General features: G+C 36.0%; 42 protein-coding genes, 2 tRNA genes and 3 pseudogenes (1 of these 47 running past the window's edge). 9 read left to right on the plus strand and 38 right to left on the minus strand.

Annotated features, from left to right (window positions below):
* The 4 genes from ACFINI_RS05660 to sodC all read left to right on the plus strand — a co-directional run.
* Nucleotides 1–292, plus strand: partial view of a UbiH/UbiF family hydroxylase gene (locus ACFINI_RS05660; protein WP_375646681.1) — the final stretch only. It extends 935 nt beyond the left edge of the window; 292 of the gene's 1,227 nt are visible here — the last part of the coding sequence; the start codon falls outside the window, past its left edge; its stop codon occupies nt 290–292.
* 531 nt (nt 293–823) lie between these two features.
* Nucleotides 824–1,168: a hypothetical protein gene (locus ACFINI_RS05665; protein ID WP_375611907.1), complete on the plus strand. Its 345-nt coding sequence runs from the start codon at nt 824–826 to the stop codon at nt 1,166–1,168.
* Entirely contained in the window at nt 1,146–1,469 is a 324-nt protein-coding gene (locus tag ACFINI_RS05670) for a hypothetical protein (protein WP_375646685.1), read from the plus strand. Before ACFINI_RS05665 ends, ACFINI_RS05670 begins: the two co-directional genes overlap by 23 nt.
* Nucleotides 1,470–1,922: 453 nt before the next feature.
* Nucleotides 1,923–2,450 carry a superoxide dismutase [Cu-Zn] SodC gene (gene sodC / locus ACFINI_RS05675; RefSeq protein ID WP_375646688.1) on the plus strand — a complete coding sequence of 176 codons (528 nt, stop codon included), beginning with the start codon at nt 1,923–1,925 and terminating at the stop codon, nt 2,448–2,450.
* 548 nt (nt 2,451–2,998) lie between these two features.
* Here sodC and ACFINI_RS05680 read toward each other — a convergent pair.
* The 9 genes from ACFINI_RS05680 to ACFINI_RS05720 all read right to left on the minus strand — a co-directional run bounded on the left by ACFINI_RS05680 (nt 2,999) and on the right by ACFINI_RS05720 (nt 15,473).
* Entirely contained in the window at nt 2,999–3,937 is a 939-nt protein-coding gene (locus ACFINI_RS05680) for a COG2958 family protein (protein ID WP_375611904.1), read from the minus strand.
* 371 nt (nt 3,938–4,308) lie between these two features.
* Complete coding sequence (locus tag ACFINI_RS05685) at nt 4,309–7,062, minus strand: DEAD/DEAH box helicase (RefSeq protein WP_375646692.1); 2,754 nt, start codon at nt 7,060–7,062, stop codon at nt 4,309–4,311.
* 22 nt (nt 7,063–7,084) lie between these two features.
* Complete coding sequence (locus tag ACFINI_RS05690; protein WP_375646696.1) at nt 7,085–8,725, minus strand: site-specific DNA-methyltransferase; 1,641 nt, start codon at nt 8,723–8,725, stop codon at nt 7,085–7,087.
* A gap of 83 nt (nt 8,726–8,808) precedes the next feature.
* Nucleotides 8,809–9,210: an SUF system Fe-S cluster assembly protein gene (locus ACFINI_RS05695; protein ID WP_273787976.1), complete on the minus strand. Its 402-nt coding sequence runs from the start codon at nt 9,208–9,210 to the stop codon at nt 8,809–8,811.
* The gene (locus tag ACFINI_RS05700; protein ID WP_375629820.1) at nt 9,203–10,447 is read right to left on the minus strand and encodes a cysteine desulfurase; all 1,245 of its coding nucleotides are present in this window, start codon (nt 10,445–10,447) and stop codon (nt 9,203–9,205) included. Before ACFINI_RS05700 ends, ACFINI_RS05695 begins: the two co-directional genes overlap by 8 nt.
* Before the next feature lie 10 nt (nt 10,448–10,457).
* Nucleotides 10,458–11,720: a Fe-S cluster assembly protein SufD gene (gene sufD, locus ACFINI_RS05705; RefSeq protein ID WP_375646700.1), complete on the minus strand. Its 1,263-nt coding sequence runs from the start codon at nt 11,718–11,720 to the stop codon at nt 10,458–10,460.
* Nucleotides 11,721–11,731: 11 nt separating this feature from the next.
* A complete protein-coding gene (sufC, locus tag ACFINI_RS05710; RefSeq protein WP_375621243.1) occupies nt 11,732–12,487 on the minus strand; it encodes a Fe-S cluster assembly ATPase SufC in 756 nt (251 codons plus the stop codon).
* A gap of 159 nt (nt 12,488–12,646) precedes the next feature.
* Nucleotides 12,647–14,158: a Fe-S cluster assembly protein SufB gene (sufB, locus tag ACFINI_RS05715; RefSeq protein ID WP_375613439.1), complete on the minus strand. Its 1,512-nt coding sequence runs from the start codon at nt 14,156–14,158 to the stop codon at nt 12,647–12,649.
* Nucleotides 14,159–14,297: 139 nt separating this feature from the next.
* A complete protein-coding gene (locus ACFINI_RS05720; RefSeq protein ID WP_375646704.1) occupies nt 14,298–15,473 on the minus strand; it encodes a cysteine desulfurase family protein in 1,176 nt (391 codons plus the stop codon).
* Between the two features lie 160 nt (nt 15,474–15,633).
* On the opposite strand from ACFINI_RS05720, the gene ACFINI_RS05725 reads away from it, so the two are divergent.
* The 3 genes from ACFINI_RS05725 to ACFINI_RS05735 all read left to right on the plus strand — a co-directional run bounded on the left by ACFINI_RS05725 (nt 15,634) and on the right by ACFINI_RS05735 (nt 18,568).
* Entirely contained in the window at nt 15,634–16,314 is a 681-nt protein-coding gene (locus tag ACFINI_RS05725; RefSeq protein ID WP_375646708.1) for an alpha/beta hydrolase, read from the plus strand.
* A gap of 324 nt (nt 16,315–16,638) precedes the next feature.
* Nucleotides 16,639–17,892 carry a tyrosine--tRNA ligase gene (gene tyrS / locus ACFINI_RS05730; protein ID WP_375646711.1) on the plus strand — a complete coding sequence of 418 codons (1,254 nt, stop codon included), beginning with the start codon at nt 16,639–16,641 and terminating at the stop codon, nt 17,890–17,892.
* A 190-nt stretch (nt 17,893–18,082) separates the two neighbouring features.
* Nucleotides 18,083–18,568: a peroxiredoxin gene (locus ACFINI_RS05735; protein ID WP_375646714.1), complete on the plus strand. Its 486-nt coding sequence runs from the start codon at nt 18,083–18,085 to the stop codon at nt 18,566–18,568.
* A gap of 338 nt (nt 18,569–18,906) precedes the next feature.
* On the opposite strand, the gene prfB is transcribed toward ACFINI_RS05735, so the two are convergent.
* From prfB to ACFINI_RS05750, 3 genes are all read right to left on the minus strand, one after another.
* Nucleotides 18,907–20,035, minus strand: a protein-coding gene (prfB, locus tag ACFINI_RS05740) for a peptide chain release factor 2 (RefSeq protein WP_375646717.1) whose coding sequence is annotated in 2 segments (ribosomal slippage) — nt 18,907–19,965 and nt 19,967–20,035 — 1,128 coding nt in all. Because the reading frame shifts where the segments join, the coding sequence is not laid out codon by codon here.
* 170 nt (nt 20,036–20,205) lie between these two features.
* The gene (locus ACFINI_RS05745; protein WP_375646720.1) at nt 20,206–22,671 is read right to left on the minus strand and encodes a penicillin-binding protein 1A; all 2,466 of its coding nucleotides are present in this window, start codon (nt 22,669–22,671) and stop codon (nt 20,206–20,208) included.
* Between the two features lie 168 nt (nt 22,672–22,839).
* Nucleotides 22,840–24,069: an N-acetylmuramoyl-L-alanine amidase gene (locus ACFINI_RS05750; protein WP_375646724.1), complete on the minus strand. Its 1,230-nt coding sequence runs from the start codon at nt 24,067–24,069 to the stop codon at nt 22,840–22,842.
* A 586-nt stretch (nt 24,070–24,655) separates the two neighbouring features.
* On the opposite strand from ACFINI_RS05750, the gene ACFINI_RS05755 reads away from it, so the two are divergent.
* Nucleotides 24,656–27,286 (plus strand): ribonuclease E/G, encoded by a 2,631-nt coding sequence (locus ACFINI_RS05755; protein ID WP_375611890.1) that lies wholly within the window; start codon nt 24,656–24,658, stop codon nt 27,284–27,286.
* A gap of 89 nt (nt 27,287–27,375) precedes the next feature.
* On the opposite strand, the gene ACFINI_RS05760 is transcribed toward ACFINI_RS05755, so the two are convergent.
* The 24 genes and pseudogenes from ACFINI_RS05760 to ACFINI_RS05875 all read right to left on the minus strand — a co-directional run bounded on the left by ACFINI_RS05760 (nt 27,376) and on the right by ACFINI_RS05875 (nt 55,503).
* Nucleotides 27,376–27,987 (minus strand): invasion associated locus B family protein, encoded by a 612-nt coding sequence (locus ACFINI_RS05760; RefSeq protein WP_273791265.1) that lies wholly within the window; start codon nt 27,985–27,987, stop codon nt 27,376–27,378.
* Between the two features lie 1,761 nt (nt 27,988–29,748).
* Nucleotides 29,749–30,354, minus strand: coding sequence for a hypothetical protein (locus ACFINI_RS05765; protein ID WP_375646729.1), 606 nt, complete (start codon nt 30,352–30,354; stop codon nt 29,749–29,751).
* Between the two features lie 242 nt (nt 30,355–30,596).
* Nucleotides 30,597–34,085, minus strand: a complete 3,489-nt coding sequence (mfd, locus tag ACFINI_RS05770) for a transcription-repair coupling factor (protein WP_375646733.1) — start codon at nt 34,083–34,085, stop codon at nt 30,597–30,599.
* Between the two features lie 5 nt (nt 34,086–34,090).
* Nucleotides 34,091–34,378: a succinate dehydrogenase assembly factor 2 gene (locus tag ACFINI_RS05775; protein ID WP_375646738.1), complete on the minus strand. Its 288-nt coding sequence runs from the start codon at nt 34,376–34,378 to the stop codon at nt 34,091–34,093.
* Between the two features lie 66 nt (nt 34,379–34,444).
* On the minus strand, nt 34,445–35,125 hold the full coding sequence (locus ACFINI_RS05780; protein WP_375621231.1) for an ABC transporter ATP-binding protein: 681 nt from the start codon (nt 35,123–35,125) through the stop codon (nt 34,445–34,447).
* Nucleotides 35,125–36,393 carry a lipoprotein-releasing ABC transporter permease subunit gene (locus tag ACFINI_RS05785; RefSeq protein ID WP_273791270.1) on the minus strand — a complete coding sequence of 423 codons (1,269 nt, stop codon included), beginning with the start codon at nt 36,391–36,393 and terminating at the stop codon, nt 35,125–35,127. Before ACFINI_RS05785 ends, ACFINI_RS05780 begins: the two co-directional genes overlap by 1 nt.
* An 11-nt stretch (nt 36,394–36,404) precedes the next feature.
* Complete coding sequence (gene proS, locus ACFINI_RS05790) at nt 36,405–37,730, minus strand: proline--tRNA ligase (RefSeq protein ID WP_375632246.1); 1,326 nt, start codon at nt 37,728–37,730, stop codon at nt 36,405–36,407.
* A gap of 203 nt (nt 37,731–37,933) precedes the next feature.
* Nucleotides 37,934–39,610, minus strand: coding sequence for a ribonuclease J (locus ACFINI_RS05795; RefSeq protein WP_375646742.1), 1,677 nt, complete (start codon nt 39,608–39,610; stop codon nt 37,934–37,936).
* 45 nt (nt 39,611–39,655) lie between these two features.
* Nucleotides 39,656–40,466, minus strand: a pseudogene (locus ACFINI_RS05800) (biotin--[acetyl-CoA-carboxylase] ligase).
* Complete coding sequence (nuoN, locus tag ACFINI_RS05805) at nt 40,466–41,920, minus strand: NADH-quinone oxidoreductase subunit NuoN (protein ID WP_375646746.1); 1,455 nt, start codon at nt 41,918–41,920, stop codon at nt 40,466–40,468. The pseudogene ACFINI_RS05800 and the gene nuoN overlap by 1 nt, the downstream one beginning before the upstream one ends.
* Before the next feature lie 17 nt (nt 41,921–41,937).
* Nucleotides 41,938–43,407 carry an NADH-quinone oxidoreductase subunit M gene (locus ACFINI_RS05810; RefSeq protein WP_375646764.1) on the minus strand — a complete coding sequence of 490 codons (1,470 nt, stop codon included), beginning with the start codon at nt 43,405–43,407 and terminating at the stop codon, nt 41,938–41,940.
* Nucleotides 43,407–45,371: an NADH-quinone oxidoreductase subunit L gene (gene nuoL / locus ACFINI_RS05815; protein ID WP_375646750.1), complete on the minus strand. Its 1,965-nt coding sequence runs from the start codon at nt 45,369–45,371 to the stop codon at nt 43,407–43,409. Before nuoL ends, ACFINI_RS05810 begins: the two co-directional genes overlap by 1 nt.
* A 6-nt stretch (nt 45,372–45,377) precedes the next feature.
* Nucleotides 45,378–45,686, minus strand: a complete 309-nt coding sequence (gene nuoK, locus ACFINI_RS05820; protein WP_273791275.1) for an NADH-quinone oxidoreductase subunit NuoK — start codon at nt 45,684–45,686, stop codon at nt 45,378–45,380.
* 14 nt (nt 45,687–45,700) lie between these two features.
* The gene (locus tag ACFINI_RS05825; protein ID WP_375621225.1) at nt 45,701–46,321 is read right to left on the minus strand and encodes an NADH-quinone oxidoreductase subunit J; all 621 of its coding nucleotides are present in this window, start codon (nt 46,319–46,321) and stop codon (nt 45,701–45,703) included.
* 94 nt (nt 46,322–46,415) lie between these two features.
* Nucleotides 46,416–46,907 (minus strand): NADH-quinone oxidoreductase subunit NuoI, encoded by a 492-nt coding sequence (gene nuoI / locus ACFINI_RS05830; protein ID WP_273723184.1) that lies wholly within the window; start codon nt 46,905–46,907, stop codon nt 46,416–46,418.
* A 14-nt stretch (nt 46,908–46,921) separates the two neighbouring features.
* Nucleotides 46,922–47,968 (minus strand): NADH-quinone oxidoreductase subunit NuoH, encoded by a 1,047-nt coding sequence (gene nuoH / locus ACFINI_RS05835; protein ID WP_375629900.1) that lies wholly within the window; start codon nt 47,966–47,968, stop codon nt 46,922–46,924.
* 2 nt (nt 47,969–47,970) lie between these two features.
* A complete protein-coding gene (gene nuoG / locus ACFINI_RS05840; RefSeq protein ID WP_375646753.1) occupies nt 47,971–50,061 on the minus strand; it encodes an NADH-quinone oxidoreductase subunit NuoG in 2,091 nt (696 codons plus the stop codon).
* 68 nt (nt 50,062–50,129) lie between these two features.
* Nucleotides 50,130–51,434 (minus strand): NADH-quinone oxidoreductase subunit NuoF, encoded by a 1,305-nt coding sequence (nuoF, locus tag ACFINI_RS05845; RefSeq protein WP_375646756.1) that lies wholly within the window; start codon nt 51,432–51,434, stop codon nt 50,130–50,132.
* A gap of 130 nt (nt 51,435–51,564) precedes the next feature.
* Nucleotides 51,565–52,255, minus strand: a pseudogene (gene nuoE, locus ACFINI_RS05850) (NADH-quinone oxidoreductase subunit NuoE).
* A complete protein-coding gene (locus ACFINI_RS05855; protein ID WP_375611877.1) occupies nt 52,255–53,445 on the minus strand; it encodes an NADH-quinone oxidoreductase subunit D in 1,191 nt (396 codons plus the stop codon). The pseudogene nuoE and the gene ACFINI_RS05855 overlap by 1 nt, the downstream one beginning before the upstream one ends.
* Before the next feature lie 120 nt (nt 53,446–53,565).
* Entirely contained in the window at nt 53,566–54,177 is a 612-nt protein-coding gene (locus ACFINI_RS05860) for an NADH-quinone oxidoreductase subunit C (RefSeq protein ID WP_375611876.1), read from the minus strand.
* Between the two features lie 14 nt (nt 54,178–54,191).
* Entirely contained in the window at nt 54,192–54,773 is a 582-nt protein-coding gene (locus ACFINI_RS05865) for a NuoB/complex I 20 kDa subunit family protein (RefSeq protein ID WP_375606831.1), read from the minus strand.
* A complete protein-coding gene (locus ACFINI_RS05870) occupies nt 54,764–55,129 on the minus strand; it encodes an NADH-quinone oxidoreductase subunit A (protein ID WP_005773599.1) in 366 nt (121 codons plus the stop codon). Before ACFINI_RS05870 ends, ACFINI_RS05865 begins: the two co-directional genes overlap by 10 nt.
* A 297-nt stretch (nt 55,130–55,426) precedes the next feature.
* Nucleotides 55,427–55,503, minus strand: a tRNA-Asp gene (locus ACFINI_RS05875).
* 172 nt (nt 55,504–55,675) lie between these two features.
* Here ACFINI_RS05875 and ACFINI_RS05880 point away from each other — a divergent pair.
* Nucleotides 55,676–55,751 (plus strand) — tRNA-Val (locus ACFINI_RS05880).
* Nucleotides 55,752–55,785: 34 nt separating this feature from the next.
* Here ACFINI_RS05880 and ACFINI_RS05885 read toward each other — a convergent pair.
* Both ACFINI_RS05885 and ACFINI_RS05890 read right to left on the minus strand, forming a co-directional pair.
* Nucleotides 55,786–56,219, minus strand: a pseudogene (locus ACFINI_RS05885) (XRE family transcriptional regulator).
* Nucleotides 56,220–56,268: 49 nt separating this feature from the next.
* Nucleotides 56,269–56,883 carry a hypothetical protein gene (locus tag ACFINI_RS05890; protein ID WP_375646760.1) on the minus strand — a complete coding sequence of 205 codons (615 nt, stop codon included), beginning with the start codon at nt 56,881–56,883 and terminating at the stop codon, nt 56,269–56,271.
* Nucleotides 56,884–57,460: the final 577 nt, after the last annotated feature.

Raw genomic sequence — 57,460 nt, forward strand, 5'->3', positions numbered from 1 at the left:
TGATATTTTACCCAATAAAATATCCAATTCTAACTCTGAAATGATTATTGCACATTATAACAAATGCCGCAAACCAGATATATTAATCCGAAGTGGAGCTGTTCATACACTGAACTCTGCTCTACTTTCTCATATGTTGCCTGTTCATATCATACGAAGCATTGGGCTTGGTTTGTTGCATAGTTTCCCACCATTACGTAATTTATTTATGCGCGAAGGAATGTATCCCGGTTATGGATTTAAGGAAATTATGCAAATATTTCCAACAAAATCATCAAAACAGCTCTACTAAGCAATAATGGATAATAACGTAAAATAATAAATTGCATTTTGAATCATATCTATTACTGATATAAAAAATATTTTTGTTCTTTCTAAGAAGTAACAAATTATATTAAAATAATTAATTATATTTATTTGATTTATTTATAATAATAACATGTGTAATTAATATAAATGTAAATTATTTTTTATTAAAAATTATTATATATATTTAATATGTTGATATGAAATAAGAGAAAACTGAATTATAGACTACAAATTAAATTATAAAGATATCTTTCTAAATTATAGCTGTTAAATTTAGAACTATAAATAAAATGAAAAATAATACCGTTTTGAAAAAATTATTTTATTAAATTAATTTTAATAAGAAAATAAATAATAAAAAAACAGTTTTATTTAATCAATATATTTTCAAAACTTTTTATTGTTAAGTATAATATTAATTATTGTTAAGTATAATATTAAAAATAAAATCATCTTTGGAACCTGTTAGTAACACAGAGGTTAATGAAGTGTTGTTTCAACAAATGGTAACAAGATGACACTAAATAATTTTTTGAAATTAAGTACTTTTTTTATAATGATTGCATGTGTCTCGTTGATAGTCACGACTTCAATAAGTGAAGTTTTTCACCTTCCTTATTGTCAAACCTTTACCTATAGCTCTACTCAAAAGGTCACTAAAATAGGTCAGAACTCATTTACTGCTTCACAAGTTAAAAATTGTCTTATGCAAAATGGGTTTGAGAATATTAAACGATTGCGCTTAGATGACAATGGTATCTGGCGTGCTTTAGTAAAATTTAAAAAGTCCCATTTTTTCGTATCCGTTGACTATTCAGGAACAGTTAGCATTCAAAATGAAAGAAAAGAATATGATTGATTTAAAAACTTACAGCAACGTTTCTTTTCACAGCTGTAAGAAAAAAAAATTAAAAAAGTGCTGCCATTCTATTAAAGAATTTGCTTTCATTGGCGGTTTAAATGGTAGCATATCAGGAGCTATCGCGGCAACTCTTGCAGCTTATGGTTATATTGCTCTTCCAGGATTTGGTCCAGTTATCGCAATGGGTATAGGAGTAGCACTTTCTGCCGGAATAATAATAGGAGCACTGATAGGATCAGGAATGGGAGGGAGTGTCGGTATATGCTGTATTTTATTGGGAAATTTATATGAATCATAATAATTTTTTCTCTTATAAATTTCATAATGAATAGAAATTTCTCGTCATTTTTTCTATGAAAAACAATTAAATCATCAAAAAATTATATGTTCTTTTTTTGATAAAACGATCATCATATTATAAATGAAATAATAGCTAACTTACTAAAATTCCTTATTTAATTTCTTATTATACCTCAAAAAGTAGATTTTTTAAAAGCATCTCTTGAAGAAATGTAAGCGAGATATAATTATCCATCCATAAAAGCTGTATTTTTTATAGATCAAGAAATAAAAGTTATGTTCAGAAATATATATAAACACACTTTAATTTATTTGCTCTTTCTAAAAACTAATATTTCTATGTAAATTATTTTTCTTAAAGTTCGATTTAAGACACTTATATAACATATAATTAGTATAGATTATTATTTATAGATAATAATTTATTTAAAGATAAGTATAAAGGTATTTTATGAAAAAAATATTATTATCATTATTGTTTTTTATGGCATTTTTAATTCATAAAAATTCTGCATTAGCACTATCAAAACAAGTAAATATTTATAAATTAGAAGATAACAATTCCAAAAAGGCTATTGGTAGCATTAAAATTGAAGAAAACATACACGGTTTGATTTTCATCCCTAATTTATCTACTTTATCAGAAGGGATACATGGTTTTCATGTACATGTAAATCCTTCATGTGATACAAAAGATGGTATAATTGGTGGAAGTGCAGGTGGACATTATGATCCGGAACATACCGGAAAACATTTAGGACCTTATAATGTCAATGGTCATCTTGGTGATTTACCAGCACTTTATGTTGATAAACAGGGATATGCCATAATGAGCGTTCTTGCTCCACGATTAAAAAAAATCTCTGAAATTAAAGGGCGCTCTTTAGTCATTCATTTAGGGGCTGATAATCAATCAGATAAACCATTACCGCTTGGCGGAGGTGGTGTACGTTTAGCGTGCGGTATTATTGAAAAATAAAGAGAGTATTGTGGCAGACTGCGACAGTACACACTTCCTTTACCAATAAGGTGTGAGAGAAATTTATTTTTTAAATCTATTTCAAGAAATTGAGTAAACTATGTGAATATTTTATAAAATTAATGTTTTTTTGAATGTTTAGTTCGGATAACAAAAAGCTTAATAATCATCAAAACGAACAGTAGTGGAAATTAAAGAAATAGTAGTGTAAATTCTCCGTAAGAAGACTTCAATATGAGGAAGTAATATTTTCCATGCTTGATGTAAAAAAAGCAAAAAAGTCCAATTTCACTCTCTATAATAAAAAATTTATAATAAATTATAATCATTAAGTCTAGTATCTAATGGAATCACGCTCAATGCACAAAATATAACAGGCCTAAAACAGAATTTTTACTCTTCCCCTACTCAACCCTACTCATGAGGTACGTGAGAAAAATTTTAATTGATACAATATCAATATAATAAGTCAAACAAAATAATTAGAGTAATTTTTCATCACTCTGAAAAAAGGCTTTTAAATAATAGAGTCTTTTTAAAAATACTCCTCATAGATACATACGATCCCAATCTAGTGGACGCATCTCACCAGTTTGATAAAATTGACGAATGAGCTTAATATAATCAAGAAAATCTTTGTTTTCCTCCACTAATCTATTAGCAGTATCCCAATCAATATCACTACGTTCTTTGGCAGGAATTAAGATCTCACTCTCGGAAGAGTTTTCCTTATTAAGTCTTATAAATCCAATTCCATGCAAACTTGAAAGCATCCGAAGCTCTTTTAATGTATCAACTCCTTCAATTTCACTAGCAACTAAATAACTCAAATTAGCCCATGAAGAATTACTAACTGTTTGAAAAAATGCTTTTCGTAAATTTGAACGATTGATGAGAATTTTTACTTCAAAAGACCAAAGCTTTGTCTTTTTATCAAAATATTGCAAAACACAGTCTTTGATTTCACGATTCCATTCCTTGCTTAAATCTTGCATCCCTACGAGATCTGGATAAAGCCATTTATTTCCGCCTGCACCATGTTTATTACGAGAACATTTCTCATTAATGCGCTTGCTATAAACTGCAAGCTCTGACCATAAAAATTTAGATAATAATGGATAAAGATCATGCTCTTTAACAGAGCCATCTTCTGTTCTACTCTTTGCATTGTCCTCTATTGTATCAATTTCAGCACTATCTGTTTGTTCAGTAAAATAATATTGTCGCGGTCGTCCTTCAGTGGTTTTAATTTCTGAATAACGCTTTTGTAACTGAGGGCGTTTTGCCCCTATTTCAGCAACAATTTGCTGAATAAGAGCTGCATCACTATTAAGGGGAGTGATTATTGCCGTTGAATTCTTTTGTTTTTGACGGCATTTTTCTGGGTAATTTTCAAATATCCATTGAGCAATTTCTCGAGCTGTAAACTTTTTTGTCGGGTTTTTCTTTAAAAAATTAAAAACAGTGTTTGTTAAATTTAAAGTCATATGAAAAACTCCCCCTTTTATCCTCTGGGTATTTCATTATATTCAGGCGTTTTAAATGAAAGAACAATAAACTGTTTAAGTTTTTTAAAAAAAGAACATTTATCAAATTACTCAATAAAATTAAAATATTTTTTTTAATTTATAACTATAACTCAAAGATCTTTTCACATAACGAAAATAAGATTGTACTTTTATAAAAAATTGTAAATGTGCTACAAATCCCCATACAAAAGCATAATCTTGTATAACTTTTCTATACATTTTTCTTTTAACGTCGTTAGAAAAAAGTTAAAATAATTATTCAAATATTTGATTGAACCTCACGCCCGTCAATTAAAAAAACTTATGTGTTTTATTTTTGAAGCAAAAAGTTATGAGCTCTCAAGTATAGATTCTGAAATGGTAAACTCTGCACACAAACCTTCAAAACTACTATTTGCTTTAATAGCATCATGGGGAATAAGAACATAATACCATTTTTTATCGCCATAAGTTGCCGCATAGCGCGTTGCATGACAACACCATTGAACTGCAGCTTCTCTCTTTTTTAAAACAATAGGATTTTGCATTTCAGAGGCTTTTTTAGGCTCACAAAGATATTTGGCATCCTTCGTTTCTACAACAAAGTCTGGTTCATAGATTGATCCTTTATCATATTCTATTCTGAAAAAACCTCGAGCGGGTTTCATCCATTTCAATACTTTTGCATCATCCTCTAATATTTGGGCAAATCGTAATTCCCCTTCTACTGAATCAAACTTTTGTAAAGGATAACAGCATTTTCTAAAGCCGCTGAATACAAGTTTTTTAACATCGCTTTTAATGGCAGGAATATTACGAAAATCAAGAGGAGACGTCCCTTGCGGCAACACATAATGGATAGGTTGTAAAATTGTAAAACCTCGTGTAACTTTAACCGCATAATCTTTTTGCGTTTCCCATTGATGTTCTCTTAATTGCGCAACAATAAAACTAGTAAGCTTGTGCTGATAGTGAATTAATACGTTCTCAACAGCTGTATCATTGGGTAAATAAGATCGGAAATGTTCTACTATCTGACTAGCTAATTTTCGTAATAAGAGCGTATGGTTATCATAATCGACAAAGTCATTATCAATCAAACCACGAATGATGTAGTTTTCAAGATAAGGCTCTTTGACATATTCATTCTTAGATGTGAGAAAAATGCTTTTATGGGTACGCAATTCTCGAATTAAAAGTTCTTTACTAACAGGTTGAAAATTTAAGTTTTCTAAATTTTCCAAATCAAAATCATAAAAACCATAAGTAACATCACGCGAAGGAATGAGTATAATATTTGGAATATCTATTATTAGTTCTATTAATTGTTTTGTCAGAATTGTCACCACTTTTGATACAAGAGACTTTTGTGATGAAGGCTTAATATTCATAACTTTATTAGCAATTTTTTCTTGTATCTGTGCAGAACAAAGCATTTGAGAACTTGGCAATTTATCATTCTCTTTGATAAGATCCCACGCGATCGCTGCAATATCTTGCTCTTCAGGCGTTAATGTAGGGGAATCTGTATGACGTAATATGATACCTTGTAAATCAGAAGATGCTCCATTTATATCGGAATTACGTATTACCATCGTTTGCATCAATAAAGCTTCTACTTGACTTGGAACTGTCACTATATCGGTCTTTTCAAAGGGGATATTCCCTCCTGTTCCAATCTCAATATGCTTTTTTATAATTGAGTTTGGATCGTTTGCACGATCAATAATATCTTGAAAACGATCATGCGCAATAATTGTTAAACGATCAATAGCTTCCACGCCTGTTCTATACCCATAAGGCAAACGCAATCCACGCCCAATTGTTTGCTCTGTTAAAATTTCTGAAGCCGATGCACGCAACGGTACAATAGTATAGAGATTCGTAACATCCCACCCCTCCTTTAATTTATTAACGTGAATAACAATTTCTGTTGGGTCATGAGAATCTTCAATTGCAATCAGCTTTTGAATATTTTGATCTTCTTCTATATTCGACTGTTTTGTATGAATCTCTATAACTTTTCCCTTATAAGATCCTGTAAAAAAATCATCTGTTTCCAATAAATCACGCAATTTCTGTGCATGATTTGTATCTTGAGCGACAACTAAAATAAAAGGCTTAACAAACTTTTTGTTATAATCTTTGGCATAGGCAATTAAATCTGCTTTCACGTTTTCATGGGCATGAATTGCATCTTGTAATTTGATATGTTCTAATTGTTCAGATGTATAATTTTGAGGTTGAAAATCTTTACGTGTAGCAATAGCAGGCTCTTTTACAAAACCATCTCTCATAGCCTCTGCAAGTGAATAACTATAGACAACATTTTTAAAATCTACGGGTTTTGCACCTATTGTTTTTGGTGTCGCTGTAAGCTCTATTCCTAAAACAGGTTTTAACTCATTAATTGCTGCCGCACCAGCAGAAGCTCGATAACGATGTGCTTCATCCATTAACAAAACTAAATCAGGAAGATTTGCGAGATAATCAAAATAACTTTCACCAATCGTTTCTTGTAAGCGTTTAATTCGCGGAATACTAGATTTTAGTGCGCCTTTTTTATTATCCGTTGTATTAATTTTAGAAATATTAAAAATATTGATAAAGGCCGTATCTCTATTCTCAAACAAACGCTTTTGTCCTTGAATATGGTGTTCATCAACGCGAATACCTTTACCACTTTCATAATCTTCACCTGTAATAATAACGGGTCTATTGGCAATAAATTCACTCATTCCAATGAAAACATACTTCGGACTTTGGGGACTAAAATCCTGTTTTAACTTTTCATAAATAGTCAAATTTGGCGCTAAAACAAAAAAATGGCGACTACGACCTGTTAAATAAAGATAGCTGATAAAAGCCCCCATAAGTCGCGTTTTCCCAACACCCGTTGCTAAGGCAAAACAAAAAGAGGGAAAATTTCGTTCAAAATCTTGTACAGAAGGATAAAGATTTTTTATCACTTCTAACTCTGCAACCAAATCAGCATTTTTAGAAAGCTCTATATTTTCTAAGATTTTTACCAAAATATTTAAAGATTCACGTTGAGGATCACGTAACGATAAGCGAGCAGAAATCCTTTTTTCAACAGTGTTCATGAAAAACTCCGCTTTTTATATACTATTCAAATAAATCTAATTCTGCTTGCGTAATATCTTTATTTTTGTTGTTTTCTTTTACCACAATCACTGGTTCAAGATTGGCTACATTTAAACTGTAATCGTCCCTTCCCCATTCGCATTTTTCTAATATTGCACGGGGGATTTTAGTGAGTGTCAGATTTTCAAAGGATGCTGATTTTGTATCAAAGGCTGTACCACAAATCAGCAACGTGCGATGAGAGCCTACCTCTTCACTCATTATACAGAGTTGTTCATGGGTCATGGCACTCGTTGTGACATAAATATAATCTGTTTCGGTTGAATACCCTTGCATCCAATAATGATTTTCATCCGGTGCATAGGTAAATCCCATATGTTTGCACATGGCTTCTGATAGCATGGCAGCATTATATTCGCGACTAATAATCCATTGTCCCCATGGATCTTTTTGCAACAGGGAAGGTGCAAGGCGATAATAACGGAATCCACCGCCACCTTGCCAATTGACACTTTTGGAAATTCCCCCTTGATCAGTTCCATCAATGACTTGTTTTAAACGAGGGATAATGTGGGTGTGACAATGCTCACCAAGTTCAATCATAATCCACTTCCTTCCCATTTTATGGGCAACAGCACCGGTTGTGCCAGAACCAGCAAAAGAATCCAGTATAAGATCACCGGGATTAGTGGCAAGTTGAATAATGCGTTCCATTAAACGTTCCGGTTTAGGAGTTGTAAAGACACTATCAAAATTGAAGACTTTAGCTTCTTTTTTTGCATCTTGATTATGGCCAACTTCCTGATAAGGCCAAATGGTCATTGAAACCATACCATTTTTTACCTCTGATAAAAAACGTTTCATAGAAGGAACATTACTTCCTGTTGGACCAAACCAAATACGATTATCATTCAATAATTCAAAGAATTTTTTTTTATTCATAGCCCAACTTCTACCATTAGGAGGCATTACCTTGCGTCCAGAAGGTGTGATGATTTCATAAATATCCTTAGGTGTTACTCTTTTTACAGATAAATCTCCAGATTTCCAAGGACCGCGAGGATCATTATCAGGATTTTTATAGCGCGCATCCATATCGCTTGAACGAGGAAGCAATTGAGGGCGCCAAATCGTTTTATCTTTAGCATAAACCATTATAAAATCATGATTATCAGAAAGCCATTTTGTATCATTTTGTGGAGCATATTTCTTTTGCCAAATAATATTGTTGATGAAATTTTGGCGACCAAAAATTTCATCCATCATCACTTTAAGATAGGCTTGTTCATCATCATCAATTGATATCCAGATACTTCCATCATCCGCCAGTAAATGATGTAACAATTCTAGCCTGTCTCTCATAAGGCTGAGCCATATGGAATGCTCTAAACCATCTTCATAATGTTCAAAGGCATTGCCTGTATTATAAGGCGGATCGATATAGATACATTTTACCTTCCCCATATATTCTTGTTCAAGCGCTTTGAGTGCGAGTAAATTATCACCAAAAATGAGTTTATTATCAAAAATATCTTGGGTAGATACTTGGTGCGGAGCGTGATAAGATTTTTCAAGATCTTCTAATAAGATACGAGGCTCTAGTTTTGGGCGTTTTTCTTTTCCAATCCAAGTGAGTTCTAGTTTTTGTTTATTATAACTCATGCGATCGTCCTTAAATTCAAATGCTTGTGAAAAGTAAACAGCTTATTCATGAATGGCTAAATTAGAGTCTCTTAACAATACTTTTAGTACCATCCGACAGCAATTTGAGCTTCTTCTGACATACAATCAGGTGTCCATGGTGGATCAAAAGTCATAGTGACTTCAACATACGAAACCCCTTCAACTGCACTGACTGCATTTTCTACCCACCCTGGCATTTCACCCGCAACAGGACATCCCGGTGCTGTAAGAGTCATTTCAATTTTTACTGAACGATCATCTTCAATATCAATACGATAAATCAGTCCTAGCTCATAAATATCAGCAGGAATCTCTGGGTCATAAACTGTTTTGAGAGCAGCAATAATATCATTTGTCATACGATCAATTTCGTCTGCTGGAATTGCTGATATGTAAGATTTTTTATTTTCGCTTACAGTTTCAACGGATTCTGTAGAATGACGCTCTTCAATTGATTCAGCCATTAAAAAATGTCCTTGTTTCTTGCAATGCTTCTACTAATTGATCTATATCCTCTTGAGTGTTATACATGGCTAACGATGCGCGGCAAATAGATGTTAGACCAAAGCGCTGTAATAAAGGCTGTGCACAATGAGTTCCCGCACGTATCGCAACCCCTTTTCTATCAATAAACATAGCGATATCATGGGCGTGAATCCCTTCAATTGTAAATGATATAATAGCTCCTTTATTGGGAGAATGACCATAAATACGCAATGACTCAACCATTTTAAGTTTTTCCTGCGCATAAGCTAAAAGGGACCTCTCATGGGCATGAATCTTACTCCGACCTTTCTCTTGTATATAATCAATAGCCGCAGTTAATCCAATAGCTTCAACGATAGGAGGAGTGCCTGCTTCAAAACGGTAAGGAGGAGCATTATAAAAAACCTTATCGGTTGTTACCTCCTCGATCATTTCCCCTCCCCCTTGAAAAGGACGCATTTCTTCTAATCTATCTTCTTTACCATACAAAACACCAATACCAGTGGGTCCATAAAGCTTATGACCTGTAAAGACATACCAATCACAATCGAGATCTTGCACATCAACGGTTAAATGTACTGCTCCTTGAGAACCATCAACAAGAACCGGAATAGAATTTTGATGTGCTAGCTTAATAATCTCTTTAACAGGAGGCACCGTTCCTAATATATTGGACATATGCGTTATAGCAACAAGCCGCGTTTTTTCGCTTAAAGATTTTTGGAAATCTTCAATGTGCAGAACACCATTTTCATCGACAGGAACAAAAATAAGTTTAACACCTTTTTGTTCACGGAGAAAATGCCAAGGAATAATATTTGAATGATGTTCCATGATCGTTAGAACAATCTCATCACCTTCCTTGAGTTTTGGCATCGCCCAACCATAAGCAACAGTATTAATAGCTTCTGTTGCATTTTTCGTAAAAACAATTTCTTCAGCTTTTTGAGCATTTAGAAAAACACGAACGGTTTCACGAGAATTTTCATATGATTGTGTTGCTATATTGGCTAAAAAATACATTCCCCTATGCACATTAGCATAACTATAGTGATAATAATTATTCATTGCATTGAGTACTGACATTGGTTTTTGGGCAGAAGCACTACTATCAAGATATGCTAATCGCTTTCCATAAACTTGATGGTGCAAAATAGGAAAATCACGCCGAATTTCTTCGACATTATAAGTAAATGTTTGTACGTTATTTTCCATTTTTTCTACCTTAAATATTTTTTTCAAGCCATTTACTAATGATATTCTCCAAAACGATTTGAATATTATCTTGCTTGATGTCATCAATGAGCTCAGAGATAAATCCTTTAATCAAAAGCGCACGAGCCGTTTTAAAAGGGATACCACGTGTCATAAGATAAAAAAGATAATCATGATTAATATTAGCAACTGTTGCACCATGACCACATGCAACATCATCAGCAAAAATCTCCAGTTCAGGCTTTGCATTAAATTCTGCATCATCTGAAAGAATAAGGCTATTACAAGCCATGCGTGCATCTGTTTTTTGCGCTTTTTGAGAAACACGTATTATTCCTTGGAAAACACCAACAGCCTTATCTGTAACCACATTGCGTATAATTTCGGTTGATGTTGATTTTTCTTCCACATGACGAACAGTCATTGTAAGATCACTATGTGTTTGTCCTGATAATAAATTTATGACGCGTAATTGAAAATCAGATTCTTCTCCCTGTAATTCAATATCAATTTCTTGGCGATTTAATTGACTCCCTATATTAATGACATAAAGTGATAACTTCGCTCTTTGATCAAGAACAGCACAAAATCGACCAAATTGTGTAGAATTAAAATCACGATTGCGAATGAGAATCCACGTAACATCACTATCAGCAGCAACATTTAATGAAAATATTGAACTGACAAAGGTATCTTTATCATTGCCAACCTGATGTTCAATAAACATAACTTGACTATTTTTATCAACTTTTATATCCGAAAAAATATGAGATTGTCCCCCCATTTGTATATTTTGTAATTCAATGGGGATATTTAACTTTGTATTTTCAGGGATGTGAAAAAGCCAACCATCTGTAACAAAAGCTGTATTTAACTGTCCAATAAAATCTTCATCAGAAATGTTTTGATTTATCTGTACAGAATTATCTTCTAATGCGTCTGAAAGGCGTTTTACTGCAATGTTGTCTACCTTTGACTCTATCGATGTTTTTCCATTGTTTATGGAGAAAACAGCACTTTCTGAAAGCAATGCATCAACCAATTGATTGTCTTGAACTTTTGAAAAATTGCTAATAGACTTCAGTAAGGTACGCAGATTGGTATAATGCCAACTTTCGATTTTACGGGAAGGAAGCCGTGTCATTTGAAACTGCTCAATAGTTTTCTTGCGGATTTCCTGTACAGCTTTATCACCAGGTAAGTGGTTTACATACTGATTGAAATTACTGAGTATATTTTCTTCAACCGCTAACAAGTTTTGCTGTGCATTCATATTTAATAACCTCAAACCGCTTCCCTAATAAGATCAGCATACCCATTTTGCTCTAAATAAAGCGCTAAGGATTTATCACCGCTTTTGATAATTTGTCCTTTATAAAGAACATGTACCGTATCAGGAATAATATAATTAAGCAGCCGTTGATAATGGGTAATCACCAAAAATGAACGTTTTGAATCCCGAAGTTTATTAACACCATCTGCAACAATTTTTAGTGCATCAATATCTAAACCAGAATCCGTTTCATCTAAAATGCAAAGTGTAGGTTCAAGAAGTGCCATTTGTAAAATTTCAGCGCGTTTTTTTTCTCCACCTGAAAAACCTACATTTAATGGACGCTTTAGCATATCCATATCTATTTCAAGTTTGGCTGAAACTTCTTTAACACATTTTATAAATTCAGGAATTTTAAGTTCTTCGTCACCTCGCGCTTTGCGTTGAGAATTCATCGCAACTTTTAAAAATTCCATTGTTGCTACCCCTGGTATTTCCATTGGATATTGAAATGCAAGAAAAACACCATATGCAGCACGTTCTGCTGGATCCATTTCTAAAAGTGATTGTCCATTATAGAGAATAGCTCCTTCTGTTATTTCATAATCATCACGACCAGCAAGCAAATAAGATAAAGTTGATTTTCCGGCTCCATTTTGTCCCATGATAGCGGCAACTTCTCCATCTTGAACTGTCAAGTTTAAACCACGAATAATTTCTGTATCGGTTTCAGCAATACGGGCGTGCAAATTTTTGATCTCTAACATAATTTAATCCTGTTTTGGCTGTTTTTCAGATATCAATGCGTATTATTTTACCTTAGCATCCATCTACTTTTGTAATTACCATAGAGGTCATTTTTAGCATTATGTGCTACCGTTACAGCCTTTTTACATAAAGTCTTCTATTTATCTAATTAAATAAAATTATCCAACACTACCTTCAAGGCTAATACTAATAAGCTTTTGTGCTTCGACAGCAAATTCCATGGGAAGTTTTTGAATGACCTCTTTTACAAAACCATTTACAATTAATGCGATAGCTTCTTCTTCGGGAATTCCTCTTTGCATAACATAAAAAAGTTGGTCATCAGAAATTTTTGATGTTGTGGCTTCATGTTCAAACTGAGCTGTTGCATTTTTTGCTTCAATATAAGGAACTGTATGCGCACCACAATCATTTCCGATTAACAAACTATCACATTGCGTAAAGTTACGCGCATTTTGTGCTTTTCGATGCGCTGTGACTTGTCCCCGATAAGTGTTATTTGAAAAACCTGCAGAAATACCTTTGGAAATAATGCGACTGGATGTATTCTTTCCCAAATGAATCATTTTTGTACCAGAATCAATTTGTTGATAACCGTTTGCAACAGCGATAGAATAAAATTCTCCACGCGCATTATTACCACGGAGTAAGCAGGATGGATATTTCCAAGTAATCGCAGAACCGGTTTCAACTTGTGTCCATGAAATTTTAGAGCTATCACCTCGACAATCTCCACGCTTCGTCACAAAATTATAAATACCGCCCTTGCCATCTTTATCGCCAGGATACCAGTTTTGTACTGTAGAATATTTAATCTCTGCATTTTCAAGGGCAATAAGCTCAACAACAGCAGCATGAAGTTGGTTTTCATCACGTTGGGGTGCTGTACACCCTTCAAGATAAGAAACATAGGAATCTTCAGCGGCGATAATCAATGTTCGTTCAAATTGGCCAGTGTTGCGTTCATTAATCCTAAAATAAGTTGAAAGCTCCATAGGACAACGAACCCCTTTGGGAATATAAACAAATGAACCATCTGTAAAGACAGCAGCATTTAAGGCCGCATAATAATTATCACTTATAGGTACAACTGTTCCTAAATATTCTTTAATAAGCTCAGAATGTTCAATAATCGCCTCTGAAATAGAACAAAAAATCACACCGGCGCGTGCCAGCTCTTTTTTGAATGTTGTTACAACAGAAACAGAATCAAAGACTGCATCAACAGCCACCTGCCCCGATACAGACATACTGTCATCGAAAGTGGAGGGATCAGACTGTTTTCTTACTCCTGCCAAAATCTCTTGTTCTTTAAGGGGAATGCCAAGTTTTTCGTACGTTGCTAATAACTCAGGATCCACTTCATCCAAAGATTTTGGTCCTGTATGATTTTTGGGAGCAGCATAATAATAAAGCTCCTGAAAATCAATTTTAGGATATTCAAGACGCGCCCAATGAGGCTCTTGCATTGTCAGCCAACGGCGGTAAGCTTTTAAGCGCCATGTTAGCATCCATTCAGGCTCATTTTTTTTAGCGGAAATAAATTTGATAATATCCTCATTTAAGCCTTTTGGAGCTTTATCGGTTTCAATATTGGTTTCAAAACCATATTTATATTGGTCAACATCTATTTCACGTACTTGGCGTATCGTTTCTTGTACTGCCGGCATCAATTTTCTCCATTTTTTGGCGTCAAAAACCGGTAACTAAAGTCTTGTTTTTTACAAGATTAAAGTAAGCAAGTTATCTCCTAGGCTATAGGTAAAGCGCAAAAATTTCAATCAAACTTATTTTATTTTTAAAATAATTCTAATTTTTATAACTTTCTGATGATAAATCTTTCCCTTTTTTCCTGCTTATAATTTGAGAAAAAAACGACAGAAAATCATCAATATCTTCAGAAGTTGTGCCACGTCCTAGCGAAATGCGAATGGCACCATTTGGAACATGATACCCCATTGCCTCCAACACTTTGCTTTGTTTTACTTTTCCTGAAGAACAGGCAGAGCCGGATGATAAAGAAAACCCTTCTAAATCAAAAGCAATTTGCATCGTTTCAGCTTTTATATTTTTCACGGTAAAGTAAGTTGTATTTGGCAAACGTTGAACTCTTTTGCCAAAAATCTCAACATTTTTACTTATTTTTTGTAGTCCAGCTTCTAATTTATTGCGTAAATATATTAACTGTTTTATTTCCTCCTGTGTGAAGCAATCAGTCATTGCTGCCCCAAAAGCAGCAATAAGGGGCAATGCTTCTGTTCCTCCACGGAGACCTTTTTCTTGTCCTCCCCCAATAATAAGAGGGTGTGGCATGAGAAGATTACCACATGAAACAAAAGCACCGATTCCTTTAGGACCACCAACTTTATGTGCAGACAGTATAAAAAAGTCTCCTCCTAGCTGATGAATATCCACAAAATTTTTATCTACATATTGTGTTAAATCAACTATAAGAGTGCCTCCTAAATCCCGAACAATAGCGGCGATTTCTGTTAACGGTTGAATAACACCCGTTTCACTATTTGCAGCTTGAATAGCAACAAGAGGTAAACCTTTTGTTTTATCGTGAACCGTTAAGAGTGATGTTAATTTATCTTGTTGTATGAGCCCATCTTGATCAACATCAATGACGCTTATCAACTCTTTAGAAAAACGTCCTCCCTCTGCAACAGAGGGATGTTCAGTCGCTCCAAGGTAAAGGTGAGAAAATTTAACTTTTGCTTTCCCCATATTGTAAAAGGGTGTTAACAAAGTCATTGCAGCTTCACTCGCACCAGAGGTAAATACCACGTGATCTGGATCTGTTTTAAGATTTTCAGCGATTTGCCGACGGGCCTTTTGCAACAAAGTTTTAGCGGCACGCCCTTCCTTATGAACCGATGATGGATTACCAAATATCTCTAAAGATTCCAGTAACGCCATCCGTGCCACTTTTTTGAGCGGTGTTGTTGCGTTATGATCAAAATATCGGCGTTTTATAACCATTTTACATCGCAATCATTAATCTTATGAATTGATTGAAAAAATAGCGCATTTTTCTTGAAAAGTGCACTAAAAAAAGAATATCTAATAATTATTTAAGAGATTCTATGGTAAAAGTCGACTAGGGTCAAAGAGAGCCCTTTATTGCATTAAGGAGCATTTTATGCCAGAAATTATTTTTAACGGTCCCGCGGGTCGGCTCGAAGGGCGTTATCAACCTTCACAACAAAAAAATGCACCCATTGCGATCATTTTGCATCCTCATCCCCAATTTGGTGGAACTATGAATCATAAAATTATCTATGACCTCTTTTATATGTTCCAACAACGTGGCTTTACAACTTTACGTTTTAACTTTCGTGGTATTGGTCGTAGTCAGGGTGAATTTGATTATGGAATAGGAGAACTTTCAGATGCTGCTGCTGCTCTCGATTGGGTTCAAACACAACATCCAGACTCTAAAAATTGTTGGGTAGCAGGATACTCATTTGGAGCATGGATTGGTATGCAGCTTTTAATGCGCCGACCAGAAATTGAGGGATTTATCTCAGTTGCCCCTCAGCCTAATGTTTATGACTTTTCATTTCTTGCACCTTGTCCCTCTTCTGGACTTATCATTCATGGCGGTATCGATAAAGTTTCCCCTCCAAAAGATGTTCAAATACTTGTCGATAAATTAAAAACACAAAAAGGTATCATCATCACACAAGAAATATTGGAAGAGGCTAATCACTTTTTCAGTGGATGTCATGAAAAACTTATTGAGCGATGTACCCACTATTTGGATAACCATATCTCCAATGAACTTCTCGCTCCTCCTCCTGAAATACTTTCACTAACTTAGGAAAATACGATAGATTTATAAAAAAAATTAGCAAAAATTGTCTCTGATCATAACAAAGTAATTTTTTTAGTCTGCATTTAAAACTTTTCTAAATTTTATTTCAGGATAGAAATGAGAATAACAGCATACCTTTTTTCTATTACTAAGAAGTCTCTTTTTTAGCGTATAAAGATAATAATACTTGTATTATTATCTTTATACTACCAATATGTCTCTTTCTCTTGTGAGGTGTGCGTCAGTTATGATAGATAACGCATTAATAATTCGTTATATAATCGCTTATTATATACAATAAATGCACTCTTAAATTAGGAAATTAAATCTGTGTTTGCCTTTAAATCTGATTTTTTACACATTATGAGCGAACGTGGTTTTATCCACCAAATTTCAGATGAAAAAGGCTTAGATGATCTTTTTTCAAAAGAAACTGTAAGCGCTTATACTGGATTTGATCCAACAGCATCGAGTTTACATGCTGGAAGTCTTCTTCAGATTATGATGCTTTATTGGTTACAAAAAACGGGTCATCGCCCCATTGCTTTAATGGGCGGAGGGACCGGATTGATTGGTGATCCTTCCTTCAAAGACGAAGCGCGACGTCTTCTGACACAAGATGATATTGCTACAAATATTGATGGTATTAAAAAGGTATTTGCTAACTATTTGACATTCGGTGACCGAGAAACCGATGCTTGTATTGTGAATAATGCTGAATGGTTATGCAATTTAAACTACTTAGAATTTTTGCGTGATGTAGGAAAGCATTTTTCTGTCAACCGTATGTTGTCATTTGATTCTGTCAGACTCAGACTTGAGCGTGAGCACTCTTTGTCATTCTTAGAGTTTAATTATATGATTCTGCAAGCTTATGACTTTGTTGAACTTTATAAACGTTATGGGTTGCGTATGCAAATGGGGGGCTCTGATCAGTGGGGCAACATTATTAACGGAATCGAATTAGGACATCGTTTAGGAACACCGCAATTATATGCGTTAACATCACCATTGCTGACAACCTCTTCCGGTGCCAAAATGGGTAAATCATTGAATGGGGCTGTATGGCTAAATGCGGATAAACTTTCACCTTATCAATTTTGGCAATACTGGCGCAATACAGAAGATGCTGATGTAACACGATTTCTAAAGCTCTATACTCCATTGCCAATGGATGAGATTCTTAAACTTTCTCTATTACAAGGAACTGAAATTAACGAAGCAAAAAAAATTCTTGCAACAGAAATTACAGCAATGTTGCATGGACGTGTTCTTGCTGATGCAGCAGCAGAAACGGCTCGCAAGACGTTTGAAGAAAAAACTCTGGGAGAAAATCTTCCAACTGTTGAAATTAATGCCTCAGAATTAAAAAAAGGTGTTGGATTGCTCACTCTTTTAGTACAAGCAGGACTCGCTAGATCTAATAGTGAGGCACGCCGACACGTTCAAGGTGGAGGTGTCCGTGTAAATGATCAAATAATAAAGGATGAAACACATCTTATTATTGAAGGGGATGTCAGTGCAGAAGGAACCATTAAACTTTCTTTTGGTAAGAAAAAACATGTTGTGATGAAACCAGTATAATCTTTTGCTGTTTTGTTTATGTTGTTCACGTCGAGCTTGTTCTTTCAATTCAATCGTTGTGATAGGGCGAATTTTGTTAGGGAAATAAAAGTCTCTTCAAAACGATAAAATTCTAGAGAGTTGAATAGTTCTTTTCTTCTGTGTACTCTGATATCTTATACCTGTTACACAAAAAAGAAAGATGAAAACAATGACAAGACCAATGAAAGGTGCTCTTGCTCCTGATTTTACTTTGCCGCGCGATGGAGGAGAGACAGTGTGTCTTTCTGACTTTAAAGGAAAGCCTGTTGTTTTATATTTTTATCCCAAAGATGACACCAGTGGTTGCACAAGTGAAGCACTTGATTTCACAAAATTAAAGATGAAATTTGATGAAATCGGTGTTGCTGTTATTGGAATCTCTCCAGATAATGTAAAAAAACATGATAAATTTAAAATAAAACATGAACTTGATGTCATCTTGGTTTCTGATGAAGAAAAAACGACCCTCGAAGCTTATGGTGTTTGGGTTGAGAAAAGCATGTATGGACGCAAATATATGGGAGTTGAACGGAGCACTTTTTTAATTGATGCAAATGGAATAATAGCAGAAGAATGGCGCAAAGTAAGCGTATCTGGGCATGCTGAAAATGTTTTAGCTACTGCAACACTTTTATATCATAATGGTAACTTGTAAATTGAGTGTTTGATTTACCTTCAAAAGCAAAAGTTATTCTCCCTAATTGATTTTAGTTTTTCCACGGATTCGATTTTTACAATATATTGATTTATAAGGATAATGAATTGTTTTACATTTATATTAGTCCCACGAATATCGCAAAATTTTCTGATTTCAGATTCTTCCTATCACTTGCAATATCATAAGCAGAATTAGCGTGTGAGAAAAAATTGAAGAAAGGAACAAGAAAATCCCCCTTTAAACCTTTAAAGTATCAAAGGCTATATAACATCACAGCATCCATAAAACGAACAGCTTAAGAAAAAATCTATATGGCTTGAAGGAAGGATATATAATTAACGAATATCCTCAATTTTTTTGTCTTGTCCATAAATGCGCCGTGCGAGTGCTGCCTCTATAAATGCATCTAAATTACCATTAAGTACGGATTGTGGATCCGTATTTTCAATTCCTGTACGCAAATCTTTGACAAGCTGATAGGGTTGAAGAACATAAGATCTAATTTGATGTCCCCATCCGATTTCTGTTTTAGAAGATTCAGCAGCATTGGTTTCTTCTTCTCTTTTTTTAAGCTCTTCTTCATAAAGCCGTGCACGCAACATCGACCAAGCCGTAGCGCGATTTTTATGTTGAGAACGCTCTGTTTGACATTGAACAACAATACCCGTTTTTATATGTGTGATGCGAACAGCAGAATCTGTTGTGTTAACATGTTGTCCTCCTGCTCCAGATGCACGATATGTATCAATACGCACATCTGCCTCTGAAACATCAACTTCAATATTGTCATCAATAACTGGATAGACCCAAATGCTCGCAAAAGAAGTATGGCGCTTTGCATTCGAATCAAATGGAGAAATCCGCACTAAGCGATGAACGCCTGATTCTGTTTTTAACATTCCATAAGCATTATGCCCTTTTACAAGAATAGTCGCTGACTTTATTCCTGCTTCTTCTCCATCATGAATTTCTAAAATTTCAACCTTCATTTCATGCTGTTCAGCCCATCGCATATACATACGTAAGAGCATAGAAGCCCAATCTTGGCTTTCTGTTCCCCCTGCTCCAGCATGAACTTCTAAATAGGTATCATTCGGATCTGCCTCTCCTGAAAGAAGTACGTCAATTTGCCTTTTATCTATCTCATTTTTAAGATTACGTATTGATCTTTCTGCATCAGCGATAATTTCCACATCACTTTCTTCTTCGCCCATCGCAATAAGCTCAATGCATTCTTCAAGTGTTTTTGTAAATGATAAAAGACCATTGATTGAATCATCGAGACGTTGACGCTCACGCATCATATCCTGTGCTCGTTGTGCATCATCCCATAATGATGGATCTTCCACTTTTTGATTAAGATATTCAAGACGCTTTAGTGATTGATCCCAGTCAAAGATGCCCCCTTAGCAATTGTATTGCTTTCTGGATTTCATCAACTAATGTTTCTATTTCTGCTCGCATAATTTAACACCGTATTTTAAAAAACTCTTTTTGATTGTGTCTCTTAGCATTTTATACAAATTTAATAGCTGCTATCAGAAAATGGTACAATTCTATCACTCTATTTATAGAACCGACATTGTAAAAAAAAGATAAAAACCATGACTCATGGCAAAAGGAGATTTTGTCGATTAATACAGCCCACCTGTCCCACTTTCAAGTGCTTTGTTGACTTGTGGAGAAGTCGTTACTGCAGGAACACCTTCTTGAAAAGAATTTGTACTCCCAATAACTTGATATATATCAGCAGGACCAGTCCCTGGTTTAAATGCTTCTATAATGACATCTTGATCTCCTCTTTCGGCAAGCATTCCTGTTTTCCGATTAATTGGCATTAAAATCATACCTTTTGGCATCTTAAAGGGAACATCTCGCTTCCCTTTAAGAGCATCTGCCATAAAATCACCAAAAATAGGTGCAGCTAATGAACTTCCTGTTCCATTATATCCTAACGAAGCTGGTTGATCATAACCGACAAAAATACCAACGACAATGTCAGGAGTAAATCCCATAAACCAGACATCCTTAGAGTCATTGGTTGTTCCTGTTTTAGCGGCAATATGTCGATTAAGATAACGTAAACGTGCCGCAGTACCACGCTGAACAACCCCTTCCATCATCGAGGTAATTTGATAAGCCGTCATAGGGTCAAGAACTTGATCTCGCTCATCAATCAATGTGGGCTCACTTTGATTATTCCATGAATTCGTATTACAATTTTCGCAAATACGATCATCATGACGATAAATTGTCTTCCCATAACGATCTTGAATTCTGTCTATCAGAGAAGGTTTAATAGAGCGTCCGCCATTGGCAATAACGGAATAAGCTGTAACCATCCGTAATACTGTTGTTTCACCAGCCCCTAAAGCCATGGGAAGATAAGGCTGCAATTTATCTACCACCCCAAAGCGTTCTGCATATTCAGCGACAAGAGGCATTCCCATATCATTGGCAAGCCGTATTGTCATAAGATTACGAGAATGCTCAATACCGTAACGCAACGTTGAAGGTCCTGCAAAGGTACCACCATAATTTTTGGGTTGCCAAACTTCACCATTATATTGACGAACTTCAATGGGGCCATCTAAAACAACGGATGCTGGTGTATATCCGTTATCAAGAGCTGCTGCATAAACAAAAGGCTTAAAAGCAGACCCCGGTTGGCGGTAAGCTTGGGTTGCACGATTGAATTCAGATGCGGCAAAAGAAAATCCTCCCACCATAGCAAGAACGCGCCCTGTATGAGGTTCCATAGCAACAATTGCACCTTCAACCTTTGGAATTTGTTGTAAACGATAAGTGTTGTTTGTATTGGATAGTTTTTCAACAAAAATGACATCCCCAACTTGCAGAACATGAGATAAGCTCTGAACAGTTTTTCGATAACCATTTTCTTTTACAACATGGAGTGCCCATTTTGAATCAGCTTCAGATAAAACAGCAATTTCCCGTTTTTTTGATAATATACCTGAAGCTTCGCGCTGTGGCTGTAAACCAATCTCTACTTTATTGAGATTAGTAGAAAGAACAACAGCTAAACGCCATTCAGGAACATCACTTAGCCCTGTGATATCTGCAAGTTCTGTCCCCCAATCACCTTTCTCATCAATATGCGCATAAGCTCCACGCCATCCTTGCGCATGATCAAATCTAATTAATCCATCGTGCAAAGCACGTCGCGCAATAAGTTGTAAATGCGGATCAAGCGTTGTACGAATGGAAAGCCCACCTTCATAAAGTGTTTTAGCCCCATAGCGATGTATTAAACGACGCCGTACTTCTTCAGTAAAATAATCAGCCGCAAAAACATAGCTATCACTCCCACGGATTGTCGCTCCTAAAGGTTTAGCTTTCGCTTTTTCACCTTGTTCACGCGTTACATATCCATTTGCAATCATCCGGTCTATAACCCAATTACGCCGATCAATAGCACGTTGTGTATTCTTAAATGGATCATAATTTGCTGGTCCTTTTGGAAGAGCAGCCAAATAAGCACATTGTTCTAGCGTCAGGTCATTGACGGATTTATTGAAATAAGTCAAAGAAGCAGCTGCTATACCATAAGTGCCACGACCCAGATAAATTTCATTGAGATAAAGCTCGAGAATATGATCTTTTGAATAAGTTTTCTCAATACGCATTGCTAAAATAGCTTCCTTAAATTTACGTTCTAACGTTGTTTCTGAACTTAAAAGGAAGTTTTTAGCGACTTGTTGCGTTATAGTTGATGCACCCTCTGGACGTCTTCCAGAACCAATATTACGAATATTATTGATCAAAGCTCGAGAAAGTCCTTCAGGATCTAAACCAAAATGATGATAAAAGTTTTTGTCTTCAGCCGAAATGAAAGCATTTATAACAAGCTTTGGTATTGATTGAATCGGTAAATAGAGGCGATGTTTTGTTGCAAACTCTGCCATAAGACGGCCATCAGAAGCATGGACACGGGTCATTACCGGCGGCTCATAAAGTGAAAGAACTTCATAATCAGGGAGTGCATTTGCTTGACCACTGGTCATAACACCCCACGTTATTGCACCATAAAGTCCAATAGCAATAAAAAAACGAAGAAGATATCTTAAAAAAATCATCATAAAAACGGCTATCGCTTTCTTAAGAATTAATTAAAGAAAAAATACGTTACTTCAAACACACCAAGTGGATATCACCACAAGATTGAGATCAAGAGAATTTGTTTTCTATCTTTTATTTATACCAAGGTACACTAGAAGCCCATATTGATACTCTATTTTCTCATAAATTTAAAGAGGCTGTATCATTTTCTGCCTATAATCAGCAAATTGACGAATAGAATGAGCAATAGAGGCTGCCATTTGTTTTCTCCAATGAGGATCATTTAATAACTTTTCATCCTCTTTATTGGATAAATAACCTATCTCTATCAAGACTGAGGGTATATCTGAAGCTCTTAAAACTTGAAAATTAGCATACCGATGTGGGTTATTAATCAAGTTAATATGATTCTTTGATAAATTTGAAATAACACTATTTGCAAAATTAACCGAAAATGTATGTGTTTCACGTCGTGTAAGATCCATCAAAATATCTGTAACTTCGAGCGTTTCATCTGCAGGCAAACCATCAAGCAAATCAACTTTATTTTCATTTTCAGCTAAAGATTTTGCAATGGCATCAGAGGCTTTATCTGATATGGTATATACTGTAGCACCGCGAAGAGAATGTAGATCAATCGTATCCGCGTGAATAGATATAAAAAGATCCGCATCAAACTCTTGCGCTTTTTTAACTCTTTCACTTAGTCTTAAAAAAATATTGGAATCTCGTGTCAAAGCAACGGTAATATGAGAATCCTTTTGTAATTCGTCTCGCAATGCACGCGCAAAGTCTAAAGTCACATCTTTTTCTAAAATTCCAGTAACACCCCGCGCACCACCATCAATACCACCATGACCAGGATCAAGAACAACACGGAAATTATATGCTGGCATTAACTGTGTTTTTGTATCAAAATTGCTTCTTTGCTGTTTTTTTAATATCTCATCAAATTTTTCTTGTGTACTTTTACGAATATCAATCAGCAACTGCCATAAACCATTATTTAATTTTTTTACGACATTTTTTTCAACCACAAAAGCCGTTTTACTTGTCAAAATAATGCGTGAGGTCTGTATGTCAGAGAAAGCATAACGCACATCTGAAAGCATAACGGATAATGTATTTCGTTTCTTTAAAGGTGTATTTTGCATCGAAAAGTCAATTGTAGGTAAATTGATAACCAAACGTACGGGCCTGTCCAAAATCTGTAAACGAACATTTGGTTTTGAATTAAAAACCGCAATAATACGCGTATGAACACTATCACCAATGGTTCGAAAATTAATAAGTCTCAGAGGATCTGCGGCTTGAACACTAGTTTGGAGTAGCAAAAAAGATAATACAAAGTATGTGACGAGCACAATAACATCCCCATAAGCTGTTTTCAGCTTTTTGGTAAAAAAAACTCTTATCATAAGCAAAATACTCTACATTACCTTTGTAATAATTTATCTTGTTTACATAAAATGATACACCAATTTATTATCTATTTTTCAATAAAAGCTAAATAAACACCTCAAAACGAAATTAAGGGCATAAAGATATTATAATTATACATGATTTACATTGTTACTTGCCAAACGCATGATATCAACATAAAAGAATATTTATGCTTCCTAACTGATAATAGTCATCTAAATTATCTGTAACTCATATTAAGTTGTCTTTAGAGGTTTTTTGTCTATTATGCGTTGAGACTTTTTTATGGATGAAAAATTTCTATGTTGTAACATTAGGATTGCATTACTTAAGATTCGTTGGTTCGGATATCCGAACTGTTTTAAAGATTATTTTACCGGAGACTTTTAAGAAATATGAGTCATAAAAAACAGATGGAAATAATGATGAGAAATGGTGTAAATGCAGTCATGCCTCTGCACGTGGTGTTCCGTCCTGTTTTTCTGGTACCTCCCTTTTATGGCAGACAGCCTTTTATGTTTACGAATAGTTATAGCGTTCGTTTGAATAAAATTGTGCATGTCGCCTTCAGGATATTAACTTATGTCAAACAAAATGCTTATAGATGCCTCCCATCCGGAGGAAACACGTGTTGTTGTTGTTCACGGCAACAAAATTGAAGAACTTGATTTTGAATCAGAACATAGAAAACAGCTCAAGGGGAATATTTATCTCGCACGTATTACGCGTGTAGAACCGTCTCTCCAAGCGGCTTTTGTTGAATATGGTGGAAACCGACATGGTTTTTTAACATTTTCTGAAATTCATCCTGATTATTATCAAATTCCTATTGCTGATCGCCTTGCTCTTCTTGAAGAAGAAGAAAAAGAAGCTGTAGGAGAAAATTCTGTAGATACCTTTACGGAAGAAGCAACTAAAAATAAAAAACGCTCCAGAAGAACAAAAAAAAGTGAAAAAAACAATGTTATAGCAGCCGATATTGAAAATGATATCACATCTGAAGCGATAATAATTGATAATACAGAAGAAGCATTAAATGCCAATATCTCTTATGATGAGATTGAAATGGTCGGTGCTGAGGACATCCGTGAAGAGCTCCCAATTTATCAAAGAAAACAAGGGCGCCAGTATAAAATTCAAGAAGTCATTAAACGACGTCAAATTTTGTTGGTACAAGTTATCAAAGAAGAGCGTGGTAATAAAGGTGCTGCCCTTACAACATATCTATCTCTAGCTGGTCGTTACTCTGTTCTAATGCCCAACACAGCACGTGGTGGTGGTATTTCACGAAAAATTACGAACGTACAAGACCGTAAGCGTCTTAAAGAAATCGTAAAAGAATTAGCCGTTCCAAAAGGTATGGGCGTTATCTTACGAACCGCTGGTGCCAATAGAACAAAAGCTGAAATTAAACGTGATTATGAATATCTTATGCGGTTATGGGATACTATTCGCACTTTGACACTCGAGTCAACGGCACCATACCTTGTCCATGAAGAAAGCAATCTCATCAAGCGTTCTATACGAGATCTTTATAATAAGAACATTAGTGAAATTCTTGTCTCTGGAGACCAAGGATATCGTGAAGCGAAAGACTTTATGCGTATGCTCATGCCAAGTCATGCAAAAGTTGTGCAACCTTACCGTGATCCTACGCCCATTTTTGCAAGAAATAATATTGAAATTCAACTTGATAAAATGTTGCAACCACAGGTTTCTTTAAAATCTGGTGGTTATCTTGTTATTAATCAAACAGAAGCACTTGTTGCTATTGACGTAAATTCTGGCCGCTCTACGAAAGAATTCTCTGTCGAAAAGACAGCCTTACAAACTAACCTTGAAGCTGCTGAAGAAGTAGCGCGTCAATTACGCTTGCGTGACCTTGCTGGTTTAATTGTGATTGATTTTATTGATATGCTTGAAGAACGCAATGTGAAGCTGGTTGAAAAAAAATTAAAAGATTGTTTAAAAAACGATCGTGCTCGTATTCAAGTAGGTCATATTTCACACTTCGGCCTTTTAGAAATGAGTCGTCAACGTATTCGCATATCGGTTTTAGAAAGTACGACACAGCCCTGCCCACATTGTGCAGGAACAGGAAATATACGTTCTGAATCATCAATTGCGTTACATGTCATGCGCTCAATTGAAGAATATCTTCTTCATAATTCGCAACATAATATTATCGTGCGCACCCCCGTAGCAACAGCGCTTTATGTATTAAATCATAAACGCAATATTCTTGTTAATTTAGAAGCTCGCTTTAAACTTAATATTAGTATTGAAGCAGATGATAGTATTGGAACACAACATCTTGTTATTTCTAAAGGCTCAATAGCAGAGAGAATTTCTCAATCTTCATTGGAAGATGACAATAAGCAAGAAATTGAAGATTCTGTTTTCATAAAGAGTGAATCTATTGAAAATCCTTCTCCCATTGAAACAAATCAAAAGCGTCGGCGCAAAAATCGTCACGGTGAAATTACTGATCATTCTCTCTCCAACGTTCATAAAAAAGAAGATACCTTGAATGATGATTCTTATCGTCGAGGACGTCGTCGAGGACGTCGTGGTGGTCGACGCAATCAAGATAATAGTTTTCATCAGATTCGCGTTCCTTATGCAGAACCAGTGGGAGATTTTGCTAAGCAAGCTTTAGCAGAAATTAAAGCAGCGCATCGCAAACGTCGTGTTTCACCTGCTAAATCTTTTGAACTTGAAGAAACAAAAAATAATACACAAACTCTAGATATACAACAACAGAGTGAATCTGAAAAAAATGATACAAGTATTAAACCTAAAAAACGTAAAACACGTTCTTCAAAAGTAGTAGAAAATCAACTTTCTTTAGAGAATGATCAAAATATTGCAGAACAAAAATCTCTTGAAAAAAAACCTACAACCAGTCCGGTGCGTAAAACTAAAACAAAAAAAGCAGACAAAGCTATTCATGAGGTAGAAGATAAAGCTCTTGAAAAGAGTAAAAAATCAACACGTGGAACACGTAAAAAATCATCTTCTAAAGAGACAACGCAAATACAAAAAATATTAGAGCAAGAAACTGTAATCGAGATGGAGAAAGTTATCGAAACCTCTCCTTCCCAAATTGAAGAAACAATTAATCAACCCGTTGTTATTTCATCAACGCCTAATGATTCTTCCAAAACTGAACGTATTGGTTGGTGGAAACGCAGAATTCTTTCGAAAAATTAAGGATTAAAAAAAACCGCCACAGAAAACTGTGGCGGTTCAAATAAACAATTATAGAAAACGTTTTGACCAACTTTTATGGTGTGGTTTTATTACTTTTGTTTCGCTTTTTCTTGCTCAGCCCGCATACGCTCTTCAATTTCTTTTTGCTTTGATTGAATAGCTTGCTGCAGCTTTATTTGTTCTTGTTGGAAATCTTTTTCCTCCATACCAGGACCGGTATAGGCTGCTGTAAACCCATTAAGAGAAAATTCAATAGGATTAGCTGAACCACGGAAATTAACTGTGGTTACAACCATTTTTGTACCACTTTTCATAGCTGCTATAAGCTTATCATCTAAGACATCATTAGCAATACAACTTGGTCCATTACAAATAATATAAGGAATTTTTTTAGAGAACTCGTCACCAATTTTAATGTGAACACCTTCTGGCAAAAAACGACCTGTAGGCACTTGAATACCTATACGTTTCTCATTTTGCTTCCCTTTTATTTCAACAAGATTAAAAGCCGTTAAAGGTTGTCCCGTATTCGATAATACAGTATTCATTGTATTACAAATATCAACATCATGCTGCTTACTGCAAACTTTGTACCAACCTTGTGATAAAGTTTGCGCATTTGCAGAAATACCAGCTATAAGAAAAAGGGCAGCGGCTCCAACTAATACTGAAACAGCAGAATAAACATTTTTATGCGACATGATTAAGTTAATCCTTTCAACGCGCTCTTAAGTAACTTCAAAAAAATATTAAATATAATTCCAACTTAATTTATTAAATTATAATGAAATAACAATTAATTTTACTATTTTTACTTCAATATAAAAAAAAAAGTCAAATTTAGAGAAAAAATACGACGAGCCATTCTAATTTTTATACACTCATATCATTTCCCCTCTTCATCACATTGGTATTTGATGCAATCTATCCATAAAACACCTCTGTGCATTTAAACTAAGATTACACAAACGAATCAATATTGCAATATTAATTAAAATAAACTCTGATACTACTCTAAAAAACTTACTAATTAAAATTTTTACATTTATTACTCTTCATGTTAAGCTTATAGAACCTTTGCAACAGGTGTTGCAATGCATGAAGCTCTAAAATATCAGATAAATTTTACTGTTTTCCTTGTGTGATACACAAAAACAAAATCATCTACGATATTATTGAAACATTTAATGAATTAAAACCACTGATTGTCTAAAATTTCTGCATAATTGTAAGAGAGCTTTTTGCTAATGAACAATTTTCTGCCCTTGTTTACAAAATAATAGTGATACGCTTTTGTAATAAAAATTTTATATTCCATAGCGTTTAACTAAACAGTTTAGTTTAAAAATACGCTACTAAAGAAGTGCTTTTTTCTTAATTAAACAACACATTTTCTTAGAGAGAAAATCTATAACTGCTGAAAATATTTTATTTATAAAAAACTTTCTTAAAATATAATAACATATTAATTTATAATAATAATTTATCTTTTTTCTATTTCTATATTGTATGAAAGATCCTAATAGCGCAAACCTCTCTTATGTTGAATCAATAAAATTTATCCACTTGTACATCACAAGCGGAGTTAGTTTTATAGATAAACTACTGAACAAAGGAAACCCTCCCTATGAATCATCTCACGTGCCTAAAGCCATAATAAATTTATGCTCATATATTAAACATCTATTATTGCACTTCTGTACAAATATCATCTCTCAGTTTTATAACGTGAATAAAAATATAGCTTTTATCAATTTCTTTTAAGTTATTTCTTAAATAAAAGAATCTACTAAAATGATAAATTCTTTTCATCTTTCACAATATCAAAGATATAAATCGTTAATGATTTAAGTTTTAAGAAAAAAATGAATTAAAATATCATTTTTTTTCTCTATATAACACAACTTAGAGCTATAAAATATCTCTCTTATCATATTAATGAAACAAGATTTATGATATGAGATGTATCGTCATTAAAATAATTAAACAGATAAAAATAAAAAACTACAAGCACAAAAAATTATGCATAAAAAGAAAACATAAAAAAGATATATGATTTTATTATTTAATATATATATTAAATCTTATATGATAAGAACAATAGATAATATCTTATGTGCATAAAATTACTTTATTATAAATAATAATTAAAAACAAAAAATTAAAATATATTTTAACTATTATTTAGTATATAATCTTAATTTCTCTGTATTTATATGAGTAAATTTTTAATTAAATAATTCTTCAACATGAAAACGTATACGATCTATAATATTCTTTTTCTTGTTTGGAAGCATTATATTATGTACTTCTTTAATGGTATTACAAAGCTTAGGTGCACTTTTTACAAACCAATTATCTTCTGTAAGACTATTTTTTATATCGTCAAATATTTGTTTTTCATAACTATAAGAGCCATCTGTTAATAATTCTTTAATATCCCTGACTAAACTAGGACTTATTTAATTATTTGCGCCTTTAGCCCAACTAAAATCTTTATCTTTCCAATCAAAATCTTTGCGCAAAATAGCACCTATATCACTTTGCAATATATCCGCTAACGTATTGCAAGCAATAATAAATATGAGATAATTTTTCATTATCTCATCATCACCTCCACTTTTCTCATTCATTCCCCATTCATTAAACGTTTGAGTTTTTTTTAAATAATCTTTTGCTTTAATCAACTTTTCTTCATACTCCCCTACTTCATACTCTCTCGCTATATGTATTCTAGAGATAATTTTTTGTTTTTTTTCAGCTAGATCCTGTAATTTCGAACCAAGATTATAATATTCATCCTTCAGAGTTTTCAGTTTTTTATATAACTTATTCCGTTCCTGTAAACGCTCATAGTATTCTGCTTTAGAAATATTTTTTTCCCAAATATCCAAATGAGATATACTTTCTTCAATAAATTGTATGCTCTCTTTAATATTCTTTCTTTTGTTTTTTAAATGTTGGTATTGTTCATCAGAAGATAACTCAGCATAAGCGTTTTTTACGCCATATATTAAAGTGAGTAACAAAAAAACGATAGTTAGACACTTTTGTAATGAAGAAAGCATGCTATCTTTACCTAAATTCTTTCTAAAAAATTTACAGGAGCTTATTAGCTTATTATATTAAAAGTGCTATTTATTGCAGTTAAACTGTCTAATCTATTTTCTTCATTATATCAATACGTATATAATAAAAACCAAATAAATATATAAAATGTTCTTTATTATAAACTTAAATTTTATTCAGAATGATTTTATAAAAATGAGTAACAGTTCTGAAACAATAAAGAAATTTTTTAAACAGAATGTTATTCTGCCATTTCGACAAGCTGTGTCATAATATTCGCTGCTCCAACAAGCCTTTCATCCGCTGAGGACCAATCACGAATAAGAGCAATACTTTGATCTGGTCGAATTTTTGCCATTGTACCTTGTTTTCCCACCCACTGAACAAGAGCAACACTATTTGCGAAATAGTTATTACGAAACTGTATGACAATCCCCTTTGGTCCAACATCTAATTTTTCTACATGTGCTTTTCGACACAATGTTTTAATATGAAAGACTTTAAGAAGATGTTGAACCTCAAGGGGCAAAGGACCAAAGCGATCAATTAACTCCGCTGCAAATTCATCAATTTGTTCTAAACCATCAAGTTCTGTTAAACGACGATAAAGTCCCATACGTAATGATAAGTCAGGCACGAAACTTTCTGGTATCATCACTGTTGTACCAAGAGAAATTTGAGGTGACCATTGCTTATCTTCATTTAGCTCTCCATCTTTTAATTCAGCAACAGCTTCTTCAAGCATTTTTTGATAGAGTTCAAATCCAACTTCTTTGATATGCCCCGATTGCTCTTCACCTAAAAAATTGCCTGAACCGCGGATATCCATGTCATGGCTTGCCAATTGAAAACCGGCCCCTAAGGTGTCAAGAGATTGTAACACTTTAAGACGGCGATCAGCAGCAGTTGTTAAAACTTTACCAGCAGGAAATGTAAAGAGAGCATAAGCACGTTGTTTTGAACGTCCTACCCTACCACGTAACTGATAAAGGGCAGAAAGGCCAAACATCTCAGCACGATGCACAATTAGGGTATTTGCTGTTGGAATATCAAGACCTGATTCAATAATGGTTGTTGAGAGCAGCACATCATATTGTCCATCATAAAATGCATTCATGATATCATCAAGTTGTCCAGCCGGCATTTGTCCATGAGCCACAACGAATTTCAGTTCTGGCACATGTGTTTTGAGATATTCTTCTACAAAAGCTAAATCAGAAATACGAGGACAAACATAGAAACTTTGTCCACCACGATAATATTCTCGAAGCAGGGTCTCTCGTATAACAAGTGCATCAAAGGGTGAAATAAAAGTACGAACCGCCATTCTATCAATGGGGGGGGTTGTTATCAATGAAAGTTCACGTACACCCGATAAAGCTAACCCTAAAGTGCGTGGTATGGGAGTTGCTGAAAGTGTGAGAACATGAATATCACTTTTAAGCTCTTTTAAACGCTCTTTGTGTTTGACACCAAAATGCTGTTCCTCATCAATGATAAGAAGGCCTAACCGTAAAAAATTAACTGCACCACTTAATAATGCATGGGTTCCAATGACAATATCGATTGTACCATCTGAAACACCTTTTTTTACTCGTGCAAGTTCTTTCGCTTTTACAAGCCTCGAAGCATGTCCAATTTTAACCGGTAATCCTTGAAAACGCGAAATAAATGTTTTGTAATGTTGACGTGAAAGCAAAGTTGTCGGTACAACAACAGCAACCTGATATCCATTTAATGCTGCAACAAAAGCACTTCGAATGGCTACTTCAGTTTTTCCAAAACCAACATCACCGCATATCAAGCGATCCATCGGCTTGCCTGAGGCTAGATCGTCCAAAACAGCATCAATTGCATTCATTTGATCTTCCGTTTCTTCATAGGGAAAGCAAGCAACAAACTCATCAAATGGTCCAATTGGTGGAAGTAAAGCAGGCGCAGCACGAGTCATACGCTCTGCAGCTATACGGATTAATTGCCCTGCCATTTCCAATAAATGTTTTTTTAGCCGAGCTTTACGTGCTTGCCAAGCAACACCTCCTAATTTATCTAAAGTTACCTCTGTTCCTTCTGAGCCATAACGTGAGAGAAGCTCAATATTTTCAACAGGTAAAAAGAGTAAATCACCTCCAGCATATCTAATTTCAAGGCAGTCTCGTAAAATTCCAGTGGTTCTGATGGTTTTAAGACCAACAAATTGGCCAATACCGTGGTCGATATGCACAATAATATCACCAGAATTTAAAGCAGAAATTTCAGAAATAAAATTTGTATTATTCTTACGCCGCTTTGGCGATCTTATAAAACGATCGCCAAGGATATCTTGCTCTGCTATAATAGCCAAATCTTCAGCCACAAAACCATGTTCTATCATGATAACAGCTGCTAATATGCGATCTCGAGGTGTTGCTTTGACTGTTTGCAAAGATTTTGCAACATCTATTTTTTTCAATCCATGCTCATCGAGAACTTGTAACAAACGATTGAGAGATCCTTCACTCCAACACGCTAAAAGCACTTTTTTACCAGCAGCGCGTAAAGATGCGATATGATCAATAACACTTGAAAAAACATTTTTTTCCTGCGCATTACGCTCTTTTACAAAATCATATCCTTGTTTAACATTTGTGTGAATAACAGTTTGTTCCAAACTTTGTGGAACATTAAAAGGAGAAAAATCAATACGCTGTGAAGATTGTTGCGCACCTTCCAAAACACGCTCTGGCGTTAAATAAAAAAGACTAGGATCTATTGGATGATAAGAAGTAGAATTTTTTTCATCACTTTCGCGCTCTTTGCGCGCATTATAATAGTCTTCAATAAGACGATAGCGCTCAATGAAAACTTCTTCTATGAGATGCTCAAAAACTATCGGTAAATTGCCACAATGATCAAAAAAGCTATCAAGGTTTTCATAAAAAAATGGAAGCCAATGTTCCATACCGGCAAAACGCCGACCTTGAGAAATTGCTTCATAAAGCATGTTATTTTTTTGTGATACACCAAATGTACGGGTATAATTGCTTTTAAAACGACTGATACGTTCTGGTGTAAGAGCAACCTCACTCATTGCCTGTAATAAAAGTTCAGTTTTTTGGCCTGTTGTCCTTTGACTTTCTGGATCAAATACGCGGATACTTTCTAGGGTATCTCCAAAAAAATCAAGGCGTAAAGGTTCAACATCCATCGGAGAAAAGATATCAAGTATTCCTCCTCTTACAGCAAACTCACCAATATCACGGACAACCGTAACGCGTTCAAAACCATTGGTTTCTAGAAATTGAATAAGATTTCCCATGTTATTGCGCTGGCCAACACGTGCGTGAATAAGCTGAGCTTCTATCATTTCACGAGGAGGCAACTTTTGCATAATTGCATTTGCTGTTGTTAATATAATTGCAGAATATGGATCTTTCCGTAAATTTGCTATGTGTGCCAATGTTGATAGTCGACGTGCCATAACAGCAATTCCTGGTGATACGCGATCATAAGGCAAACAATCCCATGCAGGAAATTGAAGTACGGGTAAATTGGGTTCAATAAAATTTAAAACTTGTTGTAAATGCGCAATTTTTGTTCCGTCACGGACAACATAGAGGAGCGGTTTACCTTGTGCAATTTCTGAACTTAATTTAGCAAGCGCAAAGGCTTCAAATCCATCAGTAACGCCATCTAAAATCATACGAACAGAATTATTTTTGGGAATAACAATTTTTTTAAATATAGGCATTGGAATCAATAACTTAAGCAAAAACGATAATTAGCAATATCACGAAAAAGTGGACTATCAACTTCAGAGGGGGGCAAAATTTCTCCAGTAATCCATGTGAGTAAATCACGATCATCAAAAGACATAATATACTCAAGCTCAGAGAGCGTTTTATCATTCATCTCAGTGATATGAGCATCAACATAATGCCCAAAAATGAGATCCATTTCACGAATACCGCGATGCCATGCACGAAAAATCAACCGACGACGACGAGCATCTAATTGATTTTTGTCAACGACAAAAACTGTCATAAAAAAATCTCCTTGAATAAAGTAATATAAACTATTCAATTAGTCGTATAAAGTTTTTACCTTGCTTTAAGGAAGTTCTATAATCTTTTGTTCTTTAAGTGTAATTCGACGATGCATTTGCTTAGCTAAAGCGTAATTATGTGTTGCAATAAGAGCAGAAAGACCAGACTGACGAACAAGGATAGATAAAGCTTGAAAGACATAAGCTGAAGTTACTGGATCAAGATTTCCTGTAGGTTCATCAGCCAAAAGAACCGAAGGGCCATTTGCTACTGCACGTGCAATAGCAACACGTTGTTGTTCTCCTCCCGATAACTCTGAGGGACGATGGTTCGCACGATGAGAAATACGCAGATACGTTAATAATTTGCGCGCACGATCTTCTGCTATGGATTTTTTTAATCCTGCTATCATTTGGGGTATCATGACATTTTCTAACGCCGTAAACTCTGGAAGTAAATGATGAAATTGATAAACAAAACCAATATCATTTCGTCTTATAGCTGTTCGCTCACTATCAGAGCGCTTTGCACAAGAAACACCCCGTAACATCACATCACCAGCTGTTGGTTTTTCTAATAATCCAGCAATATGAAGAAGTGTTGATTTTCCAGCACCAGATGGTGCAACAAGTGCGACAAGCTCTCCACGATTAAGAATAAAATTCGCTTTATCTAAAACAATGAGTGGCTTATGACTCTCGAAAAAGTGTCTTTCAATCTCTACAAGCTCTAAAATAGCTGTCATTATTCATACCTCAAAGCTTGTACGGGATCTAGCTTAGCAGCACGCCATGCCGGAATGAGAGCAGCAAGAAACGACAAGAATAAAGCCATCATAGCAACCAAGATGGTCTGTTTCCACTCAATTTGTGCAGGCAATTTTGTTAAAAAATAAAGTTGAGGATTAAAAACGTCGACATTAAATAACCAAGATATAAAATCTTGGATATGATTAATATTCGCGGTCGCGATAACACCTAAAACTAAACCCAATATAGTTCCAATAAAACCAATCATCATTCCTGTAATGATAAATATACGCAAAATCGCACTCTGTTGAGCCCCCATCGTGCGTAAAATGGCAATATCATGACTTTTATCTTTTACAAGCATAATCAGCCCTGAAATAATATTTAAAGCAGCAACAAGAACGATCAGAGAAAGAATGAAAAACATAACATTTCGTTCAATCTGTAAGGCTGAAAAAAAAGCCTGATTGCGTGTACGCCAATCAATTAAATAGACCTGTTGTTCAACTGCTTTTTCTACAACAGGTTTTATTTGATCAACAGCATCAGGATCATTTAGAAATAATTCCAAAGACTGAACCTTATCTCCCAAATTAAAAAACATTTGTGCTTCATGGAGAGGCATAAAGATAAATATTGAATCATATTCAGACATACCAACTTCAAAAATAGCAACGACTTTATAAGCTTTCACACGTGGGGTAACGCCAAAAGGAGTCTCATCACCATCTGGAGTAATAATACGAATATCTCTTCCAACTGTCAGTCCTAATTTTTCTGCTAAGCCACTTCCAATTGCAACACCTTCTTCTTGATCAAACCGAGAAATCGATCCTAATTTAATGTTTTGAGAGACTGTTTTAAGCTTTTCTAGATCTTGTTTGCGCATACCACGAACTAACGCGCCAGAGCCACCTTGAACTTCACCTTGAACAAGCGCTTGACCTTCAATAACAGGTAAAGCAAACTTCACACCATTTGTAGTTTCTAAAGAAGAAATAAGAGTCTTATAATCAGAGAAACCAGAATCAACTGTTTGAATAATAAGATGCCCATTCATACCAAGAATACGATTGAGAAGTTCTGTACGAAAGCCATTCATCACCGCCATAACAACAACCAGAGCAAATACGCCCAACATAATCCCAATAAGAGAAATAATTGAAATAACAGATGCAACGACATGTTTTTTATTGGGAATCATATAACGAAAAGCGATCATCCACTCATAAGATGAAAAGCATTTGTTTTTCAGCCTCTTCATAATATTTCCTATTAAATTATAGAAAGTTGGCTGAGCACATCTTCAACCTTTAGAGATTTTTTTATTCCTGTTTTTCGATCTTTAATTTCAACTTCATTTTGTGCAATACTGTTAGGACCAACAATGATTTGCGTTGGCAAACCAATCAAATCCATTGTTGCAAATTTTGATCCAGGGCGTTCATTTCTATCATCTAATAACGGATCAAAACCAACCTTCTTTAATCCCTGATAGAGAAACTCACATGCCTGTGTGCATTTTTCATCATCGGGCTTCATATTGATAATCCCAAAATCAAACGGTGCCATCGACTTTGGCCAAATAATACCATTTTCATCATGAGAAGCCTCAATAGCGGCCGCAACAAGACGCGAAGGCCCAATACCATAAGATCCCATAGAGACCACATGCTCTTTTCCATCTTGTCCCATAACTTTTGCTCCCATTGGAGCAGAATATTTAGTACCAAAGTGGAAAATATGCCCTACTTCAATACCGCGCGCTGAAAGACGATTATGATCAGAAACTTTAGCCCACTCCTCTTCATTATGCATTTCTTCCGTTGCTGCATAAAAAGATGTCCATTGCTTAACAATATCATCTAAAACAGCTTTATCACTAAAATCGATTGAACTATCAGGAACGGTAAGTTCAAGAAATTGTTTATCACAGAAGATAGCACTCTCTCCTGTTTCAGCCAAAATGATAAATTCATGACTGAGTTCCCCCCCTATTGGACCTGTATCTGCACGCATAGGAATTGCTTTTAAGCCAAGGCGAGAAAAAGTGCGTAAATAAGCAACAAACATACGATTATAAGATGTTTCAGAGCCTTCATAATCAAGATCAAAAGAATAAGCATCTTTCATTAAAAATTCTCGTGCTCGCATCACACCAAAACGTGGACGAATTTCATCACGAAATTTCCATTGAATATGATATAAATTAAGCGGAAGATCTTTATAAGAACGAACATAAGAGCGAAAAATATCTGTTACCATCTCTTCATTGGTTGGACCGTAAAGTAAATCACGCTTTTGACGATCTTTAATGCGGAGCATTTCCAAACCATAATCATCATAACGACCGCTTTCACGCCAAAGATCAGCAGACTGAATTGTAGGCATCAATATTTCTATTGCACCCGCACGTTCTTGCTCTTCACGAATAATTTTACAAACTTTATCAAGCACTTTTTTTCCCAAAGGAAGCCAAGAATAAATCCCTGATGTTTGTTGTCGAATCATTCCAGCGCGCAACATGAAGCGATGAGAAACAATTTCTGCTTCTTTAGGATTCTCTTTTAAAAGTGGAAGGAAATATTGAGAAAGACGCATTGAAATAATTAACTCCTAATCAGATATATCATATCGGAACAATTTATCACACCCTCTATTCATCTATAGCCGCATTCTGAATACTTGCAAATATAACGATCTTATCATTTAAAAATTTATTGTGCTTTATTCTCTATTTTTCTTATTTAGCAATAAAATAAAAATGCTCTTCTCTTTTTTAATAACGTAATAGGAAAGTTTTTTTATTTTGACCGATGTAAAAAAACTGTACAGATAGGTTTTTTTTGCCAAATTTCATGAACAGCCGCTCTCACTGCACGTCGTGTTGCCTCTCGAATAAGTTCATTATTTTTCTGTTTCATGCGTGGGATATTATAAACTGTATTTTCTATGATATCTAAAAGAATATCTTTTAAACTTTCCCCCTTTCCATTACTTTCAGGTAACCCGAATGTTGTTAGACCTATATCCCCTAATAATTCATGCTTACTATTTATATGGAGAGAAATAGTAACATGACCAGCATAACTTAGTTTGCGGCGTTCACGAATCCCTAATTCATCTTCATCTCCAATTAGGCAACCATCTTTATAGATGCGGCCAACAGGAACTTGATCAACAACCTTCACAGGCTCTGGTGCAAGACGTAACATATGGCCATTTCTGATATCCATAACAGTTTTAATACCCGCTTGACGTGCTAAAGTTGCCTGAGCCTTAAGATGCATTGCTTCCCCATGTACAGGGACAAGTATTTGTGGCTTTATCCAATCATACATCTGTAAAAGTTCTGAACGACGGGGATGACCTGAAACATGAACAAGTGCATCTTCATTCGTAATAATTTTAATACCCAAATCAATGAAACGATTTTGTACCTCAATAATCGCTTTTTCGTTTCCTGGAATACTTCGTGATGAATAAATAACGGTATCACCAGCGGAAAGTGCAATATTTTTCATTCCATCACGTGACAGTTTAGCCAAAGCAGCACATGGCTCACCTTGGCTCCCTGTGACAATTAAAACAAGATCTTTTCGCGAGATGTAGCCATAATCATCTTCCGTAACAAATGGTGCTAAATCATTCATATAACCAAGCTCTTGTGCAACCATAATACTTCGCTTAAGGGAACGCCCAATGACAAACACCTTACGTCCAGCAGCTTCAGCTGCAAGAGCAATAGAACGTATCCGACCAATATTAGAAGAAAAAGTTGCTATCGCAACGCGCCCTTCAGCTTTAGAAATAATCTCTGAAAGACTGGCTTGAACTTGCTGTTCTGAAGGAGAGATACCATCCCGACATGCATTTGTGGAATCACAAAGTAATGCTAAAATACCTTTTTTGCCTAAAGCACGAAATCTTTTTTCATCGGTTACAGCCCCGAGTGAAGGGGTATGATCAATTTTCCAATCACCAGTATGAATCACAGTCCCCAAAGAGGTTGTAATTGCTAAAGATACAGATTCTGGTATTGAATGGTTAACGGCTATAGCCTCTACAGCAAAGGAACCTACCTGAAAACAATCACCAGCTTGAAAAATATTGAGTAAAATTTTTTGAGATTCAAAATCTAATTGTTTTTTAGTTTCCAATAATCCTGCCGTAAAAGGCGTACAGTAAATCGGTACTTGTAACTTTGGACATAAATCAAGAACGGCCCCATAATGATCTTCATGTGCATGTGTTAAAACAAGACCCCGTATATTGTGTTTTTCACTTTCTAGAAAACGAATATCAGGCAAAACAAGATCGACACCTGGTAATTCAGAACCAGCAAAACTAACCCCCATATCAACCAGCAGCCATTCACGAAGACTTTGGGGACCAAATCCGTAAGCAGCTAAATTCATCCCTATCTCACCTACACCTCCCAGAGGTAAAAAAACAAATTCATTCTTATTGGCTGCAACCATAAACATCTCCCAAATCATTAAGGTATTTGATGATAAAATAATTTTTCAACAACGGCCTGCATTAGACAGAATCAGCCAAACCAAAATGAACATCCCCAGCTGTTATAATTGCTGTCTGACCGTCTTTTTGCTTTATGATGCAGTTAAAATCACTATCAAGACCATCAAAAATACCCTCAATGACTTTTTCATCATTCACCACTTTGACATATTTCCCAAGATGAGCGGAGTATAAAAGCCATTTTTTTCGGATTATTTCACATCCTTTTGGTTGTTTCCAAAGAAGGTAATTTTTAGAAAAACACTCCGTCAAAACCGTAAATAATTGTTCTGCATCAATATGCAAACCGATATTCTTTAAGCTTGAAGTGGAATAGGGCGCATCTTCATAATTATATTTCACATTTATTCCAATACCAATAACCAAGGCATATTGTTGTGATGACAATTTTAAAATCTCAAGCAAAACTCCAGAGCTTTTTTCTCCTCTGAGCAAAATATCGTTTGGCCATTTTAAGCTCACAATATTGTTTGTCTGCTTTTCCTCTTTTATCAATTGTTTTATTGCCTCTGCCACACTTACTCCAGCAACAAAACCAAGTTGAGCCGCAGTTTGATGAACAATATCATCAATTAATAAAAGACTAGAATAAAGGTTCCCTTTTGGACTAGACCAAGTCCTCCCTCTTCTTGCTCTTCCCTGTGATTGTTCTTGTGCAACAATCCAAAGATTACCTTGATGACCAGTTTGCGCTTTTCGTTGCGCAATGAGATTTGTTGAATCAACACTATCGTACGCTTCAACAGTGTATCCCTGTTTTTGTGCAAAATCTGATAAAGTATAAACCATATTCATTAAAACAATGCTGTTGCTGCTTTTTCTGCTAGCTCAGCGAACCAAACTCCAAAAAGCGCGTAAAATAAAATAAAGAATACAGAAAGACCAAGACAAAATTGAAGCTCTTTCGATAAAGCAACAAAATGCGCTTGTGCATCATCAAACCACATAATTTTAATGACTCGCAAATAGTAAAAAGCCCCAACGACAGACGCTATCATCCCAACGACAGCAAGTGGCGTAAGCCCAGCGTGGACAGCAGCAGAAAAGGTATACCACTTTCCAAAAAAACCAGCCATAGGTGGTATACTGGCTAAAGAGAAAAGCTGTATTGTCATCACAACAGCCATAAACGGATTCGTCTTTGCTAACCCTGAAAGATCATAAATATTTTCAACATTTCCATTCTGAGAGCGCATTCCAAGAATAAAGGCAAATGAACCAAGCGTCATTCCAAGATAAATAGTCATATAAAGGATAACGCTTTTTATCCCAAGCATATCTCCAGCAGATAAACCAACAAGTGCATAACCCATATGACTGATCGACGAATAAGCCATTAAGCGCTTAATATTATTCTGACCGATTGCAGCAAAAGCACCCAGTATCATTGATGCAATCGCCATGAACACCAAAATTTGTTGCCATGCAGGCATCACGTTATCAACACGCCCTAGGGGAATAAAGGTCACCACAATAATACGGATGATTAAAGCCATTGCAGCAACTTTAGGGGCACCAGCAAAAAATGCTGTAATCGGTGTGGGCGCTCCTTCATAAACATCAGGTGTCCACATATGAAACGGAACAGCAGAAATTTTGAAAGCCAAACCAGCTAAAATAAAGACAATTCCAAAAATGACCCCCAATTGTACATTTTTACCTTTTAAAGCAAGAGCAATTTCGTGAAAACCAATTTGACCGGTAAAACCATAAAGTAAAGAAATACCATAAAGAAGCAACCCTGAAGATAATGCTCCTAAAACAAAGTATTTTATACCGGCTTCAGAAGATTTCACATTATTACGATTAATCGCTGCTAAAACATATAAAGCTAAAGATTGCAATTCTAACCCCATATAAAGCGACAGCATATTACCCGCTGAAATCATAAACATCATTCCAAGGGTTGCTAAAAGAACAAGTACTGGAAACTCAAATATATTAAACTTTTGTGCATTGGCAAAACCAACAGACATGATAAGAGAAAAGAGTGCACCAATAAGCATTAAAATTTTCATATAACGACTAAAGGAATCGATAACGAGCGCATTGGTTTGAAATGAACCATTTTTCGGAAAAACTATAAGAATAATAATGGTTGCCACAAGAAGTGCCATGGCTAAACCTGTCACTGTTAAAGAAGCACGTGTATTGGAATAAACACCAATCATAAGTAGCACGACAGCTCCTAATGCGATTAAAAGCTCCGGAAGAATTAAGACTAATTGCGCTATTATTTCAGTTTGCATGTGCATTCTTCCCTTATCTAGTGCAGTTTATTGATGAGGGTTTCTACGGAAAACGCCGTTGCCTTAAGAATAGGCGTTGGATAGATACCAAAGAATATTGTAAGAATAACCATTGGATAAAGGAGGAATTTTTCTCTTAAAGAAAGATCTATTAATACTTTTAAATTTTCTTTATCCAAGGAACCAAAAACCACACGCCGATAAAGATAAAGGGCATAGGCTGCCGATAAGATAACACCTGTTGTTGCTAAAACAACAACCAATTTATTTACTTGAAAAACACCTATTAAGGTTAAAAACTCACCCAAAAATCCTGAGCTTCCAGGCAAACCAACATTTGCCATAGTGAAAATTAAGAAAACAACAGCATATTTAGGCATATTATTCACTAAACCACCAAACGCTGAAATTTCACGTGTATGTAAGCGATCATAGATAACCCCAACACAAAGAAACAATGCTGCTGAAACAATTCCATGGGATAGCATCTGATAAATAGCCCCTTGTATCCCCTGTTCATTCGCAGCAAAAATACCCATTGTCACATACCCCATATGTGCTATTGAAGAATAAGCAATAAGTTTTTTGATGTCACTTTGAACAAGTGCAACCAGTGATGTATAAATAATAGCGATAAGCGATAATGTGAAAACAAAAGGCGCAAAATCTGCTGAAGCGATAGGAAACATAGGTAAAGAAAAACGCAGAAAACCATACCCACCTAATTTGAGTAAGACACCAGCTAAAATAACGGAACCCGCTGTCGGTGCTTCTACGTGAGCATCAGGGAGCCATGTATGAACTGGCCACATTGGCATTTTAACTGCGAAAGAAGCAAAAAATGCAAGCCATAGCCATATTTGCATATGAGCAGGAAACTGATAATTGAGTAAAGTTGGTATATCAAGTGTCCCAGCCTCCCAATACATAACCATAAGAGCAACCAGCATAAGCACTGAACCAAGTAAAGTATATAAGAAAAACTTTATACTTGCATAAACACGACGTGCTCCTCCCCATACACCTATAATGATAAACATTGGAATGAGGCTGCCTTCAAAAAAAACATAGAATAGCATTGCATCAAGAGCACAAAAAACGCCAATAATCGCAACTTCTAGAAGAAGAAACGCAATCATATAAGCCTTTAATCTCTCTTTAACATTCTCCCAACTTGCTAAAATACAGAAAGGCAAAAGAAAAGCCGAGAGAACAACAAAAAGAATAGAAATACCATCAACCCCCATATGATAGCTAATACCACCCCCTAACCAACTGTATTTTTCAACCATTTGAAAATTTTGGTTGCTAGAATCAAATCCTATCCAAATAATTAAAGAAATAATAAAAACAAATAGAGTCGTAAAAAATGCGACATTACGTATATTATGGCGTGCTACTTCACTATCATCTTTGATAAACAAAATCAGAAGCACACCAACAAGCGGCAAAAATGTAACCGTAGAAAGAATAGGCCAATCGGTCATTAGTTTACGCCCCCGATCATCATCCATGTAATGAGCAATGCAACGCCGATAAGCATTGCAAATGCATAGTGGTAAAGATAGCCTGTTTGCATTCGAACAACTCTATTTGTAATATCAACAACACGCGCTGCAATACCATTAGGACCTAGACCATCAATAATCTTACCGTCTCCCACTTTCCAAAGAAAAGAACCAATTCTAAAGGTAGGACGAACAAACAAAAAGTTATATAATTGATCAAAATACCATTTTTGGTAAAGAAAGTTATATGTTCTTGGCATAATACGAACCATTTTCTTAGGAAGAGATGGGATAGAAACATAAAATAAATAAGCTAAGATAAACCCAAGAAGCATCGCTATAAATGGCGACCATTTTACCCAATTAAAGACATGGTGGGCATCATGAAGAATGTGATTATGGCTGCTTGTAAATAATGCTCCCTTCCAAAAAGCATTATACAAATCACCAAAAAAGTAAGGTTGGAAAAAGACACCAGAAAATATTGCTCCAATAGATAAAAGAAAAAGTGGAATCAACATAACTGGAGGCGATTCATGAACATGATGCATCACATCAACTGTTGCCCGTGGTTTACCATGGAATGTCATAAAGATAAGCCGCCATGAATAGAAACTTGTTAAAAAGGCAGCAAAAACAAGAAGATAAAAAGCATATCCTGAAGCAATATTATGAGATGCAAAAGCAGACTCTATAATCGCATCTTTTGAGAAAAAACCTGCAGTCCCGAAAAGTGTTCCTGGAATTCCAACACCGGTCAAGGCAATGGTCCCGACCATCATCATCCAATAGGTGACCTTTATATGTTTGCGTAACCCACCCATTTTTCGCATATCTTGTTCATCAGATACAGCATGAATCACAGAACCTGCACCAAGAAACAATAAGGCTTTAAAAAAAGCATGCGTAAAAAGATGAAAGACAGCAGCGCCATAAGCTCCAACACCTAATGCCACGAACATATAACCAAGTTGAGAGCATGTAGAATAAGCAATAACACGCTTAATATCATTCTGCACCAACCCCACAGTTGCTGCAAAAAACGCTGTTGTTGCACCAACAATAATAATCACGGTCAAAGCAGTTGAAGAAAGTTCAAAAATTGGCGACATACGCGCAACCATAAAAACACCAGCCGTTACCATTGTAGCGGCATGAATAAGCGCTGATACAGGGGTTGGTCCTTCCATTGCATCAGGCAGCCAAGTATGTAAAAGAAATTGTGCGGATTTTCCCATCGCACCAATAAATAATAAAAGACATGTAATGGTAATTGCCGTCTGCCCATCAAATTGCCAATCTAAAAATGTCATATTTTGTATAAAGCTCTTGTCGGCAGCTTTTGCAAAAATAGAGGCAAAATCAACCGATTGGAACAAAACAAAAATACTAAAGATTCCTAAGAGAAAACCAAAGTCTCCAACACGGTTAACTACAAAAGCTTTCATTGCGGCCTTATTAGCAGAATCGCGCTGAAACCAAAAACCAATGAGTAAATAAGAAGCAAGTCCGACACCTTCCCATCCAAAAAACATCTGAATCAAATTATTGGATGTGACCAACATAAGCATCATAAATGTAAACAAAGAAAGATAAGAAAAAAAACGAGACCTTGAAGGGTCATGGTGCATATAACCAATTGAATAAATATGCACCAATGCCGAAACACTGTTTACAACAATAAGCATGACAGCTGTTAATGTATCAACATGTAAAGCCCAATTAAAGCTTAAGTCACCAACAGTCATCCAATGTAATACCAATACATCAATCGCTGGAATATGACCAAGTGCAATACTGAAAAATGCTATCCACGATAATATGGCAACAACAACCATAAAGCTACATGTTATCAATTCACTCGCACGATCTCCTATCGTTTTTCCACCTAGTGCAGCAATTAAAAAACCCAAAAGCGGAAGAAAGACAATCGTATAATACATCACTGGTTAGCCTTTCATTACATTAACATCTTCAACCGCAATGGAACCACGATTACGGAAAAAAACGACCAGAATTGCTAAACCAATGGCAGCTTCAGCAGCTGCTACGGTTAAGACAAATAAAGCGAATACCTGACCAACGAGATCATGAAGAAATGCTGAAAATGCAACAAAATTGAGATTAACTGAAAGCAATATAAGCTCAATGGACATCAAGATAATAATCACATTTTTTCTGTTGAGAAAAATTCCAGCAATACCAATTGTAAACATCAAAGCAGAAACAGTGAGATAATGTGTAATATCAATATACATCTACATAGCCCCCCTTACATACCTTTGCCTGATTCAACTTGTTTGATTTCAATGGCACTTTCTACCGTTCTAGAAACTTGCTCCGCAATAGATTGCCGCTTTACTCCTAATTTATGACGAAGTGTTAGAACAATAGCTCCAATCATTGCAACCAATAAAATCATTCCAGCAATTTGAAAATAGAAAACATAATCCGTATAGAGAATATCACCTAATGCTTGTGTATTTGTTCGCTGCGCTAAATCTGGCATTGGTTGCGTAACATGCGTTCTCAAGACTGGAGAAAAATAGCTACTCATAAAAACAACAATCAATTCTACAGCGATAATAATGCCAATAAGAGCCCCAATCGGAGCATACCGAAGAGTTCCACTCTTTAACTCAGCAAAATCAACATCAAGCATCATAACGACAAATAAAAATAAAACAGCGACAGCTCCAACATAAACAACAAGCAGAATAAGCCCCAAAAACTCTGCTCCTGCAAGTAAAAACAAAGCTGCTGCATTAAAAAATGCGAGGATTAAAAACAAAACAGAATGCACTGGATTGCGTGCTGTAATAACAATAACTGCACTTGTTAGCATAATAAAAGCAAACAAATAGAAAAATGCCGCCGCTAGATCTGTTAGCATAGGCTTCTCCTTAATTATTCAAACAATTGGTATAAACTTCATACCAGATTACAATTTATCGGAAAAATATCCGACACCTCATTTAACGATACACTTAACGATAAGGCGCATCCATCAATATATTTCGAGCAATTTCTCGCTCCCAGCGATCTCCATTCAATAAAAGCTTTTCTTTATCATAATAAAGTTCTTCACGTGTTTCCGTCGCAAACTCAAAATTTGGACCTTCGACAATAGCTTCAACCGGACAGGCTTCTTGACAAAAACCACAGTAAATACATTTAACCATGTCTATATCATAACGGACAGTTCTACGTGTACCATCATTGCGCCGTGGCCCAGCTTCAATTGTAATCGCTTGAGCAGGACAAATCGCTTCACATAATTTACAAGCAATACACCGTTCTTCACCATTTGGATAGCGACGCAATGCATGCTCACCGCGAAAACGCTGAGATACAAAACCTTTTTCATAAGGATAATTAATCGTGGGTTTTGGTGAAAAAAATTGACGCATAGCTAAGAAAAAAGCACTCACAAATTCCAATAGAAGAAGTGACTTTGCCGCCTGAATAAAACCTGACATCGTAAAATCTCCTCTTAAACGAAATCCGTAAACTTTAAAAAAGCAGCAGTTATCACAACCATTGTTAGTGAGAGAGGAAGAAAAACCTTCCAACCAAGCCGCATGAGCTGATCATAGCGATAACGTGGAACAAATGCTTTGACCATAGCAAACCAAAAAAATACAAAACAAACTTTTAAAACAAACCAAATGATACCAGGAACCCAATTAAGCCACCAAACATCTAAGGGAGGCAGCCAACCGCCTAAAAATAGAATGGTTGTTAATGCGCACATTAAAACAATCGCAACATATTCACCTAGAAAGAAGAGCATGTAAGGCGTTGAAGAATATTCTACCATATGACCAGCAACAAGTTCAGATTCTGCTTCCACCAAATCGAATGGAGGACGGTTTGTCTCTGCAAGCGCAGAAATAAAAAATATAATAAACATTGGAAAAAGGACCAACCAATTCCAATCGAGAAAACTGTTAAAAGGAAGACCAAGAGTTGTACCAAGCCCGTGCGTTTGTTTAAAAACAATTGTTGTGAGATCTAACGAACCACTTATTAAAATGACAGTCACAAGCACAAAACCAATGGAAACTTCATAAGAAACCATTTGTGCCGCCGAACGAAGAGCTCCTAAGAAAGGATATTTTGAATTTGATGCCCATCCCCCCATAATAACACCATAAACTTCAAGAGATGAAATGGCTAAAATATAAAGCAAGCCAACATTAATCTTTGCAACCTCCCAGCCCTCATTGACAGGAATAACAGCCCAAGTTGATAAAGCAAGTGTCGCTGAAACAAAAGGAGCCAAAAGAAAAACCCCCTTATTTGCACCTGCTGGGATAATAGGTTCTTTCACAACAAATTTAATTAAATCTGCAAAAGACTGTAACAAACCCCATGGTCCAACAACGTTTGGTCCACGACGCAATTGTACCGCTGCCCAAATTTTTCTATCGGCATAAAGAAGATAAGCAACTAAGACCAAAAGAACGACCAAAAGAAGAAGTGTTTTTCCGATTATAATGAGTAATGGCAACAGCCAAGTCATAAAGAAATCATACATCATTATTCCTTTTCCTTTGCCCTTACTTTACTGTTTGTGTAGCACGTTTTTTTTGCAAGAGATGAACATTCAGCCATAACAGCAGAAGCACGTGCTATCGGATTTGTTAAATAAAAATCTTTAACCATAGAAGTAAATGCTTGACTCTCGAGAGAAACCATTTTTGAACCAAGCGCCTTAAGACCACTTATATCAGAAGGCACTATATCATCAACAGCACCAAGGTGTGGATAATCATTAAACAAGCATTGCCTTAATTGAGAAAGAGAATCAAAAGGGAGCTTTTGTCCTAAAATATCCGATAAAGCACGCAAAATAGCCCAATCTTCTTTTGCTTCACCTGGAGCAAAACCAGCCCGATTTGTCATTTGAACACGTCCTTCTGTATTCACATAAAGCCCTGATTTTTCAGTGTAAGCAGATGCAGGCAAAATAACGTCAGCAGCATGTGCACCATTATCACCATGGCTCCCAATATAAACTGTAAAAGCTTTTGTATTGGCTAATTCTACTTCATCAGCACCAAGCAAAAATAGAACTTCACAGGTTTTAAGTATATTTGCAACCCCAAGCTTAGAAGTAAAGCCTATGTCCAACCCTCCAACAATCGATGCTGCATTATGAAGAACCCCAAACCCATTCCATGTCTCACTAAGAGCACCTATATTATCAGCTAATTTAGCAAGACTTTTTAAAACAGATAAACCTTCACTTCCTGAAACCGCTCCCTCTCCGATAAGAATAAGGGGCCTCTTCGCTTCTTTTAAGACATTAAAAAAAACATCCTCTCCACGAATAAGTGTCGTTAATGTATCACTCCCAGATCCAAGGTAAGAATAAGGATAACGTAAATCGACTTTCTCTCCAATTAATGCAATAGGAAAATTGCCCATCCGTTGGCGCTTTAAAATACGCGCATTTAAAACAGCTGCTTCATGACGTGGATTAGATCCCACAATAAGCAGTGCATCAGCCTGTTCAATACCTACAATTGTAGGATTAAAAATATAACTCGAGCGCCCAAACTCTGGCGATAAAGCCCCTCCTCTTTGACGACAATCAAAAAGCGTTGATCCCAAAGAACTCAATAATGCTTTAAGGGCATACATTTCTTCAACAGAAGCAAGATCCCCCGCAATGGCTCCAATTTTTTCTGGAAAAATTTTAGAGATTACCATTTTAATTTTTGCAAAAGCTTCTGTCCAACTGACAGGTTGAAGCTTTCCATCTTTGCGTACATATGGCTTATCAAGCCGCTGAGTCCGTAATCCATCCCAAATAAAACGCGTTTTATCAGAGATCCATTCCTCATTTACATCTTCATTCGTACGCGGCATAATCCGCATAACTTCACGGCCGCGGCTATCAATACGGATAGCACTACCAAGCGCATCCATCACATCAATCGATTCCGTTTTTACCAATTCCCACGGACGGGCATGAAACGCATAAGGTTTTGAAGTTAAAGCTCCCACTGGACAAAGATCAATAACATTTCCCTGTAACTCAGATGTCATAGCTTTTTCAAGATACGTCGTAATTTCAGCATCTTCACCACGACCGATCAAACCAAGTTCAGAAATACCTGCAACTTCCGTTGTAAAACGAACACACCGTGTACAATGAATACACCGTGTCATAACAGTTTTGACGAGAGGTCCAATATATTTATCTTCTACAGCACGTTTATTTTCTGTATAACGAGAACAATCTCGTCCATAAAGCATTGCTTGATCTTGAAGATCACACTCTCCCCCTTGATCACACACTGGACAATCCAAAGGATGATTAATGAGAAGAAATTCCATAACACCTTCACGTGCTTTTTTTACCATCGGTGTATTGGTAAAAATCTCAGGTGCCTCACCGTTAGGCCCCAATCGTAAATCACGAACCCCCATAGCACAAGAAGCCTGAGGTTTTGATGGACCACCCTTAACCTCAACTAAACACATACGACAATTTCCAGCAATTGACAAAGATTCATGAAAACAAAAACGTGGAATTTCTACCCCAGCCGCCTCAGCAGCCTGAAGCAAAGTGTAATAATCAGGAACTTCAATCTCTTTGCCATCAACTTTGATATTTATCATCACCCATCCAACCTGCGGATAACCCACTTAAAATTTGCATTCGGTTGCTCTTAAAACAAAATCCTTTATTAAACCGCTTCTAAAGCAATATTTTTGCTTTGGACTACATTTCGCGTGTATTCATCAATTCTACGCTCGATTTCCGGACGAAAATTACGTATCAACCCCTGTACAGGCCATGCGGCAGCATCACCAAGCGCACAAATAGTGTGTCCTTCAACCTGTTTAGACACTTCAAACAAAAGATCAATCTCGCGTTTTTGCGCTCTTCCCTCAACCATACGCCCTAAAAGACGCATCATCCATCCCGTCCCCTCACGACACGGTGTACACTGACCACAACTCTCGTGCTTGAAAAAAGCAGCTATACGCCAAATTGCCTTGATAATATCGGTTGATTTATCCATAACAATCATTCCCCCTGTGCCAAAAGAAGACCCGACATTTCGCATCCCATCAAAATCCATGATCGCATCGATCATATCCTCACCACGAACGACTGGACAAGAAGCCCCCCCTGGAATAACTGCTAAAAGATTATTCCATCCACCACGAACACCACCCGTATGTTTTTCAATTAATTCACGGAATGAAACACCAAGAGCGTCTTCAAATGTACAAGGTGCATTAACATGCCCTGAAACCATAAATAATTTCGTTCCAACATTATTTGCTCGTCCGATTGATGAAAACCACGAAGCACCCCGCCGCAAAATCGTTGGAACAACGGCAATAGACTCTACATTATTTACTGTTGTTGGACAGCCATAAATCCCCATATTGGCAGGAAATGGTGGTTTAAGCCGAGGTTGTCCCTTTTTCCCCTCAAGACTTTCAAGAAGAGCTGTTTCTTCACCACAAATATAAGCACCCGCTCCATGATGAATAACAATATCACAAGCATGCCCATATTTCGTTTTTTTGCCAAGTAAACCCGCATCATAGCATTCATCAACGGCAGCTTGAAGCGCTTCACGTTCACGAATATATTCACCACGAATATAAATAAAAGCAACATTGGCTCCCATAGCAAAAGTAGCGATTGCACATCCTTCAATCAAAGTGTGGGGGTCATGACGTAAAATATCACGGTCTTTACAAGTTCCAGGTTCAGATTCATCGGCATTGACAACCAAATAATGAGGACGCCCATCATTCTGCTTTGGCATAAAGGACCACTTCACTCCAGTAGGAAAACCAGCACCACCACGACCGCGTAAACCCGATGCCTTCACTTCATCAATGATCCAATCACGGCCTTTGTCAATCATTTCTTTCAGACCATTCCAATGCCCACGCAACATCGCAGCCTTTAATGATTTGTCTTTTAAACCATAAATATTGGTGAAGATACGATCTTTATCAGCTAGCATGCCCCACCTTTTTTTTCTATTACCCATAGCATTTTCTGCTTTTCCTCAAATGCAATTTTTAAATATCTTTTCAAGATTTCTTACTTTTCGTTAAATGTTGCCATCATGGGTAGAATAATAAAATATTTTCTCAAGAAAAATACTTAATTATGTTCCCCATTCTTTCCTTATCCTTTTTTGGTGAAGACTTGAGAGATCTTTTTTTCTTTCTCATCATCAATAAGAGAAGTTAAACCACTAATCGGTTCCGACGATTTACGACTATTTTGCGGACCAACCGTTATCTCAGAACCCTTACCTGCTTCAAATGCATCAATAATTTCTTCAAGGCGTTCAGCTGTAAGATCTTCATAAGTATCTTTAAAAATCATAACCATCGGAGCATTCACACAAGCACCAAGACACTCCACCTCTTCCCATGATAAGGTTCCATCCTGATTGGTCGCAAAAGGTTCATGATGAATTTTTTTCTGACAAACTTTAATCAATTCATCAGAACCACGTAACATACAAGGCGTTGTACCACAAACTTGAATATGCGCTTTTGTTCCAACAGGCTTAAGCTGAAACTGAGTATAAAAAGTAGCAACTTCTAAGACACGGATATAAGCCATGGAAAGAATCTGAGCAATATGCTCAATCGCAGCACGTGTCACCCAACCATCTTGCTCTTGAGCACGCATTAATAATGGAATTACAGCAGACTGCTGACGCCCTGCAGGATATTTTTTTATGGTATTTTTTACCCATATCTGATTTTCTTTTGTAAAAGAAAACTCAGCAGGCTGATAAACATCATCTGCAAGACGGCGTACGGACATTAGCGATCAACCTCCCCAAAAACAATATCAATCGAACCCAAAATAGCTGTAGCATCTGCTAACATATGACCTCTGGTTAAAAAATCCATAGCTTGGAGATGAGCAAACCCAGGAGCACGCAACTTGACACGATAAGGCTTATTGGTTCCATCAGAAACAAGATAAACACCAAACTCACCCTTCGGAGCTTCCACAGCAACATATACTTCTCCAGGAGGTGTATGAAAACCTTCCGTATAGAGTTTAAAGTGATGAATCAGTGCTTCCATCGAGCTTTTCATTTCACTCCGCGTCGGTGGTACAATTTTGCGATCCAAGCTCGAAACCGGTCCATTTTTTTCAGTACTCAGTAAACGCTCCACACATTGGCGCATAATTTTCGCTGATTGACGCATTTCTTCCATACGAATAAGATAGCGATCATAACAATCGCTATTTTTACCTATAGGAATATCGAATTCCATTTCATCGTAACATTCATAAGGCTGACTTTTACGCAAATCCCATGGAACACCAGCGCCACGAATCATAACCCCAGAAAAACCGCGTGCCCAAGCTTCATCAATACTTACAACGCCAATATCCACATTACGCTGCTTAAAAATCCGATTTGGGGTCACAAGCGCATCAAGTTTTCCGAGAGAAATAAGAAATGGATCAATAAAATCACCAATATCCTCAACTAAAGATTCTGGTAAATCTTGATGCACGCCACCAGGACGAAAATAATTTGCATGAAGACGAGCACCACAGGCACGCTCATAAAAAATCATCAATCTTTCACGTTGCTCAAATCCCCAAAGCGGTGGTGTTAAAGCACCAACATCCATTGCCTGTGTCGTTACATTAAGCAAATGATTAAGAATACGCCCAATTTCAGAAAACAAAACACGTATTAATTGCCCTCTTTTAGGAACTTTTATATCTAATAACTTTTCAATAGCAAGAACAAAAGCATGTTCCTGATTCATAGGAGCGACATAATCCAAACGATCTAGATAAGGACCAGCTTGAAGATAAGTCTTTGTTTCCATTAATTTTTCAGTACCGCGATGCAACAACCCAATATGTGGATCTACACGCTCAACAACTTCACCGTCCAGCTCCAGAACCATGCGCAAAACCCCATGCGCGGCAGGATGCTGCGGACCAAAATTGATATTAAAGTTTCGAACATTGACCTCAGCCACAATCAACCCCTTGCTTTTTAAAAAACTTCATATCAAATATCAAAAAATCTATCACGCTAAAAAATATTTAATTATTTAAGAAATACAGTACTCTAATATAATGCCTTATCAAAACCAATATTATTTTTTTTCATCTGCTTTCCCATCACATGGCAAAGTATACTGTCCTCCTTCCCAAGGAGAAAGAAAATCAAAATTACGCATCTCTTGGCGCAAAACAACAGGCTCATAAATCACCCTCTTTGCTTCATTATCATAACGGCATTCAACAAATCCTGTCACAGGAAAGTCTTTGCGTAAAGGATATCCTTCAAACCCATAATCTGTTAAAATCCGTCTCAAATCTGGGTGTCCTGAAAATAAAACCCCATACATATCATACGTTTCACGTTCATACCACTCTGCGCCAGGATAAACCGTACAAGCTGAAGCAACAGGAGTATTTTCATCCGTACGAACTTTTACACGTAAGCGTAAATTCTCACGAGGAGATAACAATTGGTAAGAAACATCAAAGCGCTTATCGCGAAAAGGATAATCCACACCACTAATGTCTGTAAGATTAATAAATTGACAGCGAGGATCATCACGAACAAACATTAAGACATCGATAATTGCATCAAGACGTGCCACAATGGTCAATTCACCAAAAGCAAGAACAGTCTCTTCAAGCTTATTTTTTAATTTGTTTTCCAAATAAGCAGCAAGCTCAACCAATGTTTCATCCACCATGACAAGAAAACTCTCTATCGCTCTATGGATCCGGTACGACGGATTTTTTTCTGTAGCAACAATATGCCGTATAATAATGCCTCTGCTGTAGGTGGACACCCTGGGACATATATATCGACAGGCACGATACGATCACATCCCCGCACTACTGAATAGGAATAATGATAATATCCCCCACCGTTTGCACATGATCCCATAGAAATGACATAACGTGGCTCTGGCATCTGATCGTACACTTTTCTTAAAGCAGGAGCCATCTTATTTGTTAGAGTACCTGCCACCACCATCACATCTGACTGGCGGGGTGAAGCTCGTGGTGCATATCCAAAACGCTCATTATCATAATGAGGCATTGAGCATTGCATCATTTCGATAGCACAACAAGCCAAACCAAAACTCATCCACATTAAAGAACCGGTACGTGCCCAAGTAATCAAAGCATCTGCCGAGGTAACTAAAAACCCCTTATCTGATAATTCAGCATTGATATCACGAAAAAACTTATCGTCAGATCCTATCAGCCCACCAGTATTTGGATCAATAATTCCTTTTGGTTTTGGAGCCTCAATCGTTGAATTATTAGATCTTAATTCCATTCAAGGGCTCCTTTTTTCCATTCATATATAAATCCAATAGTCAAAATCGCTAAAAACACAATCATCGACCAAAAGCCAAACATACCTATTGATTCGAATGAAACAGCCCAAGGAAAAAGAAATGCAACTTCAAGATCAAAAATAATAAATAAAATTGACACCAAATAGAAACGAATATCAAACTTCATGCGTGCATCACTAAATGAATTAAACCCACATTCATAAGCCGATAATTTTTCAGGATCAGGGGAACGATATGCTACAATGTAAGGTGTAATCAACAAAACTCCAGCAATAACCGCTGACACAATAATGAAAATCAAGACTGGCAAATAAGAGCTCAATAAATAAGCCATAACCCTCTTCCATCGTAACGAAATGCCTGAGTTTAACACAATGATTCAATATTGCGAGACCAAACAGACAAATTTAACAATCGCTCTATTAACTCTATTCATACTGCTTCAAAGGCATACAGAGCGATACTTTTCTTATCGGCATAGGTAACGCAGAGCAAAGAAAGACGCAAGCCCTATTCTTATAAACCATATAAAAAGAAAGAAAAAACATATTTATTCCCAATCAAACACTCCACCACATCACTCATAGCATATGGATATTTTAAAAAGGAAATTTCATAAGGAATCAAAAAATGGCGCGAGTGACGGGGCTCGAACCCGCGACCTCCGGCGTGACAGGCCAGCACTCTAACCAACTGAGCTACACCCGCGCATTTTTTCGAACCAATTTAATTTGGTACAAGCGGTCGTGTAAGGGGTTCATGCGTTTATGTCAAGAAGGATTATGCATTTTTAAAAAAAATTATCAAATACCATCTTTATTCTTGCGTTTAGAAAAATTTTTCCTTAAAGAGTCTCCATTCAATTGCTGATCATTGCATTGGGCGATTAGCTCAGCTGGTAGAGCGCCTCGTTTACACCGAGGATGTCGGGAGTTCGAGTCTCTCATCGCCCACCATATAGCTTTATATTCCTATTAAGTTTTTGATTCTTCATATATTTTTAAAAGATAAGGGATGCCTAAATAAAGTTAGGGGAATATGGTTTTTACTCTTTCCTTTACAAAGCGCATTCTTTTTGCCAGCTTTCTCTAACAATTTTTTAATAGTTCTAAATCTTCTTGTGAAATAATGTTTATCAGTCTAGCAAACATACCAACAGCTTCACATCTAAATGTATCAGAAGACTTTATAGTGAAACTTTTACAATAAGAATCCGATTCTCTTTTCAAAATTTCTGCTACCTCTTGATCTAAACCATAAAGCTCTATGATCTTTTCCTCCAGTCCTACAGGAACAGATTTTTTGCTAATCTCGACAGAAGATAAAAATCCTACAGATATATCTAATTTCTTAGCCATATCTAAGAAGTGTTCGGAGTGATCAATGCGAAGTTTCCGTAAAATTTTACCAAAGGGTGTAAGTATTTAAATAAAACGCGTAAGGGTATAAGCTTTACGGCATAAACTGAGAAAATTATCCACCAATAATATGTTTCACGCAATCAGCAATGTGATTTACCTTCTTTGCATTAGCAGCAACTCCATTAAATTTTTTTATAATCCAATCAGCTCCTGTTCCAAGATGTGTAATCCATGTTTTTTGAACAATAGGCTCAACAGCCCTCACAGTTTCTTCAGTAGATGTAGTTAATTCCAGAAATCTTTCACAAACAATTCGAGGCGCTTCAAAATCATTTGCTTCATTACGTACGGTAAACAAATTATCCAAATTATCGTCGTTAATAAGATAAGGGGAATGCGTCGAATAAATTACTTTATTGCCTTTTATGCTCGATAACGTTTGTAAGGAGCTTAATATTTTTCTCTGTGGATGAATACGTAAATTATTTGCTGGCTCATCCAATAAAAAAACTATTCCATTTTTGCTTCTATGCCTGCGAACTTCTGTAAGAACTTTAAAACAAAAAAACCAACGAAACCCTTTACTTCTCTCATGTAAATAAAAAAAGAGGTTATTTGCTTTAATTTGTAAACAATAATCTACAAAACCACTGACAGTATCGTGATCACTATTAGATTTTTCTATTATACAATAATCAAAAAGGCTCTTCCCTTCAGTAATATCCACCCAACCTTCCTTCACTACTGACTTCAAATAACCATTGATCAATCCTATACGCTGCTTAACAGCATCGTTGTCATCACAATCGACAATATCTTCCTGAAAACTAATACCAAGATTTTTTTCTTATTTTGTACTCGATTGGATGAGCCATAAACATACCGACATACTTGGCTCGCATCTCCAAGACAAGTATGGGCACTTATGGGATTCATGATCACTTTCCACCAGTTACTGCCAGCAGGTATTGTCTCATAAGTATAGCCATTACCGCCAATAATTCTGCTTACAAAGTCATATCTATTCCCATCAAAGCCAATAATAATTTGTTTGCCGTCACTCACATACCCTAACAGACCGGATGCAACTAAAACATTAAAGGCTGGTCCATAGAGATTGATAGTCGTGTTTTCGTTGGCTATACCGTGAACACCTTCTTGTATGACAGATACAAGATATTGATTTATAATGATAATCTAGCTCTGTTCATATTGAATTAGACGCCCGAATAACGTAGGATTCTCTCATTTCAAATCTGTTTATCTTGAATCAATCAAAACCACTTACTTGCACGTCACAAGCG

Origin of the sequence: Bartonella sp. AA56HLJMS (assembly GCF_042197145.1) — a bacterium.
GTDB lineage: Bacteria > Pseudomonadota > Alphaproteobacteria > Rhizobiales > Rhizobiaceae > Bartonella.

Bases quoted from the DNA above. Each gene is read 5' to 3' on its own strand.
- ACFINI_RS05665 (WP_375611907.1), top strand. From the start codon at position 824: ATGACACTAAATAATTTTTTGAAATTAAGTACTTTTTTTATAATGATT.
- ACFINI_RS05670 (WP_375646685.1), top strand. From the start codon at position 1,146: ATGAAAGAAAAGAATATGATTGATTTAAAAACTTACAGCAACGTTTCT.
- sodC (WP_375646688.1), top strand. From the start codon at position 1,923: ATGAAAAAAATATTATTATCATTATTGTTTTTTATGGCATTTTTAATT.
- ACFINI_RS05680 (WP_375611904.1), bottom strand. From the start codon at position 3,937: ATGACTTTAAATTTAACAAACACTGTTTTTAATTTTTTAAAGAAAAAC.
- ACFINI_RS05685 (WP_375646692.1), bottom strand. From the start codon at position 7,062: ATGAACACTGTTGAAAAAAGGATTTCTGCTCGCTTATCGTTACGTGAT.
- ACFINI_RS05690 (WP_375646696.1), bottom strand. From the start codon at position 8,725: ATGAGTTATAATAAACAAAAACTAGAACTCACTTGGATTGGAAAAGAA.
- ACFINI_RS05695 (WP_273787976.1), bottom strand. From the start codon at position 9,210: ATGGCTGAATCAATTGAAGAGCGTCATTCTACAGAATCCGTTGAAACT.
- ACFINI_RS05700 (WP_375629820.1), bottom strand. From the start codon at position 10,447: ATGGAAAATAACGTACAAACATTTACTTATAATGTCGAAGAAATTCGG.
- sufD (WP_375646700.1), bottom strand. From the start codon at position 11,720: ATGAATGCACAGCAAAACTTGTTAGCGGTTGAAGAAAATATACTCAGT.
- sufC (WP_375621243.1), bottom strand. From the start codon at position 12,487: ATGTTAGAGATCAAAAATTTGCACGCCCGTATTGCTGAAACCGATACA.
- sufB (WP_375613439.1), bottom strand. From the start codon at position 14,158: ATGCCGGCAGTACAAGAAACGATACGCCAAGTACGTGAAATAGATGTT.
- ACFINI_RS05720 (WP_375646704.1), bottom strand. From the start codon at position 15,473: ATGGTTATAAAACGCCGATATTTTGATCATAACGCAACAACACCGCTC.
- ACFINI_RS05725 (WP_375646708.1), top strand. From the start codon at position 15,634: ATGCCAGAAATTATTTTTAACGGTCCCGCGGGTCGGCTCGAAGGGCGT.
- ACFINI_RS05735 (WP_375646714.1), top strand. From the start codon at position 18,083: ATGACAAGACCAATGAAAGGTGCTCTTGCTCCTGATTTTACTTTGCCG.
- ACFINI_RS05745 (WP_375646720.1), bottom strand. From the start codon at position 22,671: ATGATGATTTTTTTAAGATATCTTCTTCGTTTTTTTATTGCTATTGGA.
- ACFINI_RS05750 (WP_375646724.1), bottom strand. From the start codon at position 24,069: ATGATAAGAGTTTTTTTTACCAAAAAGCTGAAAACAGCTTATGGGGAT.
- ACFINI_RS05755 (WP_375611890.1), top strand. From the start codon at position 24,656: ATGTCAAACAAAATGCTTATAGATGCCTCCCATCCGGAGGAAACACGT.
- ACFINI_RS05760 (WP_273791265.1), bottom strand. From the start codon at position 27,987: ATGTCGCATAAAAATGTTTATTCTGCTGTTTCAGTATTAGTTGGAGCC.
- ACFINI_RS05765 (WP_375646729.1), bottom strand. From the start codon at position 30,354: ATGCTTTCTTCATTACAAAAGTGTCTAACTATCGTTTTTTTGTTACTC.
- mfd (WP_375646733.1), bottom strand. From the start codon at position 34,085: ATGCCTATATTTAAAAAAATTGTTATTCCCAAAAATAATTCTGTTCGT.
- ACFINI_RS05775 (WP_375646738.1), bottom strand. From the start codon at position 34,378: ATGACAGTTTTTGTCGTTGACAAAAATCAATTAGATGCTCGTCGTCGT.
- ACFINI_RS05780 (WP_375621231.1), bottom strand. From the start codon at position 35,125: ATGACAGCTATTTTAGAGCTTGTAGAGATTGAAAGACACTTTTTCGAG.
- ACFINI_RS05785 (WP_273791270.1), bottom strand. From the start codon at position 36,393: ATGAAGAGGCTGAAAAACAAATGCTTTTCATCTTATGAGTGGATGATC.
- proS (WP_375632246.1), bottom strand. From the start codon at position 37,730: ATGCGTCTTTCTCAATATTTCCTTCCACTTTTAAAAGAGAATCCTAAA.
- ACFINI_RS05795 (WP_375646742.1), bottom strand. From the start codon at position 39,610: ATGGTTGCAGCCAATAAGAATGAATTTGTTTTTTTACCTCTGGGAGGT.
- nuoN (WP_375646746.1), bottom strand. From the start codon at position 41,920: ATGCAAACTGAAATAATAGCGCAATTAGTCTTAATTCTTCCGGAGCTT.
- ACFINI_RS05810 (WP_375646764.1), bottom strand. From the start codon at position 43,407: ATGACCGATTGGCCTATTCTTTCTACGGTTACATTTTTGCCGCTTGTT.
- nuoL (WP_375646750.1), bottom strand. From the start codon at position 45,371: ATGTATTATACGATTGTCTTTCTTCCGCTTTTGGGTTTTTTAATTGCT.
- nuoK (WP_273791275.1), bottom strand. From the start codon at position 45,686: ATGTATATTGATATTACACATTATCTCACTGTTTCTGCTTTGATGTTT.
- ACFINI_RS05825 (WP_375621225.1), bottom strand. From the start codon at position 46,321: ATGCTAACAGATCTAGCGGCGGCATTTTTCTATTTGTTTGCTTTTATT.
- nuoI (WP_273723184.1), bottom strand. From the start codon at position 46,907: ATGTCAGGTTTTATTCAGGCGGCAAAGTCACTTCTTCTATTGGAATTT.
- nuoH (WP_375629900.1), bottom strand. From the start codon at position 47,968: ATGTATGATTTCTTTATGACTTGGCTGTTGCCATTACTCATTATAATC.
- nuoG (WP_375646753.1), bottom strand. From the start codon at position 50,061: ATGATAAATATCAAAGTTGATGGCAAAGAGATTGAAGTTCCTGATTAT.
- nuoF (WP_375646756.1), bottom strand. From the start codon at position 51,434: ATGCTAGCTGATAAAGATCGTATCTTCACCAATATTTATGGTTTAAAA.
- ACFINI_RS05860 (WP_375611876.1), bottom strand. From the start codon at position 54,177: ATGGTGGATGAAACATTGGTTGAGCTTGCTGCTTATTTGGAAAACAAA.
- ACFINI_RS05865 (WP_375606831.1), bottom strand. From the start codon at position 54,773: ATGGAATTAAGATCTAATAATTCAACGATTGAGGCTCCAAAACCAAAA.
- ACFINI_RS05870 (WP_005773599.1), bottom strand. From the start codon at position 55,129: ATGGCTTATTTATTGAGCTCTTATTTGCCAGTCTTGATTTTCATTATT.